Source organism: Sporosarcina thermotolerans (genome assembly GCF_030067815.1).
Lineage (GTDB): Bacteria > Bacillota > Bacilli > Bacillales_A > Planococcaceae > Sporosarcina > Sporosarcina thermotolerans.
Genome location: NZ_CP125968.1, coordinates 1,746,717 through 1,804,387, shown reverse-complemented (window position 1 = coordinate 1,804,387; position 57,671 = coordinate 1,746,717). Strand labels below are relative to the sequence as shown.

Here is a 57,671-nt window from a genome sequence, read left to right as displayed (position 1 = left end):
ACAATACTGTAAGGTTCGATTTGATCATAATATCTTCGAGCAAATTTCCCTTCACCTACTGGGTAGATTTCAATATGAAGATTGCCAAAGAATCTTGTGAAATATAATTTGCCATTAATGAATTCGATCTTAATCTTATCCTTTAAGTATGTTCCACAATACTTTTCAAGTTGACTTTCATTAAGTGGAATTTCTCTATGCTTAGTCGGGGCAGCTATATCTACATGATGCAGCATATCTGAAATTGCATTACCTAACCTGTACTGATTTATAGTTTCATTATTGGACAGGATGATGATACAAATATCTTCCTCGAAAAAATTCTGCATGTACGTACAAATCCCAAGGTGATCCCCTCCGTGGGAAAACTTGTCTGTCCCGTAAACATGATGTTGTTCCAGTCCATAGCAGTAATTGTTTTGGTTCACGCTAAAAAACCTATCATACACTTTGCCGGACAGTAGTTTCCGATCCGCAGACAAGTATACCATTTGTACAAATCATCACAGTTTGAAACGATGGCCCCCGCACCGATGCTAAATTTCTCGTTAAAATACGGACTTTTGACGACTGAATCATAGTCATAAACATAATTACATGATCTGTTTTTTATCGTTTTACAACCGTCATCAACATAGCTGTTCAGCATATGTAAAGGCAAGAATATGTGGTTTCCTAAAAATTCATCGTATGTTTCTCCTGATACATTTTCAATAATCCATGCAAGCAAATTATAGTTCGAGTTATTATAATCAAATACTGTACCCGCTAACTTGGTTAGTTGTTTATTAATATACTTCTGAAAAAAATAGTCTCGTGAATAATCCATTCTATTGTAACCAGCAAAAAAATCATCTTCAAAGTTTGTAAAATTATATAAACCTGAGGTATGAGATAATAAATGATGGACAGTGATCGATTCGTCAATCTGCATTTCAGCAGGTAGATATAATTGAGCAGGTTTATCAATATCCAGCATTTTCTTGTCATAAAGGAGCATAATCGCAAAAGCTGTAAATTGTTTTGACATAGAGGCAACGGAGAAGCGTGAATTCATATCATTTTTTATTCCAAACTCTATACTTGCATAGCCATACGCATCTTCAAAAAGGACTTCCCCCTTTTTTTTCACTTGGATAACACCGTAGAAGTCCCACAGCTTTGCGTATTCGTTGATATACTCTTTTAGTTTTAATCGCAGAGCTTGCATGAATTCACACTCCAAACTTTTTTTGTTCAATTAAAATAAGTCAATGCGGCATATAACCGCATTGACCCTCCAGAATGGCTTTTATCTGGTTATAAGATATTTTCAATCTTTTTCAGAAGTTCATATGCACCTTCTGATTCATTGGAACAGACAACGATTGTCGTTTTAGTTTCTGGATAGCATACAGCACGGAAATTAACCCCCGGATCATATCCCATCTGTATATACTTAACTACATGATTACAGTCGTCTAACTCCATAAAACCGCTATAGCCATAATATATATTTTCCTCTTCATCTACTACCTCACGCGGCATTAACAACATCTTGGTCATTTCCTTGGACAACAGTTGGAAACTCGTTAATGCTTGCCAGAATCTAATCATGTCTTCGGCCGTGACATATGCTCCCCCGTCTGGTCCTCCTTTTGCCGGCACGGAATAAATATTTGTTTTCCAGTTACCTTCCGAATCCTCGATGTAACCAAGTGCTGTATTTACTGGCAAACGATCCAACTCAAAGTATCCCGAATTCTCCATACAGGCTTTACGAAAAATATGTTCCTCAACGAATTCATCAAAACTACATTGGGCCACATGTTCTACAATTAGTCCTAACAATATATAACCAGTGTTGTTGTACTGAAACGAACAGTTCAGATTTTCCTGCATTTTTTCATACTGAAACATAGGCAAGAAATCCTTCGGAGCCCGGATGTGATACATAGGGAGCGATTTCCAGAGCAACGCGAAATCGTCCATTATTTCTTCATTGAAGTAGTCTGGTACACCTGATGTATGTGTTAGTAAGTGATGAATAGTAATATCTTTATCAAAATAAGGAAAATCTATATCTAAACAGTCTTTTAATTTTGTACCAAATGAAATTTTCCCAGCTTCAACTAACAAACAAATCGCTACTGAGGTGAATATTTTACAACCTGAAGCAATTGCAAACCTTGTATTTTCTTGATTATCAATTTTCTCCGATCGATTGGCGAAACCATTACTTCCCTCTATGATTTCGTTTCCTTTTTGAGCATAAAAAGCGCCTGAAAATAGAAGCTCCTTTGTACTTTATCCAAGTAGCTTAATTTGATTTCTGTATTCATTATGATTCCTCCTGAATTCCTTTTATGGTTTTTTTATTTTATTGAAAGGAATTCAGTTAGTTTGTTCATACCATATAACGGATCATCATTATGTCCTCCCTTTCAGAAAAGATAATAGTAGATAAATTGTATAGTAAAATCTTTTGGGATGCAATTCAAGTGTGAATATTCCTAATCATATAATTACCTTGTAGCTTTTCACCAAATACCCTAAAACCTAAAACTCTACCTAAAAAGGGAAAAAGAATATGTCTTATAATCTCCTGTATCAGAGGAGAATTGAAGTACATTTCCATCGGTGGGTATCCCTTTGAAATAGGCACCAATACAGCCTGTGGTACATCTGTGACCGGCTATAAGAATATTCATCTCTTTATCCCCATATTGCTTTTGAAGTTCTTTCATGAAATCAAACACTCTACTTGCAAATTCAGTTGGATTTTCAACCCCATTATAGGTAGATAAATCGGGTAACAACCCAACCCTTTTTACTTCACTAATAGGTAAACCGTCAGCTTCCCCTACATCAAAGACATCCAATCGATCATCCATTAGAGCTTGTGCCCCTGTAATAATTTCTGCTGTTTGAACCGCTCTTTTTTGTGGTGACGAAAAAACAAAATCAAACTTTACATTCTGTAATTTCACCTTTAATGTTTCTGCTTGTTCGATTCCGTAATCGTTTAACGGTACACCCATTCTCCCCTGCATTTTTCGATCTTTATTCCATTCTGTTTGACCATGTCTCACTACATATATCATGGGAAACCCCCTTTTTTTCTTTTCGCTCCAATCCACAGTGTTCTACGGGAAGTCGCGTCGGTTCTATGGGAAGTTACCGCTGTTCTACGGGAAGTCCACGGTAGTCTATGGGAAGTCACTCCGATTCTACGGGAAGTCTGCCGCGTTCTATGGGAAGTCACCCCGATTCTACGGGAAGTCCACCGAGGTCTATGGGAACTTATCCCGATTCTACGGGAAGTCCGCCACGTTCAACGGGAACTGACCGCAGTTCTATGGGCAGTCTAAGCGTTACAAATCCAAAAGCGACTGATTCCGTTCAATCCTCATCCTATAATGGTTCATGATTCGAATCTGTTCTTCCGTTATCTTTTCTTTATTCCAGTACATATGCATTAAACTGTACTCAAATACTTCCTTTAATTTAATGAACAATGGAAGTTGTTCTAACATTTCTGGGGGAAGGTCATTTTCCTCCAGGTAACCGTCAATGATTGCTTTTGTAATTTCCGTCCATAATCGACTATGTTGCCCCCTCCTACAAACGAATACTCGATTGCACTGTAGATTGGAACTGCCAAATCAAAAATGTAGAAGTTTTTCTCGCAGTCTTGAAAATCGACCATCGCCAAATTTGATTCATCATCAACCAAAATGTTTTCCAACCATAAATCTCCGTGCAATAACCCATAATTTGAGGTGTTTTTTGGCAATCCTTTTACAGTTAATAAAACATCTTGTGCAATTTTTCTAATTGCGGTTTCTTCTTCAGGAATATATTTAAGAAAAGCATATTCCTCATTATCGTGCCAATCGTTGATATACTTTACGGGTGGATCTCTTCAAATTTCCTCGAGAAACGATGCAATCTACCGATTTGACGGCCTAATTCTTTTAATACGTTGGCATTCCATTGACTTCTCTCCAAATGGACACCAGGCGCCGCTTTATATAGAACGGTTAACACTTCTTTATCGCCAAGTGTTATTTTTTCTACTACATTTCGATTCAATGAAGAAACTGTTGGCGACACTGCCAACCCTTCTCTATTCAAAAAGTTTGTATAAGTCACTTCTTCAAGCTGTTCATCGTATGACTTGTAATTGGTGATTCTGGCGAAATAAACGTCTTGTTTCGCGGTACATCGGAACATCTCATTTGTTACTGGTTGAGCTGCAAGGAACTCCACTGGATATAAATCATTGAGTATTTTAATTAATTGTGTCGAATCTCCGTTTTGAAACATTTACAAAGTCACCATCCCTAAAAAACAGATATTTCCATACATTTTATACATAATAGACTGAATTTACAATGCAAAAAGAGGATATATGTTCAATTTGAACATATATCCTCTTCGATTTTTATTATTTCGAAACTTCCACAGTATAGTCAGCCAATAGTCTTGCGCCGTAGCCTGTTGCTGATTTTGCGTAATAGCCTGATGCGCTTGACTTGCTCATCATACCAGCCATATCGACATGCAACCATTTGCTGTTTTCTGGCACGAAGCGACGTAGGAACAAACCTGCCGTAATGGAGCCCGCGAAGTTCATTGAGCTGATATTGTTCATGTCTGCGTAATCGCTTGCCAATGATTTATCGTATGCTTCTACCAACGGCATAGGCCATACGAAATCACCGTTTTGATCCCCAACTTTTTTCATAACGGATGATAGTTCTTCATCACCGAAAACGCCGCCGATTTCCGAACCTAATGCAGCAACAATCGCGCCCGTCAACGTTGCGATGTCAACGATATACTCTGCATTCAACTCACCCGCACGGATTAAAGCGTCAGCCAAGATTAGACGACCTTCTGCATCTGTATTCCCAACTTGAACAGTTTTGCCGTTTTTATAACGGATTACTTCACCAGGGAAAACAGAGTTTGCATCCGGTGTGTTTTCAACCATAGGGATCAGAGCAACAACATTTACATCCGCTTTCGAATCAACAAGAAGCTGCATTGCTCCAGCAACTGCCGCTGAACCACCCATGTCCATACGCATGCTGCTCAAGTCTTTACCGCTCTTTAGGCTAATTCCACCCGTATCGAATGTTACCCCTTTCCCTACAAGTGCCACAAGTGGTTTTGAAGAATCTCCTTCATAACGGATCTCAACGAATGATGGGTTGTATTTACTGCCTCGGCAAACTGTCAGGAGACCATTCATTTCCATTTCTTCAAGCTGTTCTTTACCGTGAACAGTTATCTCGACACCTTTTCCTTCAAACTGCTGTTTCAAAACTTCTGGATATGTTTCCGGATTCAATACATCTGATAGTTCGTTCATCAAATCACGGGAGAACGCAGTTGCTGCAGCACGGATTTTTCCAAGCTCAACAGAAGCGTTCAAATCGCCTGCCACTTCAAGTGCTGTTTTTGTCGTTTCAGCATCCGATTTATATGTCGAGAATTGATAAGAGCCAAGCTCCCAACCTTCAACAAATGCAACAGCGACCTCTTCTTTATTAAGATCAGAAAAAGCTGCTTCAAGTGCAGTTCCTTGAACACTAGCTTTTTCAACTTTTTGAGAAGAAAGGTCACGGGAGATATTCCCGCTGTGGATCTCACTTTTTCCAATGACTTCTTTTTATCATCGGTTTTAACGATTACATACTGCTCGTCCTTAATGATTAAAGAACAATGACCTGCTTTTTGATTCTCTACAAAATTCTTCACTGCACTGTTTTCAGTTACTAATACATCATCCGAAAAGATGATCTTTACTTCATTCGTCAATTTAACTTCCCCCTAAAACACAATTTATTTCGACTATAGAAATAGTCTACCACAAATTACGGATTTTGAAAGATTATCTTTTCTCTGAAATCACTAAAAAGAAAGTCGCAATTGGACCTAAAACCAAAGATAACAAAAACCAATTCAACCCACTTCTATTCTTCCCCTGTGCAATTCCTGCGTTAATGAGTGAAAATGTCCCCACCCAACAAAATAACTACCGTCCATGAAATTACCTCCTTATGTACTTATAAATAGTTGCTTTCCGTTACAGGCGGACGCTTTCCGCGGGCATGGCTTCAGCCTCCTCACTCCGCTACGCTTCGTTGCGGGGTCTTCAGCTCATGCTATTCCCGCAGGAGTCGCCGCCTTTCACTCCAAGCAACGGAAATCACTATATACAAAACAATTAACAATCCATATATACCTTACGTCAAAATACAAATATAGTTTCAAAATAATTCTTACAGTACCTTGCAATGAATAATACTGTATGATATATTACACTTAACACAGTAGTATTCATTACACTGTACTAAAAAAGGAGGGATAGATGGTGAATATTCAATTCAAAAAAGGTGTTTTAAACTTATGTGTCCTTGTTTTATTGGATAAACAAGACCGTTATGGCTATGAATTGGTACAGAAAATCTCTGATCAGATTTCCATATCTGAAGGATCTGTTTATCCGCTGCTGCGCCGATTGACGAAAGAAGGTTATTTTACGACCTATTTACAGGAATCATCTGAAGGACCTCCCCGTAAATATTATAAGTTGACGGATGCAGGGCGTGAGTACTTACATGAGCAATTAAATGAATGGCGCAGTTTCACGGAAGGTGTAAATAAATTAATCGAGGAAGGTGTTCGTAATGACTGAAAACCAATTTATCATGGAACTTGAGCAAGCCTTAAAAAGATTGCCAACTGAGGAGAGAAACGATATTCTGCAAGATATACGTGAGTACTTTTCGAATGGCAAGGCTGATGGAAAAACGGAAACAGAAATAGCTTCTTCACTCGGCACACCAGATAAAATTGCAGCAGAGTTATTAGACGCCTACCCGTTTAGTGAAACAAACACCAACGTTGCAAAAGATCCATCGAGTGAAGTGATCACGATTCAGGACGACAGTTTTTCAAAAGTCGATATTGAGGTATTTCATGGCACTCTTACAGTCATTCCTTCTAATAACAACGAAACAAAGATTGAATTGTTGAATCCCAATGATAAGTTAGAACTGACGGCTGATGTAGTTGGAGATACATTAAAGGTCAGGTTGAAAAAGAAAGGTCTTTGGTTATTTGTGTTCAACTTCAATACAAAGGCGGTGGCATTGAACGTGTTCATTCCGAAAAAGCTTTACCAATCCATTTCTATGAAATCGGATAACGGCCGGATAAATGCCGAAAAATTAATAGGAAAAACGATTGATGCACGCACAGATAACGGTAGAATTGAATTAGCTGAATTGGCAGCTACAGTACTTATTGCGGAGACCGATAACGGAAGAATTGAAATTTCGAAAGTGCAAAGTGATAGATTAAAAGCAAAAACAGATAACGGCCAATAACGCTTGCGCATGTAGAAGCCGATTTAATTCATGCCAAATCGGATAATGGCAGAATCGAGTTCGAACATGTAGATGGGAACTTGGTAGGTGTTACCGACAACGGTCGAATTACACTTGTAACGGAACATCTTGACCGTAATATCAATTTTGAAACAGATAATGGAAGTATTGAAGTGAAGTCGGTTCGTAAGCCAACAAATGCACTAATTTCGGCAAAAACTGGCCATGGACGAATAGATGTGTATGGTGATAGAAACTCTCGTACTCGCTTCGGCGCGGAAGAATATCAGATTCAATTGAAATCGGATAACGGAAGAATCACAGTGAAGTGATCTGTAAAAAAATAAAGAGGGCATTTTCTGCCCTCTTCAACTGTTTATGGAGTTCATAACCTTCGCATCATCGAGGTTTCTAAAATTCTCTGCACCAACACGTTTTTTAATTTCCTCTTCATTTAATGGAGGTGGCAGCTGATTTGCAGGTATGATTTCCTGCTCTTCACTCATTATATTTCTTTCCACTGCCGCATTTCTTGCATTAACGCTACGGCCATAGTTCTCCGCTTCCTCAATAGTCATCCCATAATTATTTTCTTCCTTTATTACATATCCCTCCTAAACCCATTTTTTCTTGTCATTCCCTCTTTGAATTAAATTAAAACTTTTGAATATGATATAGTAGACATCAATCCATTTACAGCATGGTCCTTCCACAAGCTTCCATACTGTAAAATTGAAAAGAGGTCGAGACAATGGCGACGATTTTTGTAGATGCAGATGGCTGTCCTGTTGTAAACGAAACGATTTCCATTGCGAAACAGTTCAAGCTTCCGTGCATTCTCATTTGTGACACTGCACATGAAATGCATCGGGACGGAGCTGAGACCGTAATTGTCTCCAAAGGCGCGGATGCAGTCGATTTTGTTTTGGTCAACCGTGTTAAAAAAGGAGATATCGTTATTACACAGGATTATGGCTTAGCCGCAATGGTATTAGCAAAACAAGGTCATCCGATTGATCAGAACGGTAGACGCTATACTGAAGAAAATATCGATCAGCTTCTTTTCGCCCGTCATACTGCACAAAGAATTCGGGCTGCTGGGGGAAGGCTTAGAGGTCCCAAAAAACGTTCAAAGGAAAACAATGAAAGATTCGTGAATAAGCTGCGTGATTTATGCAATACTGTAATTCCTCCAAATTGAAGCCCGCTAATTTGCCGGGCTTTCATAATCCCTTCAACTCATTCATAAACTACATTAATACCTATATTTAATCCAGCGCCCAAAAGTTTACCCAATTTCTCCATAAGGACATGCATACGTTTAACATTTTTCTGTAAAGGTTTGAGAATGATAACTAAACGGAGGTCTATCCATGCCAAAAATTGTTTCCGTCAGTACTGTTCTGCCTCCTCACGAGGTTAAACAGGAGCAAGCTGTCGAACTTACCCGCTCTCTATTCAGTCAAAGATTCAAAGATATCGAAAGGCTTTTGAAAGTCTTCCAAAATGGTGATATCGAAAAACGTGATGTATGCATGCCCATTGAGTGGTATGGTCAAGCCCATGATTTTGAAGAGCGGAATGAATTATATATTCACCATGCCGTGAATTTGGGGGTTGATGCTGTAAAGGCTTGCCTACAAAATCCAAGAACCTTGGAAAAACCCGTTGATCCTTCTGAAATTGATGCAATTTTCTTCATTTCAAGTACAGGTATTTCAACGCCCAGCATAGATGCACGCATCATGAATCTGATTCCTTTTCGTGATGATACAAGGCGTATACCGATATGGGGACTTGGATGCGCGGGCGGAGCAGCAGGAGTCAGCCGGGCATTTGAATATTGCAAAGCATTTCCGAAATCTAATGTATTAGTGCTGTCAGTCGAATTTTGCAGTTTGACGTTCCAAAAAGACGATTATTCGAAAAGCAATCTTGTCGGTGTTTCCCTCTTTTCGGATGGTGTTGCTTGCGCTTTAATTACAGGCGATCAATCCGAAATTACAGTGAACAGAACGGTCCCTGCCATCATTGGTACTACGTCAAAATTAATGCCTGCATCAGAAGATGTTATGGGCTGGGATATTAAAAACAATGGGCTATATGTTGTCTTCTCAAAAAGTATTCCAGCGATCATCACGAATTGGCTCGGACCTTCGTCCATGAGTTCTTAGCCTCAAATAATTTAACTAAAGACGATATTACACATTTCATCGCGCATCCGGGAGGAAAAAAAGTGTTGATGGCATATGAAGCAGCTTTACGGTTCGATTCGTCTAAAACGGCTATTTCAAGAGAAGTGCTACGGAATCATGGCAATATGTCTTCACCGACTATCCTCTACGTCCTTAAGCAATTCATGGAATCTTCCCCTGAGCCTGGTGAATACGGTTTAATGGCGGCCTTAGGTCCAGGATTTTGTGGGGAATTGCTGTTGTTGAAATGGGATTGAGGTGAGCTAAATGTTATTTGGTATTGTCATCTCAATTGTGATCCTGCAACGTCTAATTGAATTGTTCATCGCAAGACGAAATGAAAAATGGATGAAGAGCCAAGGAGCTTTTGAAGCAGGTGCAACTCACTATCCATTTATGGTTGGGTTGCATATTCTTTTTTTCATTTCCTTGCTAACCGAAGTTCTTTTTTTCAATCGTGAACTATCACTGATTTGGCCATTCTTGTTAGCTATTTTCCTTGTAACCCAACTTTTACGGATATGGTGCCTTTCATCATTGGGCAAGTTTTGGAATACAAAAATCATAGTCCTCCCTAATGCTCAGGTAGTTCGGAAAGGTCCATATAAATGGATCCGTCATCCAAATTATATAATCGTTGCAACGGAATTACTCGTCTTGCCCTTGCTTTTCAATGCATTTTTCACAGCCGTTTTATTCACCCTCCTCAATTGTTGGATGATGACAGTACGAATTCCAACTGAGGAGAAGGCGTTGAAGGAAGCCACAAATTATACGAAAGAATTTCTGTTGAATAAATGACAAAACACCAAGGAAGCCTCTCCTTGGTGTTCTTCTTTGATTACGGCCACCCGATCTTACTCGTGACATCTTTTTTACCACACAACGCCAAGAAATTTACCACAGAGTGCCAAGGTGTTTACCAATGAATCAAAAACCCCCTACAGAATAGCACTGTACTAAACTGTAGGGGCTTTGATTTTTAATCAGTATTTATTCTGTTCTCGAAGTAATCCATAATTATTTTTCTGCTGCCTTCTTATATATCCTGCCCAGAATAGCTGTAAGGGAAAGGTTCTTCTCCATAGACCTCCAAGAGTTTCTTCTTAAGTTCTTTGGGAAGGGGTACCAACTTTTGTAACCAGACCAGTAATAGTTTTCCTCCATTTTTCGAAGATCCTTTTTTGTTAATACAACCATATCAACCTTCTACGCCCAACCCATGGCGCTCTCGCATGGAAACATCTCCATCTATGAGAATCTGATAGGAGTCATGGATAATACGGTCTAATATTGCCTCCGCAATCGTTTCATTCCCCAATTTCAAATGCCATCCGCTAGGGTCTATCTGTGAACAGAAGATAGTTGAAGCTGCCTTATGGCGTGCTTCAGTGATTTCAAGTAGGATTGCGGCCTCATCTGTCGTTAAATCGGTCAGTAGCCATTCATCTAAGATAAGAAGATCGACATTCGTATATTTCTTAATCAATTCGCGATAGCTCCATCCGCGGCTAATTTCGCAAGTGTCAATTCATCAAGTAACTCCGGTAGACGGATGTATTTAACAGTGTGAAATTGACGGCAGGCAGATATGCCGAATGCACTGGCCAAATATGACTTGCCGGACCCAGTGGGTCCCTTCAATATGATATTGTGACTGTCGAGAATATAGGCACCGCTTGCGAGCTTCAAGATCAAGTCTTTATATAGTTTTCGATCTTCGTGATATTCTATGTCTTCAATACTATCACTTGGGTTTAAAAAAGTTGCTGTTTTGATCAAGCGTTGAAGCTTATTGCTTTTACGTCGAGAATGTTCCAGATCGACTAGAAGTGAAAAGCGGTCTTCAAAACTCATCTTCTGGAAATCTTTGTTTCTTGCCTGTTCCTGGTAAGCTTCTGCCATTCCACTTAATTAAATTCTACTTTAAGTAATGGGTGCGTTACTTGAAGAAGCATTAAGTGATTTTAGGACTAATGCTAAATGTTAGTTATTCAATTAAAGGGCGCTTTTCTGAAATAAGGAAAGCGTCTTTCTTCATGGAATAACACCATTAAAGAAAACTAGATATTTAAATTTTAATATAGATGAGATTACGAAGGTTTGTATTGTTAGGTAAATTTACCCTTTCTCCGCTTGTTTATATTGTTTTTGGTGGTATGGCGATTTGGGCAATTAAATTAGCTGGTGGCGTTGGCCCTATCTTAGCTTATTCAGGTGCGGGTGTTAGCGGAAACAACTAACAAAAAATTGAAAGGGGTTTTTGATATGTCAACAGATTTATATGCAAAAGAAACCTTACAAAATTTGGCTCAATTAAAGGATCTTGCTCTGGAACAATTAAAAGCTTTTACGTTGGCACTGACGAATAGACTGAACAACAGCACACCGACAAGCATTCCTCCAATTACAAGCTTGAGCAGTGAATGAAGCAAGCGCTGCTTCGACTTTGAAACCGTATGCGTAAGGATGAGATTCTCCTCCTTCGATTAGATCATTCTTTCCAAAGATGCCCATTATATCTCGGATTTTGCTATGTGCTACGTACCTATCATCTTAATAAAAAGAGTGTAAGGAGGTCTGAGGTGAACGTTGGTTCATATAATTTCCATTTAGTTAGCGATACCTTCTAAAGCTTCCCCTTCCCAAAATTGTAGCAGCAAGAATAAGGCAATGCATCCTATAAAAAATAGCATGCTGCCGAGCGATTGCATGGTTCCTGATTCTATACCGATATACAACAGAAAGTTTTCGAACGGAACGTTAAGAAAGCCTATTGACGCAAGAAAAATTAAATATGCCAATAACGTCATTACAGGAAACGCGCCTTTGCATCTTTTTTGTATAATGAGCGCATTCCAGAGGAGGGATGTTATTTCCAAGATAAAAACGCTAATCGCAACACCTGCATAACCGAATCCCGGTATTGCAGTTAAATAATAAGCGGCGATTGCAGAACAAATAAGGCCCACTGGTAAACCGACTAGGGGAGCCTTTTTTGATCAGCCGCCCAAAGGATCGTTGTCGTTAGCTCCCGCATGCCGGCAATAAGAGGAGCAAAAGACATGTAGCGTATTGCTTCGGTTGCCTCTTGACTACCCACAATTAGCATAGATAAATCATCCGCATGAAAAAAAAGGATTAACATGGAACTGATTCCCCAAAACCACCCGATTTCTAAGGACAGACTGGAACGCTCAACAAACCTACTTTTTTTCCCGTTTTGCCAATTGGTCGTTAACTTAGCAGCCATCGTATATGATATTGCCGCGGTAACAATAGTAGGTAGATACACGATAGTTGTCGCGATTCCGAATACTTCTCCGAAAATGGCAATAGCCTCTGATTGACTTAGGCCAGAAACTTGCAGACGGCTAGGAATGATTAACGCATCAAGAAAATCGGACGCAGGCATAACGATACGCGTTAATGTAATAGCAAAGGATGATTTGAAAAACAAAAAAATTCCAGGTCCAAGGATCAGCCACCGGGCGGATTTATTATATGTTCCGTTATTGGTGGCAGGTATCAGCTTCAATCTTTTATTATATTTCAGCAACCAAAGAAACAATAATGCGATACAGGCACCTGTAAATGCACCGAAAACGGCACCCCCTGCGGCAGCATAAGTGCCTTGTTTCAGCCATAGAACGACAAGCAAAAGCATTGTTCCAACACGAACCGTTTGTTCTATTAGTTCAGAAACGGCCACATATCCGTAGAACTCCACACCTTGTAAGAATCCTCGGTATAGCTGAAGCAGTGGAACAATAAAAAGCGCCGGAGCTAGGCAGCGGATGGGAAACGTCAAGCTGTAATCTCCGAGAAAATGTGCAATATTAGGCGCTATGGCGAAACAAAGCAAACTGGAAACAGTTCCAAGGAACATAATGGGTACAGCCAGGCTTTTATAAACAAGCCAACCCTGTTTTTTATCCTTAGCGGTCAATAATGCCAACGATGTAGGAAAACCACCTGAGAGCAACGTAAGTACGAATCCATAAACAGAATAAACAATTTGATAAATTCCCATTCCTTCTGAGCCGAGAAGCCTAAACAAAGGAATGCGAACGGCGAGACCGATGACTTTAACGAGAAATATAGCACCAGTACGCAGCGCTGTTTGTTTAATAAAGGTAGGCAGTCTCATCTTTTCACCCCAAGTGACCTTGTCCTAATAACTATATGAACAAGATCACAGGGGTAGACTACGGAGACTTTTTACCAAGACCTTTTTCGATTAATCATTGATATGAATGAGGATATATTTCGTTGTTTTATCCCAGCCGAGGTCAAACGGTACACGATACCGATCCGCAGTATGGGAATTCACTAACGGATAGCCGTTAGCATCTTGCCCTACCACAACCGAAAAATGGTCCGTATCTCCATCTAGCGTGTAGCCGATCACGTCACCTGGCTTTAAGCTTGAGATTGCTCCATGTGGATGTTTGTCGCTTGATTCAGTAACTTCTGTAAATGTCCCCTTTGCAATCAAACGTCCATATCCGGAATAGAGCAAGAAATGTTCAAAAGCATCCGTTTGTACCCATGCTTTACTTCCACTTCTCCAATTGCGCGTTTTCTGCAAGCCGCCGCCTTCCTCCTCGTCGCCAAGAACTTGGGATACAAAGTTGGTACAGTCTCCGCCAAGTGGTGTGTAATCCTTATATTTCGAATTGTAACGGTTATTATTCCCGGCTCCCCAAGCTAGGCCCGCGTACTTATTGGCATAGGCCACTGCACGTTCACGATTATATCGCCCTTTATTCTGCGAAGTTTCGTTGTCGGAGAAAGATGGGGGAAGCCCACTGGTGAATCCGCTATTAACTCTGAGTTTTCTTCAAGCGGATCCAAATACCATTCCTTTAATACCATCCAATTACCGTCTATTTTCTTCAATGTAAGAGCATGCCGCGTACCGACACCAAAGGATTGGGGTGGTAGATAAACTGTATTGTAGTCATACGATATTTTGGCCATCTGTATCAGGGAAACATGCGCTACATCCCCATTTTTTTCGAAACGAGTAATACGAATGGTGGGTTCTGCTCCTATAAGCCGTATGCCACGTTTATCTGCCCAAGTATTGATGTACTTTTCACGTCTTAATTCCATTTGATAAGCGTAGCGGCTTACCTTCTCCGTATGGATATAATACTTGTTAATGGATTCCGGAAGCCGATTGACAAGAAAGGCATTACGATCAACAAACAACTGTGTCAGGAAAGAATCAACCTCCCTTTTGTCGTAATCCTCTTGAGCAAAAGCTTCATAAGCATTCAATGGCATCAACCCGACTAATAAAGTCATTCCGAACAATAGAACCAAGCGGAACAAGCCAAACTCCCCCTTAATGGTGCCTGCTTTTCAATCCACCTTATGATGGTTCACTTCAATATAAATTATCCGTTTCCTAATCAAACATGGAAACAAGCCGTTTTTCCGATATTTGATCCGAAAATATCGTAATGTACTCGGAGCAAAGGTGAAGTTTTTACCAAGCATACCAAATCGATTTGAAGGGGGAGCTGCAAAACAAAAATCCGGTAACCTTTATCAAATATTTACATATATAAATAATTGGAAAAAAGAGCCGGATGAAACGGTTGCAGGTATGTTACTTTATGCGAAAACAACCTCACCCTCCCTAACCATATTTATCGCATTAAAGGTAATCAAATTTATGTTACATCTCTCGATTTACAACAAGGTTTTATCGGCATAAAGGAAGACTTATTAGCATATGCTTATCAATTTTTTGCATAGTTTTATAATTCGCTTTATATATATTCGGAAAATCCCTTGATTCAATCATTCGGGGATTTTTCTATTGTTACTCGTTCAATTTGATACAAATGAATCTTATGGCTATTAAAACAATTGTAACAAACCCTGTACACATGTAGTGGTAAACGCGTGACGTTTGCTGGTACATTTGTAGTCATTCGGTGGTAAAAAAGATGGCAGAGGTGGTACATTCCGTTGGCCGTAATCACTTCTTTCATGAAATTCGCGTCAACGTCTTCCCCATATATCCGAAAATAATCGTTAAGATTGGAGATAGCAAACAAAAGAATACAAATGGTAGATACTCCAATGTAGAAACACCCAACACTTGAGAAATGAAAATTCCACAAACACTCCACGGTACAAGCGGATTCACAACCGTCCCCGCATCTTCCATGACACGGCTAAGATTTTTATTGGCAAGACCAACTTTCTCATAAGAAGATTGGAATGCTTGTCCTGTCAATAAAATTGATAAATACTGCTCACCAATTAAGACATTAATTCCAATGGCAGTGACCGCCGAAGATATTATGACAGAGGAGACTTTCTTCAAAAGCGCTTCGATTCTTCCTAAGAAACTTTGGATAATCCCTAATGTAAACAATAATCCTCCCATGCTTAATGCTAGTATTACTAATGAAACAGTGAACAACATGCTTTCCATACCCCCGCCCGTCAGCAGTTTATCAACATCCTGTACGCCAGTAGAGGATACAATCCTTTAAATAAAATCCCCAATACGTCAGCAAAACCATAATTATGATGTAGGAATGATAGAAGTACTGCTACAGTCGAACTTATTGCCAATGTCAGAAGAGCTGGCATCTTTTTGATCGTTAAGACGAATAGGGTTAAAAGCGGAATGACCGTATACCAATGAATCATCCCAGTTCCCAAAAGTGTTTCCTGGAAATCAGCAATTTCATCAAAATCGCCTGTATTTACATTAGGAGATAAAATGCCGAAGAAAATTGTCGTAAGGATAAATGCCGGTACAGTTGTCCACCCCATATTGCGAATATGTTCGAAAAGGTCGACACCAACTATTGAAGATGCAAGGTTAGTCGTATCGGACAATGGCGACATTTTATCACCGAAAAACGCACCTGACACGATAGCACCCGCAGCCAATGGCAATGAAAGCCCAAGCACATCCGCCATGCCGATAAACGCAACTCCGACTGTTGCTACAGTCGTCAAAGAACTTCCGATTGATATGCCCACAATGGATGAAACGATGAAAACAATCGCAAAGAAGAAAGTGGGAGTTATTAAATGAAACCCTGCGTATATTAACGAAGGAATTGTACCGCTCATCATCCAACTACTTATAAGCATTCCGATGAAGAAAAATAAGAAGACGGCACTCATCCCTGCACCAGCACCTTCGACCAAACCTTTTTCAAGTCTCCGGTATGGTATTCGTTTAAGCAGGCCATATCCGATTAATAGTAATATCGAAAAAAGAATCGGTAAATGAGGAACAGCATCGAAGTAGATAATACAAACACCAATCATGAGAACAATCCCAACAATGAGCACGACCGATTCCCAAAATGATGGTGTATGAATTGCTTTGATTTTAATCATACTGCTTTCCTCCTTGAGTCTATAATGAACACAAAAAAACCCTTTCATCCCGTAAAAAGGGACGAAGGAGTTCTCCGCGATACCACCCTATTTTGACGACAGTCATCTGCCATCCACTTCATTTAAAAAGGAAAAAAATGTTGGTGTATTTCATCCCCGCTGCTGCCTGAATTTGCACTATCCAATCAGTCTCTATTTGCTGCCCACAACGGAATTACTGCGCCAACTTTCCAACGTCTATTTGTTTTTAAATTGATCTTTGCTTTTATTTATGTTCTGAATCTTACCATGCCTGGGGGAAAAGTCAATAGGATTTATCTGCCATCATAATGCTTTACCAATAATAAATCCTACGAACGCAACTAAAATCCCAACACCATAAGTAAGTAAGATATAACCGATGAATTGCCTTTTCCTATTTCCGAACCATAACTGCAATAACTCTTTAAACAACGTTGAAAACGTAGTTAAGGCGCCAGCGAATCCGGAGACAAGAAATAGAGTCCACAGTTTCGGAACACCTAAACCGACTACAATACCAATCAGCAAGGACCCGGCTATATTCACAATTAATGTTCCAAAAGGTAGGCTGCTTCCCTCTTTATTAAACTTACCGGAAAGAAGATATCGAATGACCGCGCCAATAAAACCACCCGCCCCAATGATTAGTATATCAATGACCGTCATTCTCTCCCCGCCTTCCGGGCCAATTTCATGCCTATACTGCCAAATAGAAAACCACCAACAATACTACTTGCAATGTACATAAGTGCTATCAAAATAGCATCATTCTGAAAAAGGTTCACGGTCTCCATACTAAAAGCAGAAAAGGTTGTGAAGGAACCTAAAAATCCGGTCGTTAAGGCAGTTTGCAAATCGTGGTTAAGCCTTAGACGTTGAATGAAGCCTGCACTAAGAAAACACAAGAAAAACGTTCCGACCATATTTACTGTGAATGTTGCAAAGGGGAAATTCCCGAAACCGAATGAGATTTCACCTATACTTACACGTGAAACAGCACCAATCGCTCCCAATGCCCACTAAAAGGGCCGCTCTCATGACTCCACCTTTTTTAATAACCGTCTCGACAACACCGTCTCAAGCGAGAGGCGCTTCTCATTCTCTCCAAATTGAATGCGAATTTCCGCATCACCAATTTCAAGAACAACTCCCCTGCCAAATACACGGTGAATTACATGCATTTCGCTATACAATTCATTTGGATCATGAATGCCGTCCGGATCCATCGGAATGGATGGTTCCACCTTTTTAGTTTTACCATTTTCCGCTCCTCCGGTTTCATGACAATTCCACGCACTTCATTCACAAATCTTGAATCCTCTTTTGTCTTGCCATTCTGTTTTTGATAGGATAGCAATTCCAATCGATCCTTCGCGCGTGTCATTCCAACATAGAATAATCGTCTCGCTTCCTCCATTAACAACGGATCTGTTTCATCTTCTTCAGATGGAATAATCCCTTTCACCAGGTCAATCATGAAAACGCGTCTAAATTCCAATCCCTTTGCACTGTGGAATGTCGACAATGTCAACGCATTGTCTGAAGGGTTAAATTTTGCCTGCTGAACTGCGATCTCCAATTCCTTTAATCGGTTTGCAAATTCAACCATTGTCCGCAATTGGGAGGCGATTCCTTCAAGTGTATCAAGAATGCCAAGTAAGTTATCGATCCGATAGCCGAATTTCTGTGCACGACTTCTAAGTGCTTCCTCATATTCAAGCTCATAACGGATCATCCGAATCACTTGTCCAGGTCGCATTTTAGGAATTTTATCGTAAACTTCCTTATAGGATTTCAATTTTTCAACTTGACTGCCCTTTAGTTGGACAGAATGCTGAAACGCGTCAAAAACATTCCCTGAAGTCGATTTCCTTTCGAACTCTGCAAGCATCTTCCGAGATATGAACAAATTCATCTTCATTGCAATTTTTGCGAAGACGTCCTTCCTTTCAACATTGAAGCTAAGTCTCATGAAATTCAATATATCTTCCACAACCCAATGTGTAAAGAACTTGTCATCCGCATCCTTCATATAAAAAGGAATTCCCCTTCTATGAAGCTCGTTGACATACATTGTCGATGATGAATTATTTCTGAATAAAATAGCGACCTCGTTCAAGTTTTTCTCATTTAATAATTCATACGTGACATATTCCAAAAGGTGTTTTGGATCTTCGAATTGTTTAATGAAAATAGGTCCGTTCTCTTTATTCTCAGTACGCATCTCCTTTACATACCGATGCCGATTCCGTTTAATGAATTTAGCAGCTGTCTCGACGATTTCTTTCGATGAGCGGTAATTCTGTTCCATCTTAAGCAATTCGGCATCTGGATATACTTTCTTGAAATCCAACAAATAGGTTGGATCTGCACCCCGCCATGTATAGATTGATTGATCATCATCCGCCACGACGCAAAGATTTCCGTGATGGGCGACGAGATGCTCAACAATTCGATGCTGAACAAGAGATGTGTCCTGGCTTTCATCTGTTAGGATATAATCGAATTGACTACGAAACTGCTCCGCAAGTTGTTCATCTACACGCAATGCCTGTTCGGCTATCGTCAGCATATCGTCAAAATCGAGCAGTAAATGGCCGATCATTTTCGTTTTATATTGCTCGTACTTCAGCGCGATGCTTCCCGCCTTTTCAAAAGGTCCAGGCACTTTTTCCAACTCGTTAAAAGGAATCATCCTATTCTTAAGGAAACTGATGAATGTGGACAGTGAACTTAACTCTTCTTCAGTGCCTTCTTCGCGAATCACTTCTTTATATAATGCTTTCAGCAACATCGATTTGTTCGGCGATTGTTTCCCTTTACCGCCTTCGATCAATTCATATCCGGTGCCTGTTTTATTCAAATAGGTTCTTGTAATACTAAATGCCAGACTATGTATTGTTGAAAAATCGACTGGGGCATGATGCGGAAAGAAACGTTTAAATCGTTCCGTCATGTCATTTGCAGCCGCACGGCTAAAAGTGATTGCTTTTATCCGTTTCGGATTCACGTTCTTCTCTTCTATCAAATAGCCGATTCGCATGATCATCGTCGTTGTTTTCCCGGATCCAGGGCATGCTAATAAAAGTAATGGTCCATCTGTTTGTAGGACGGCAGATTTTTGGACATCATTCAATTTAATATGTAGTTCTTTCATTTTTCGATTAAAAAAATCAGACATTACATGGTGCTCCTTCTCTTTTTTGCATTGTACTTAATTTACCATAGGTGCGCGTATTTGTTCCCGTAAAAAGAAAGAACCTCTGCATTTTCGCAGAGGTTGTTGACTAAAATCCGCCCGATTCCAGACGATCGTTTTGAATATCCACTTTTTCATTTTTACTACCCTTATAGGCAGTGGAGGCAACTTCGTTTGTGCGTCGTTGTTCGTCGGTGTACTCAGTCCCGCCTAACTCGGCCCTGACATCGTCTTTGTTTTGCCCTTTGTTTTTATTCTTTTTAAACAATGGTGATCACTCCTCCTTGAGTAGTCTTCATAAGATACCCCAAAGAGTTAGAGTTAATCATGCAATTGGCTATTCCTTACTTCGGAAAACCAATTGAATTCAATGGATAGAATCTAAAACCTACTTTGCCAACAACGGATTCTTGATCGATACATCCGATCACCCGACTGTCTGTGCTATTGCGTCGATTATCACCCAAGACGAAAAGCTGCCCTTTAGGTACAGTCACTTCAAAGTCCTCCGTCAATTTCTCGTCTTTGAAAATCTGTTTCTTGTTCTCTTTCAGATAATCCTCTTTATGCTCTTTTCCGTTAATGAAGAGCCTGTCATCCTTCATAACTACGGTATCACCTGGTAAACCGATTACTCGTTTAATATAATCCTCTTCTACACCTGGTGCATGGAAAACAATCAAGTCAAAATGATCAAGTGTATGGATTTTCGAAATGACTACGCGATTATCCGATTCAAATGTAGGTTCCATCGATTGTCCGGATACAATTACTGGTGAAAATAAAAAATGGCGAACTACGAATACGATGACACAAGCAACTGCTATGGATTTAATCCAAGACATTATTTCATTTGTTGTTTCTTTATTCAATGTACAGCCCCCATTCAAGCAATTGGTTGTTGTATAAGTATATTATAGACTATTTTTCTTATGAAAGGTTTCAAGCGATAAATGGGCCGTGCAATTGAAAAGCTGGCAAACGTTTTTGTCGTCCGTCAGCTCGACAATTGTTAATGAAGTATTATCCAAGCTCGTCTCATAAACAGGATCTGTTATCAATTCGTTCAACATCCGTTTAATGAAACTACCATGGCTAACGACCAACACCCTTTTGCCTAAATGTTTTCTCCTAATTTCATCAATGGATTCCAAACCGCGGGATATGATCGCCTCCTGGGTTTCAAACCCCATGTCCAGCTGCCTCCAGTCCACTCCCCACTTCTCGATCCGTTCTGCCTCTGTCGTCCCCTCAACCATTCCTCCACTAACTTCACGTAAACGAGGATCTTCAACAAGTTCAACACTTGGCATCTTTTCAGCAATGATTTCAGCGGTTTTACTTGCACGTTTCAAATGGCTTGTGTAAATGATATCCCACTTTTCATTAGCCAACCGATCTGCCACACGTTTTGCCATTTCAATTCCTTCTTCATCCAATGGGACATCCGTGCTGCCTTGCGCTCTTCCTTCTTTATTCCACGCTGTTACACCATGTCTCACAAAACCGATAATCGTCATACTTAACCACTCCCCTATTTGATCAAACGATATATCCTAAAGAGCGAAGCACATTGTTCATGAAGGATTCGATAAACAAATAAACTTCCTCTCTCTCAGGCTCTTGATAAAGATCATGATAAAGCCTTTTCCACTCTTTATATTGAAAATCGGAAAGTTGCTGATTCACTATCCATTTTTTCGCAGCTGCAATCTCTGTTATTTTGTCTTGCCCCCCAGTATGAACAAGAACCGGTATATCCTGAATACTTTCCTCATGCGTAACGATAGACTTCATCATCGCTTGCAATTCCTTATACCAAGAGGCAACAACTTTGGAGCTATAATTTCGATCGTTTTGAAATTCTATGTACATCTCATAGTTACGCGTTAATAATTCTATTGTAATATCGTGGTTTATCTTCTTCGAGCTTGAAAGTTTTGTAAGCACACCCGAAAACTTTGACGGCTGATGCTTGATGGAAAGCCATGGCGAACTGAAGATAAATCCTGCACATTCCAACTTTTCACGCTGCAGAATATGCATGATAAGTGACGCTCCAAGCCCGTGCCCAAGTACAAATACAGGCAAGCTATCGAGCATTCCAATCTCAATCATCTTTTTCACATGACTAATATATGAATCAAACGGCTCGTCATGAAGTCTTCTGCCATTCTCAGATCCGTGACCCGGCAAATCACTCGTCACAACATGAAATCCGCCAGTTCTTAGCTTCTGAATAAGCCACGCGTAGCGGAGATGATGCTCATAAGCATTATGGACAATGACAACGACCGCTTTCGGTTGTCCTTCTGCCTCCCATTTCCACATAGAATCCACCTCCTCTTTATGTAAATGAAAGTTTCATGATATGATAAATTATACACGATTTATAGAAAAGAGGAGACATTCATGATTTATCCATACAATGGAAAGACTCCAAAAATCGATCCATCCGTCTATGTAGCGGATTATGCGACAATTACTGGCGATGTGACGATTGGCGCTAACAGTTCAATCTGGTTTAATACTGTCATACGCGGAGACGTTGCACCAACAATAATAGGCGAACGTGTCAGCATTCAAGATTTAAGTTGCCTACACCAAAGTCCGGGAAGGACGTTGTTGATCGAAGATGATGTCACTGTCGGCCATAAAGCCCTTCTTCATAGCTGTGTCATACGTGAAGGTGCGCTGATTGGAATGGGCGCAATCATTTTGGATGGTGCTGAAATTGGCGAAGGTGCGTTCATCGGAGCCGGAAGTCTTGTACCTCCCGGCAAGAAAATACCGCCAGGCTGTCTTGCGCTTGGTTCCCCGGCGAAAGTCGTCCGTGAATTGAATGATGATGATCGAGCTGATATGAAGCGGATTGTTGAAAGTTACGTTGAAAAAGGTGCTATTTATAAGGGTATGCAAAAATAATAACGGTGTAGGTGTTGCCACTTTTTGCGCAACACCTTTATTTTTTGATAGCCATGAAAACAATGATTCCTGCCACGATGATAATAGTGAATAAACCGATAAGTCCTAACAACCAAAAGCTTATTATACCCATATAAAATCCCCCATCCTACCAATCTATTTACTAATTAAACGTTTAAATTTCAGTTTAGTTCCCTAATCTTACACCTTTTTATAACGCTGCCTGAAGAATGGACCTTGGTAGAGGAAGAATGGACCTTGGTAGCTGAACAATGGACCCTGGCTGTGGAAGAATGGACCTTGACCGTGGAAGAATGTACCTTGATAGCGGAACAATGGACCCTGACCCTAAATAAATGGACCTTGCCCACTTAACACACAGCCAAGTTCTCCTTTCCACTTAAAGAGTTCTCATTCTTCGTCGTAGAGTTCTCCTTTCCACATAAAGAGTTCTCGTTCTTCGCCATTTAGTTCTCCTTTCCTCTAAAAGAGTTCTCGTTCTTCGTCGCAGAGTTCTCCTTTCCACTTAAAAAGTTCTCGTTCTTCGCTCAGGAGTTCTCCTTTCACCAAAATAAAAAACAGGAAGGCTGGATTTCTCCATTCTTCCTGTCTCTTTATTCAATCATCCAATTATTAATTAGACAATCCAGCTCTATCCTTCAATTCTTCCGCCTTATCCGTGATCTCCCAAGGAAGTTCAACGTCTGTACGACCGAAATGGCCATAGGCTGCTGTTTGTTTGTAAATTGGACGGCGAAGGTCAAGCATTTTAATGATGCCTGCAGGGCGTAAATCGAATAACTCACGCACGATTTCCACAAGCTTGCTTTCCTCTACTTTACCTGTTCCGAATGTATCAATCGAAATAGAAACTGGCTTCGCCACACCGATTGCATATGCCAATTGCACTTCACAACGATCCGCAAGCCCAGCTGCAACGATATTCTTCGCAACATAGCGCGCAGCATATGAAGCGGAACGGTCCACTTTTGTAGCATCCTTCCCGGAGAATGCACCACCGCCATGACGTGCATAGCCGCCGTATGTGTCAACGATGATTTTACGTCCCGTCAATCCTGCATCCCCTTGTGGGCCACCGATAACGAAACGGCCTGAAGGGTTGATGAAGTATTTAGTTTCTTCATCTAATAACTCCGCAGGGACGACCGGCTGAATAACTTGTTCTTTCAAATCTCTTTGAATTTCTTCAAGTGTCACATCAGGAGAGTGTTGAGTCGAAATAACAATCGTGTCAATACGGACAGGATTATTATTTTCATCATATTCTACTGTTACTTGTGTTTTTCCGTCCGGACGCAGATAAGTAAGAATATCTTCTTTACGTACTTCAGCAAGGCGGCGGGCAAGTTTATGGGATAAACTAATAGGCATCGGCATGAGTTCAGGTGTTTCATTACATGCAAAACCGAACATCAATCCTTGGTCACCAGCTCCGATTGCGTCAAGCTCCGCATCTGTCATTGTTCCTTCTCTTGCTTCAAGCGCCTGATCCACGCTTGCCGCGATGTCTGGGGACTGCTCGTCAATCGAAGTTAAAACAGATGAAGTTTCCCAGTCGAATCCGAATTTAGCACGTGTGTACCCGATTTCTTTCACTGTATCCCGTACAACTTTCGGAATGTCGACATAGGTAGTTGTTGTAATTTCACCTATAACAAGAACTAATCCTGTTGTAATTGTCGTTTCACACGCCACGCGTGCATTTGGGTCTTCCTCTAAAATCGCGTCCAAAATAGCGTCAGAAATCTGATCGCACATTTTGTCCGGATGTCCTTCAGTTACCGATTCCGATGTAAACAGTCGGCGATTTGTCATTGTTGTTTCCTCCTTAACAGCTTGCAAATATTGATACGGTACTCTAATTGTCCCAGTAAGTTCAGCGCCTAGAGAGTCGACGTCAACATACACAAGGATTAAGGGCCTGTAAAATGAATATAAAAAGCCCTTCGCTCACGTAAATATACATGAGGAAAGGCAGAATTTCAAAAGCAGCACCTTTCACTCTTATCGTCCAAGGAATTCAACCTTGCTCCAGGTTTGGCACCTTCTCGCAGGTATATATGCGCAGGTTGCCGGGCTTCATAGGGCCTGTCCCTCCGCCAGCTCGGGATAAGAGTATCCGTTCATCTAACAATAGTAAGTAAAGAAAGTGGTTTTGTCAAATATTTTTGATCTAACCGCTTGTGTTTTCAATTAGTATAGACTATTATTCTAAATGTGTTATACTATTTACGAAATGTGATGACACCCGTGACTCGGGATTACACGCAAAGGACGGTACGAACAAAATGATCTCAGCGAAAATTGAAAACGGACTACATGAGTTACTTTCAGGCAATAACGTAAACATCCAGCCTTCAGTGGCAGAGTTAGTTGAAAAAGCGACAGCTCGTGGAGAAGCTAAACTTTCTGCAGATGGAGCACTTACTGCGCAAACTGGAAAGTATACTGGCCGTTCACCTGGAGATAAGTACACAGTCGAAGAAGATTCTTCCAAAGATAAGATCGATTGGGGCAAAGTTAACCAACCGATTTCCAGTGAATTATTTGATTCATTATATACAAAAGTGATTAACCATCTAAAAAAGAAAGACGAACTATTCGTTTTTAAAGGCTTTGCAGGAGCTGATAAAGATTCACAGCTTTCCATTCAAATTATTAATGAATTCGCTTGGCAAAACCTATTTGTTCAGAATCTATTCATCCGACCTACTGAAGAAGAATTGAAAGCACATGAAGCACAATTTACAATACTTGCTGCTCCATCTTTCAAAGCAGATCCAGCAGTCGACGGCACGAAATCCGAGACTTTCATCATTGTATCACTTGAGAAGCGCATTGTCCTTATCGGAGGAACAGAATACGCAGGAGAAATGAAAAAATCGATTTTCTCTGTCATGAACTACTTGCTTCCTGAGCGCGGAATTCTTCCTATGCACTGTTCAGCAAACGTTGGTGAAGAAGGCGATGTTGCCCTATTCTTCGGCCTTTCAGGTACAGGAAAAACGACTCTTTCCGCTGATGCTAACCGTAAGTTGATCGGTGATGATGAGCACGGCTGGTCTGATAACGGTGTATTCAACATCGAAGGTGGATGTTACGCAAAATGCGTCAACTTGTCTCAAGAAAAGGAACCAGAAATCTTTGGAGCGATCCAATTCGGTTCAGTTCTTGAAAACGTTGTGCTTGACCCAGAAACACGTATCCCAGATTATGACGATAGTTCATTAACTGAAAATACACGTGCAGCTTATCCAATCCAAAATATCGAAAACATCGTAACACCGTCCGTTGCAGGACATCCGAAAGCAATCGTGTTCCTAACTGCGGATGCGTTTGGCGTGTTACCTCCAATTTCGAAATTGACGAAAGAACAAGCGATGTATCACTTCCTAAGCGGTTTCACATCGAAGCTTGCAGGAACTGAGCGTGGCATTACTGCACCTGAGGCTACTTTCTCAACATGCTTCGGTTCTCCATTCCTACCGCTTCCAGCGACTGTGTACGCTGAAATGCTTGGTAAGAAAATCGATGAGCATGATGCACAAGTATTCCTTGTAAACACTGGTTGGACGGGTGGCGTTTACGGAGTTGGTAAACGTATGGAATTGAAACATACACGTACAATGGTCCGTGCTGCAATTGCTGGCGAATTAACTGATGTTGAATTTGAAGAAAATGCAATTTTTGGCCTTGCTATGCCAAAAGCTATTGAAGGTGTGCCAAGCGAAGTGTTGAACCCTCGCAATGCGTGGAGCGATCCTGCAGCATACGATGAAAAAGCAAAAGAATTAGCGGACCTTTTCCGTGAAAACTTCAAGAAATTCGGTCATGTCTCTGAAGAGATTACACTAAAAGGCGGACCGATTGCTTAATAAAAGCTTTCTATTAGTATCATATATGCCAAGAAAAACAATACGTTTTTCTTGGCATTTTTTATTTTTTACAAAAGAAGTTAACGATTGTCCAATTGATTGAAAGTGAATAGGAATGCATTTCATTCACATACTAAATAATGATCCATGATTTAATGGAAAACATGAAGAAATGAGGGAAGAAAAAATGGGCATTTTAAGCGGAAATCCTAAAGACGAGCCAATGCATTATGGTGAGGTAATTGGTTGTTGGGCATATTCGGAGCAAATAAAGGATTGATCAGTGGTTATGAAGCATTCATCAACCATGCCGGCGATGAGGATCTGATTGAACTATTAAGGGAAGCCATTGAAATGATGAAAGCCGAGAATAAAGCTGTGGACAAGGTGTTAAAGGATAATGGAGTGACTCCTCCTCCATCATTGCCTGAACGTGCTAAGGCGAATGCAGAAGAGATTCCTATAGGTGCACGATTTATGGATCCAGAAATAAGTGGTGCGGTATCCATTAACGTAGGGCAAGGACTTGTTTCCTGTAGTCAGGTCCTTGGTCAATGCTTACGTGAAGATATCGCGATGATGTTCGCCAAATTCCATGCCGATCGTCTTATGTTCGGTGCAAAATTATTAGAGCTTAATAAGAAAAAAGGATGGATCATCCCTCCACCCCTCAACGTACATTCCAAATAACTAGGAAAAAGCAGCTGAAATAAAATTCAGCTGCTTATATTTAAAATCCCCTATAGAGATATTCTCTGGAGGGGATTTCTAATTTATTGTTCCTTCATCCAATTGCATAAGTCTCTTACAATTTGAGCATTGTGCAGGGCAGGAAAGTAATGTGTATACTCTGGAAAATACCAAGTCTTATATGATTTATTATGTTCCCTTAATGCATTTTCCAATAATACGGCCTGTTCGAATGAAACATTATCATCCTTTATTCCATGTATAATTAACACTGGAGCATCTATTTCATCAACCCTAAACAATGCAGTACGCTCGCGATAAGCATCAGGCATACTATTAGGAGTGCCACCGATGACTCGCTTCATCATTCGGCGCATATCTTTTCGTTCATTGTATGTAAAAACGACATCTGAAACTCCAGCCCATGTAACAACGGATGTAATATCCTCCCTTATGATGGCTGTCCATAACGCCATAATTCCACCACGAGAAAAGGCATAGAGATGAATTCTTTCCTTATTTACACTTGTGCTTTGCTTTAACACTTCAACGGCATTTACTGCGTCTTGTCGGTCATCTCCAGCAAACTCATCTCGCCCTTCCCCGCCTCTGTTTCCACGGTAGTAAGGTGCGAACACAACGAAGCCTTGTGAAGCAAACTGTGCAATTCGGGAGGGTCTAACCATTCCGACATGTTGAATGCCGCCGCGTAAATAAATGATTCCTTCATATTGCCCTTCAACAATCGGTTCAGCTAACAATCCTTTTACTTTGAAGCCGTCCGACCAATACGTAATTTCTTCAAGGCGGACGTGGGGATTCGGCGAAGGATACTCTCTTCTATGTAAAATAGCCCCGTTATTGTACATACGTTTCCACCCACTTACGAATTTCAACCATACCAGCATCTTTCATATGAAAACTTAACTCCTTACAGTCATTTAATTCCTCAGCAGTCATCCATAAAGCGCCTTCCGTTTCAAACAACGTCGGATTTTCATCAATCATCGAGACTTTTCCGGTAAACACCGCTTTACAAAATGTCACATTACTCATAACGACGTATTCCGCGAACTTCACTAAATCGGTTATCGTGGCACCAGTCTCTTCAATCGTTTCCCTGATTGCCGCTTCTTCGATTGACTCTCCCTCTTCCGCTTTGCCGCCCGGGAATTCTATTCCACGGATTGAATGGCGGGTTAATAGCCATTTACCATTATGTTTTAAAACAATAAGCACATGTCGGGCTTCCATTCCAAAGCGGTTTTCTCCGAAAGTTAGCTCAACATGTGCACCTCGTAGGTCCTTAAATGTTGTAGTTATATGACTTCACGTCCTTTCAGTCAACTAAATGGTTGAACGGGAGCCGATGTTATCTTCGGATTGCCCCTTGTGAAGTAAGGCAATTTCTCGATGAACTTCTTCGTCTCATCATCCGTAAATTCATGAATTAACGCATACAATTTCATCGTTCTAAGATCAATGTCATGGTTATCCCGATCATAATGATACTGGAAAAATGGCCGCGAATGGCCTCTGAGTAGATTACTGAACTCCAAACGCCCTATTTGTGAAAATAATTGATTAAAAACAGGAAGAAACTCTCTGCTCATTTCTACTTCATATTCCCAAGGCGAATCATCTTTATGCGAATAGACTTGTTGATTAGCAATTGAAACATACATCCTTACTTTATCATTATCCATGTGAATGTCCCATCCTTTTTTTATTAGTATGGTTCACTCCTGTCAAACAATGCATGTAAATGAAAACAAAGCACGAACTCCTATAAATTTAATAGGAATCCGTGCTCATTAATTATGCCTTCACATCGATGGACATCCCTTTATGAGGATGCAGGGCAGCAGAAGGTTGATCCTCCATACTTTGAAGCATATCAGTCACCGCCGCCGTGTTAATGGATAACGCTTTATTCATGACGCTCATTTGAACAGTCGATTGTAGACTTCTCAATTGGCTTGCCATGATAGAATTTATGTTCATTGCCCATTCCTCCTTACATATTACTTTATCGGAGAAATAGTCGATAATTCAAGACATTCCTATCATTTATTCGACTCACCAAGGAATGCATTCAACATCCATTGATGCTTTTCGATGCTTTGGTAGGTTGCATTCAATATATCTTCCGTCATATCATCACCCTCTTGCGAAGCGACATCCATGCCTTTCTTCAACGACTTCATAATTTTACCGAAGTCGTCAGCAATCGTCTTCACCATTTCCTCGGCTTGTTCGTTGCCTTTCGCCTCTTTAACGACAGACTGCTCCAAATGCTCCGTTAAGGTCGCTGTCGGATTGCCTCCAAGTGTCAAAATCCTTTCGGCAATCTCATCCATATGAGCCGTTGCCTCATTGTAAAGCTCTTCAAATTTTTCATGGAGCGTAAAAAATTGTTTCCCTTTTACATACCAATGATAATTATGCAATTTTGCATACATGACCGACCATGTAGACACTTGTACATTCAGTTCTTCTATTAATTCTTTAGTCATGAAAAAACCTCTTTTCATTTATAATGCTTCTCCCTGTTAATTTACCACCGGAACAAATAAACTAAACATATATGCAAATGAAGGAGCCTTTAAAATGAAAACAATATTGATCGGCCTTATTAAAATATATCAAAAAATAATCTCTCCACTAACTCCGCCAACCTGCCGTTTTTATCCTACTTGTTCCCACTATGGTGTTGAAGCAATACAAAAACATGGTGCAATGAAAGGTTCTTGGCTTGCGATACGTCGAATTTCAAAATGCCATCCATTTCATGAAGGCGGGTTTGACCCAGTGCCTGAAAGGATTAACAAAGAGAATTGACAACATCACTAACAACACGAACTGGGCTGTTTCTTTGTTCTTGCTAAAATCCCATTCTTCTTGTATTATAAGAAAGCATTATAAATCGGAACGATTACAGTTAGTGACGGAGGAAATTTTATTATGAATAAAAAATTACTCATTCCCCTCATGCTCATTCTTACATTATTAGTTAGTGCATGCGGGAACAAGGATGATAATGGCGCGATAGAAACGAAAAACAGAAACACGCTATCTGTGTATACTACCGTTTATCCCCTACAATACTTCACGGAGCGGATTGGCGGAGAATTTGTCGATGTCCATTCCATTTACCCTGTTGGAGCAGATGAACATTCATTCGACCCTACACAAAAAGATATGATAGCCCTATCTGATGCAGATTTGTTCTTTTACATAGGTCTCGGTTTGGAAGGATTTGTTGAGAATGCTCAAAAGACGTTAAAGGGTGAGCATGTTGAATTGGTGGCAACCGGGAATTCTATTTCGGACGATCAATTAAAAGAGGGATCACATGAAGAACATGAAGATGAAGATCACGATCATGGACATTTCGATCCCCATGTTTGGATTTCTCCTAAACTAAGTATCGAATTGGCAGCTTCAATAAAAGAGTCGCTTATCGCTAAAATGCCCGATCAAGAAGAAAGCTTCAGCAAGAATTTCAGCTTATTGGAAGACGATTTAATAGAACTCGATGAACGTTTCAAGGAATTGTCAGCCAATGCGAAAACAAAAACCTTTTTTGTCTCCCATGCTGCATTTGGCTATATCGCCAATGAATATGGTTTAACTCAAGTAGCGATAGCAGGTTTGAACTCACAAAGCGAGCCTTCGCAAAAACAACTTACACAAATTGTTGAGCAAGCAAAAGAAGAACAGATTCACTATATCTTATTCGAGCAAAATGTATCATCCAAACTGACTGAAGTCGTCAGAAAGGAAATCGGCGCCGAATCATTGACGCTCCATAATTTAGGTGTTCTTACACAAGAAGATGTAAAGAACAATGAGACGTATTTTACGCTAATGGAACGTAACTTACGTGTTCTTGAACAAGCTCTTTCCGGAAAATAATTTAAATGCCACCTTCGTCTAAAAACGTTGGTGGCATTTATAATTTATTTCAAAGAAGCCCATTCTTTTAATTCACGTCTTAATAATTTATTCGATGCATTGCGTGGCAACTGATCTACAAAATAATAAGCTTTAGGAATCTTATATCGTGCAAGTAATTCCCACAGTGCATGTCCAATTCTTCTTCAGCAACATCTCCACTTAAAACAATAAAGGCGACTGGCACACTGCCCCATACTGGATGGCTTTGACCACACACACCCGCTTCCTTTACCAGTGGATGGCTAAGCAAAGCGTTTTCCACTTCTGCCGGATAAATATTCTCTCCACCAGAAATGATTAAGTCCGATCGCCTATCAACGATGAATAAATATCCTTCGTCGTCAAAATACCCGATGTCACCAGTTGGCAACCAACCATCCTCTAATGGATCCCTATCTACAGCGTGTCCGATATAACCAGGAGTTACATGGGGACCCGCAATAAGAACTTCACCTAACTCTCCCGGTTGTTCAGTATCTCTGATTTTAATTTGGTTAAAAAAGAGTGGTTTGCCTGCAGATCCGGATTTACGCAAAGCATCTTCCGAAGATAACGTAGCCGTCTGTGAGCTTGTTTCGGTCATTCCGTACGTTTGTAATACTGGTAACTTACGGCTTTCGGCTCTTCTGAGGAAATCGTCCGGCACGGGTCCTCCTCCAGCTAACATCGTCCGGAAAGTAGGATGAGCCACAGTTTCAGTTTCTTCGAACTCCTCAAGGATGCGCCGTAAACTTGTCGCAACAACTGACATTCTTGTTGCTGTACCATTCCTAATCTCATCGACGATCGTCTTTGTATCAAATTTCTCGTAAAGCTTCACTTCCATCCCGTAAATGACCGATCTCACAAGAATGGAAAAACCGCTGATATGGAATAAGGGCATTGTGCAAAGCCAGCTATCTTCTTCTGTCAAACCTAAATTCAATACGGATGATAGTGCGCTTGATGTATGGTTACCTGCTGTCTGACGGACGCCTTTCGGAAATCCCGTTGTTCCTGACGTATACATGATTGTAATTGTTCTCGAGCCATTCCACATTTTAGAAATGGTGAAATCTCGTTGCTCGCTTGACTGAAGGGACGAAAACGTAATCATTGGGACATCTTGAATCTTTGTTTGTCTTAATAGTTCATCCTCAACGATTAATAGGGATGCATTTGCATCGCCTAATTGCCATAAAATCTCTTTTGTGGACAATCTGCTATTCAGCATGACAATTTCAAGTCCACTAGTAAGCAGCCGTGTATAACAAACACCATATCTGGATTGGATGGTCCTAATAAGGCGATCCGATCACCTTCTTCTAAACCATTCATCCTTAATTTCCTCGCGATTAAATCGGCTTCTTGTTTCAGTTCTTGGAACGTCCATTGTTTCCCACAGAATGAAAGGGCTGTCCGACTTGGTGTCAGGCTGGATCTTTTCAACAACCAATTAGGTATCAATTTTTTTCACCTCAATAAAAAAGCTGCCATTCAAAGGCAGCTTTAAAATTTTTATCCCATTATTGATCAAATGATTAAGGGAATCTCGGGAATTGGCCAAAGTCAGGTTTACGCTTCTCTTTGAATGCGTCTCTTCCTTCCTTCGCTTCATCCGTTGTATAGTAAAGTAATGTTGCATCCCCTGCCATTTGTTGAAGACCAGCAAGACCGTCAGTATCTGCATTCATGGCGGCTTTGATGAAGCGAAGCGCTGTTGGGCTCATTGCAAGCATCTCTTCACACCATTGTACTGTTTCATCTTCCAATTGCTCATATGGAACAACCGTGTTAACTAGGCCCATATCCAATGCTTGCTGAGCATCGTACTGGCGGCATAGGAACCAAATTTCTCTCGCTTTTTTATGGCCGACGATGCGAGCCAAGTAACCCGAGCCATAGCCAGCGTCAAATGAACCGACTTTCGGACCTGTTTGTCCAAATCGAGCATTGTCTGCGGCAATCGTTAGATCACATACGACGTGCAGTACATGTCCTCCGCCGATTGCATAGCCCGCAACCATTGCAACGACGGGCTTCGGAATTACACGGATCAATCTTTGTAGATCAAGGACGTTCAAACGCGGAATTTCATCATCTCCGACATACCCTCCATGTCCACGGACAGATTGGTCTCCTCCTGAGCAAAATGCCTTTTCGCCTTCTCCTGTCAGTATGATGACTCCGATGCTGCTATCATCCCGTGCTCGTGAAAAAGCATCGATTAACTCCATTACTGTTTTAGGACGGAATGCATTGCGAACTTCTGGACGGTTGATCGTCACTTTCGCAATGCCGTTATACTTTTCGTATTTAATATCTTCATATGTACGGATTGTTTCCCATTGACGTGTCATTTTCTTCCTCCTTCAATTGGTGTAAATACTCCTTAATCATTGTAGCAAAGATACTTGGATTTTCCACGTGAATTGCATGTCCTACTTCTGGAACGATAGAGTGTCGACATTTTTCTACAAGATTCTTCATTTCCCGGGCAATCGCAACAAATTTCGCGTCAAACTCTCCGGTTATGAGATAAACCGCGGTGTTAAGCGTTTCAAGTTCATCCCAATAAGATTTCTGACTTCCTGTTCCTATCCCTAAAAGACTATTTGCAAGTCCTATCTCGCTTTGCTGAAGCCGTTCAGTCCTGACGTCTTGCCGCTTCTTCTCTGAAAGGCTTTTTTGGGATTCGAATAAAGGAATGTTCTCCCATTTGTCGACAAAAGAGGTAATGCCATTTTCGGTGATTTTCTTTGCAAGCAATGCATCCGCATTTCTACGTTGTTCTCTTTCAAGCTCTTCCTTCAATCCTGGCGATGCACTTTCAAGAATTAAAGCACGCACATGCTCAGGATACTTTATCGTATACCCCAAGGCGATTCGCCCGCCCATCGAATAGCCTACCAAATAAAAAGATTGGATTGAAAGCTGTTCAATAAGTTCGTTCAGGTCTTCAATCTGCTCCTCCATCGAGTATCGTTCTGGATTTTCGGGAATTGTTGTTTTTCCATGCCCAGTCAAGTCGATCGAGACAGTCCTGTAACTTCCTCTAAATTGTTCTCTGACCTCACGCCACGTAGCTGTAGATCCTGTAAAACCATGTAGAAAAATGATTGTCGGAAGATGCGGCTCCCCCTCCATTTCGACATGGATGGAGAGTCCACGGATTTGAATGCTGCAGTCATCATTCATTTCCATCGAGCCTTTCAACTACATCAGCCCAGTATGCGCGATGAGCCTTGACATTAATAGGTCTGCTTGTAAATACTTCGATGATCCGGACCGGCTTTGTTTTATCCTTTTGGATTTCCTCTTTGAACTCTTCAACTGTATTTACTGCGGCATACTGCGCATCGTACATAGCCCCGATATGCTCAAACGTCAATCCCGTAGGTGTACCGAATAATTCCTCAAAATGGTTCGGCACAGTTGACTGCGACAAATACGAGAAAATGCCGCCACCATCATTATTCACCAAGACGATCGTCAAACTGGTTTCATGGAATCTGGAAACAATCAATCCATTCACATCATGTAAAAAGGACAGGTCCCCGATTAACAAATAAGTAGGCCTTTTCCGTGCCGCTTCTAAACCGAACGCTGTAGAAACGACCCCATCAATACCGTTTGTCCCTCTATTTGAAAATAGCGCTATATCTTTATTCGTCTTACTAAAGAAAGTGTCTACATCACGGATTGGCATACTGCTTCCGCAGAATAAATCGCTGCCGTCAGGAATCATTTGAAATAATGTCTTTACAATTATCCCTTCATCTCCCAGTTGGCCCTCATATTGATGCGTCGCTGTTTCAGTAAGGTCATTTGCAGCCGACCACATTGCTGTATATGCATTCGGTTCACTTTGGCTCGGAATATCAAATACTGATTCAGGGGAAGCCTGTAAATGATGTGTAACTACTCCGAGTGAATCACGGAATTCGGGTGCTTCATCAACAGCTATGAAGACATTTGGACGAACTTTCTTCAGGAATAGTGACAAAGGTTTGGATACGGGTTGCGGACCAAATCGGATAACAGTATCCGGAACAGCACCCTCCGCAAACTTCTCACTTTTTAGTATTGCGTCATAATGGGCTATGCATAAATCGCTATATTCTTCCGGTACTTCAGACCGTAAATTAGATAATGGGTCACATAGTACAGGCCATTGCATTTTATTCGCAAATTCCCAGAATCGCTCCTTATCAAATCCGACGGGTAATTCACCAGCAATGATTAGTCCATTCTTTGTGTTTTCGAATAGCGATTGAAATGTCCGCCTTTGTTGAGTCGAAAGCTCAATTTCTCCATGCACTCTTTCAATAAATGTGGACTGTGCAACTTTCATTTCAAAATCGATCAGTAAAGGTTCACGCAGCGGGACATTCAAATGGATTGGCCCCATTGGTTTCGTCATTGCGATTGAAACCGCACGATTGACATGCCGCTCCAAGAACCAATCAAGTTCTTCATTCTCTTCCGCCAGTGGAAGATCCACACTGAACTTTACATGCTTACCATACATATTCAATTGGTCAATCGCCTGCGGAGCCCCAACGCCTCGTAATTCATGCGGACGGTCAGCAGTAAGTACAATTAAAGGCACACGTGCATAAAACGCTTCCGTGATTGCCGGATGATAATTGGATGCTGCAGTTCCGGAAGTGCATAAAAGCGCAACTGGGTTCCCGGTAGCCTTCGCAAGGCCTAAAGCAAAATAGCCGGCCGATCTTTCATCTACCTGCATATATGTCTGAAGTTCTTTTGAAGCTGCAAATGCATATGCGAGTGGCGTGGAACGTGAGCCTGGGCTAATTACAGCAGCCTTTACTCCAGCTTTCAATAAAGTATCTGTCATTCGTAAAACATGATTTGTTAACACTGTCCGGTCATCCATTAAGCTTTCCTCCAAGCGCCCTTAAAACTGGTCTAAACTTCACCCATGTCTCTTCGTATTCTTCCTCAGGGTTAGAATCTGCTACAATTCCCCCTCCCGCGTACAAATAGGCATGGTCTTCTTTTATCAACGAAGAACGGATGGCTACTGCAAATTCCCCATTGCAAGCGGCATCAGTCCAGCCTATCGGACCAGCATAAAACCCGCGATCCATTCCTTCTTCTTCCCCAATAATTTTTAATGCGACATCCGTTGGAACGCCACCAAGTGCAGGTGTTGGATGTAAAGCTTCTACGAAAGAAAAGATATCAACTTCCTGCCCAAGTTTTCCTTCAACAGGTGTAAAAAGATGCTGGATATCCCTGATCTTCATCAATTTAGGTGCTTTAGGGATCCGTACCTCATTGCAATAGGATTCAAAAATACTCGAAATCATACCGACAACGTATTGATGTTCCTCACGATTTTTCCGATCACCCAAAAGCTCTTCTCCAAGCTTCCGATCTTCAGCTGCCGTTTTTCCACGCCTAATTGAACCGGCTACACATGCCGAATAGGCTTTACCATCGCGGATTTCTATTAAACGTTCAGGTGTTGCACCAAAAAAGAGTGAATTTCCCTTTTGAAGTCCAAAGTGATAGCTCTCTTGCTGTTCATTCGATATGGAATGCAGCACACTAACATCATTTACGTCATGTTCAAATTGGAGCTCTATTACACGTGCAATTACAGCTTTATCGGCTTTGCCATTTCTGATGGATTTTGTTACATTTTCCACTGCATTTAGATAATGCTCTTTGTTTCGCTCATTCGTCGATAAAATTGCATTCGAGTCGGTAAAATCAAATTCCTCAACCTGGGCAAGATGGATGAGATGGTCCCTTTCCTCACGCAACCTTTCAAAGTCTTCAGCTGCTTCCTTTTTGTCCGTAATCATATTGATGGAAATCAGTGTTCTACCTTCCTCGATTTTCATTTGAAAAGAAGGAACGACAAAAAAGGCAGATGGAAACTCGTCCCATTCAGAATTCCTTCGGTTTTCTTCATCAAAGGAAAATCCACCAAAAAGAATAGGATCAACATCCTTTTCCTCTTTATCAAGACAGAACATAATTGCTTCCACTTTTCCGATATATCCATATAGCGATTCGTTTTCTTTTGATTTGATAATGTATAAGCATGTCCAATCCCAACAAGAGTCAATGTTTTATCTGAGTTCTGCCAATAAAAGCGTTCGTTCTTATAAAGGGACACGCCGGCTTCAAAAAATGACAATGCGGATAAACGCCCCACTTCAACAGTCTCCGTAAAAAAACGTGTAGCGGGAGATATCGTCACCTCCCGGTTTTTCTGCACATCTGTGATTTTATGACTCATCATATTCTCTCCTTCATGTTCAATCAACCTGCAGCTCAACTTCCGAACCTGTATTTTAAATGAAGAATAAATTTCTTACTTTTATTATACCGAATTTACCCGTTTCTCGCATAGATAATGCAAAGGGGATACCTCTTTAATGCATTTTGGAGTACAATGGATAACGGAAACATTAGGATAGGAGAGAATAAATTGCAACATACTATTAAAGCAGATACTGGATGGCGTATTTGGTGGCAACTTACACGCCCGCATACATTAACAGCAGCGTTCGCTCCGGTTTTCCTCGGAACAATGATCGCGCTGACTTACGGAAAACTTCATTTCCCATTATTTTTCGCCATGCTTTTGGCAAGCATTTTAATACAAATGGCAACGAATATGTTCAATGAGTATTATGATTTCAAACTTGGGTTGGACACTGAACATTCCATCGGTATTGGAGGAACGATTGTCCGTAATGGTGTAAAGCCTAAAACCGTTTTAAACATAGCCCTTGCACTTTATGCAATATCCGTTCTTATCGGAATTTACATCTGTATGCAAACATCTTGGGGTCTTGCACTCGTTGGAGCCATTTCAATGCTGATTGGCTATCTTTATACCGGCGGTCCGCTTCCAATCGCTTACACACCTTTTGGAGAGCTTGTTTCAGGTGTAGTCATGGGTATGCTTCTGATCCTGATTGCCTTTTATATTCAGACAGGTACTGTTACGACAGATGCTGTACTTATTTCTATACCAAGCATGCTTCTTGTCGCTGCAATTATGATGTCCAATAATATCCGTGACCTTGAAGGCGATAAAGAAGGCGGAAGAAAAACGTTGGCTATCTTAGTCGGAAGAAACAATGCCATCACCATACTTACATTATTTTTCGTCATTTCTTACATTTGGGTCATTGCACTTATTTTACTCGGTCACCTAACACCATGGGCGTTGCTTGTATTACTTAGTGTTAAGAAACCCATTAATGCTATATCTACGTTCAGATCATTTACTGTTCCACTACAGGTCATGCCTGCAATGAAGAACACAGCGATAACAAATACTCTTTTTGGATTACTTTTAGGAATTGGAATTTTAGTCGGCATTCTTTTTGATTAATCTCTAACAGGCGGGGGAATTTTACCCTCGCCTGTTTTTTTATTGGCGGGGGTGTTTTAGTTGAGTATTGGTGAGGGAAAGAATGAGAGCTTGTGGGAATAAACGAGCGCTTTTTGAAAAGAACGAGCGATTAAATAATAAAACTCAAGGTTTAGCTTATCCTATCTCAAGGGAATTGATAAAGGAAACACTTTAATTGCTATGAGAAACGTCCACAAAGTCCATACTATCGATAATACAAAAAAGGATGTGCTGAATATGTTATCCGATCAACAAAAAAACATAATTAAACAAGAATTGATGGAAATGAAAACACAATATGCTAAAACGGAAAAAGAGACCGATATCAGAAATTCAGAAAGAGATGCTGTAGGCGAATTGTCATCATACGACAATCATCCTGGCGACCTGGGAACAGAACTCTTTGAACGCCAAAAAGACATGGCATTGAATGTACATGCAGGCGATGAATTCAACAAAGCAGAAAATGCATTACAAGCCCTTTCAGACGGAACATATGGTTATTGTGAATTATGCAACCGTGAAATACCTTTCGAACGGCTCGAAGCATTGCCTTATACAACCTACTGCATCGAACATAGCCCTGACCAAGATATACCAAATGATAGACCATCGGAAAAGGATATATTAATCATGGCAAATCCTAATTCATTTGCTGATCGTGATCGTAGAGAAGGACTCCATAGAGACGGTGAAGACAGCTTTCAAGAAATAGCGAAATCCGGTACTTCTGAAACACCATCCGATTTCACTGGAGACCGTGATAATTATAATACATTATACTATGATGAAATCTCTGATGGTTCTGCTGAAGAATTGGAGGATTTTGTTAGCACGGATATTACTGGGGAGGCACGCGGGTACGTCAGGTCTGAGTTATCCGAAGAATACGAAGAGAGACTAGATGACGAAGGGATTGAATCCCCTATTGGCGATATTCCATATCATCTAAAAGACAGTTATACAGAAGATAAATAAAAGACAGCCACATCCTTTAAAATGGATGTGGCTGTCTTTATGAAATGACCCCTACGGGATTCGAACCCGTGTTACCGCCGTGAAAGGGCGGTGTCTTAACCGCTTGACCAAGGGGCCATATAAATATGGCGGAGAAGGAGGGATTCGAACCCTCGCACCGCTTTCGCGACCTACGCCCTTAGCAGGGGCGCCTCTTGAGCCTCTTGAGTACTTCCCCGTATAAAATTGGCTCCGCAGGTAGGACTCGAACCTACGACCGATCGGTTAACAGCCGATTGCTCTACCACTGAGCTACTGCGGAAAATGGTGGGCCTAAGTGGACTCGAACCACCGACCTCACGCTTATCAGGCGTGCGCTCTAACCAGCTGAGCTATAGGCCCCATGGAGCGGGTGAAGGGAATCGAACCCTCATCATCAGCTTGGAAGGCTGAGGTTTTACCACTAAACTACACCCGCAAGAATGGTGGCTCAGGACGGAATCGAACCGCCGACACAAGGATTTTCAGTCCTTTGCTCTACCGACTGAGCTACTGAGCCAATCATACATCATAACTATTTTTCTCGGTTACTATGTATCTTAAAAGAAATGGCGGTCCCGACCGGGATCGAACCGGCGATCTCCTGCGTGACAGGCAGGCATGTTAACCGCTACACCACGGGACCATTTGGTTGCGGGACAGGATTTGAACCTGTGACCTTCGGGTTATGAGCCCGACGAGCTACCACTGCTCCACCCCGCGATAATGTTAGTTGTAAGATTTTTTTATCCTACGCTTACTGTCTTGCTTTAGGACTTAACTATAATTTCCTTTTAGGAAATTATACAAATCGCATTCTGCGTGATGCGACTTGCTCCACCCCGCGATAATGTTATTCGTAAGATTTTTATATCCTACGCTTACTATTTTGTTTCCAGCCACTATGTCTGTTTAAAAATAATGGCGGAGGAAGAGGGATTCGAACCCCCGCGGGCTTTAACACCCCTGTCGGTTTTCAAGACCGATCCCTTCAGCCAGGCTTGGGTATTCCTCCGTGTGTATACAAATAGTGGTGGACCTTGCAGGACTCGAACCTGCGACCGGACGGTTATGAGCCGTCTGCTCTAACCAACTGAGCTAAAGGTCCTTTAGGATGGCGGCAGAGGGGATCGAACCCCCGACCTTACGGGTATGAACCGTACGCTCTAGCCAGCTGAGCTACGCCGCCAGGAAAACTATTTTAATTATATGGTGGAGCCTAGCGGGATCGAACCGCTGACCTCCTGCGTGCAAGGCAGGCGCTCTCCCAGCTGAGCTAAGGCCCCAAAGAAGTGGTCGGGAAGACAGGATTCGAACCTGCGACCCCTTGGTCCCAAACCAAGTGCTCTACCAAGCTGAGCTACTTCCCGTGATTTAAAATGGCGCGCCCGGCAGAAGTCGAATCCACAACCTTCTGATCCGTAGTCAGACGCTCTATCCAATTGAGCTACGGGCGCATCTTTATAAGAAAATTGGTGCCGAGAACCGGAATCGAACCGGTACGGTAGTCACCTACCGCAGGATTTTAAGTCCTGTGCGTCTGCCAGTTCCGCCACCCCGGCTTAAGAAAGTGGAGCGGAAGACGGGATTCGAACCCGCGACCCCGACCTTGGCAAGGTCGTATTCTACCACTGAACTACTTCCGCATTGAAAGTGCGGGTGAAGGGAGTCGAACCCCCACGCCTTACGGCACTAGATCCTAAGTCTAGCGTGTCTGCCAGTTCCACCACACCCGCGTATTCATTTCGAGACCTTAGTCAAGAAAATGGTGAGCCATGCAGGATTCGAACCTGCGACCCTCTGATTAAAAGTCAGATGCTCTACCAACTGAGCTAATGGCTCTAAAAGTGGTGCCGGCGAAAGGACTTGAACCCTCAACCTACTGATTACAAGTCAGTTGCTCTACCAATTGAGCTACACCGGCAAATCATTTGTTGGAAATATTATGGTGGAGGATGACGGGTTCGAACCGCCGACCCCCTGCTTGTAAGGCAGGTGCTCTCCCAGCTGAGCTAATCCTCCATGTTAAAATCGTGATTCCTTGTCCTGCTCGCTTTTCCCAATTTTAACGGGAGCTGCGATGTGATGATTCAACTTCACTCATATATGCTTGTACAATTATGTATGAATTTGGTTTGCCCGGCGACGTCCTACTCTCACAGGGGGAAGCCCCCTACTACCATCGGCGCTGAAGAGCTTAACTTCCGTGTTCGGTATGGGAACGGGTGTGACCTCTTCGCTATCGTCACCAGACTATATTGTCTCTTGTAAGGACAATACTTATTATACCAAATCTGTAGATATTTGCAAGCACTTTTTTTAAAAAACTTTTAAAGTTTTTGTTGAACGTTGCTTGTTCGTTCAAAACCGGATAAAAGAGACATTGTTGCTACTTCAAGTTCAACCATACTTTATAACTTAAGGTTAAGTCCTCGATCGATTAGTATCCGTCAGCTGCACGTGTCGCCACGCTTCCACCCGGACCTATCCACCTCATCATCTTTGAGGGATCTTACTTACAAATGTAATGGGAAATCTCATCTTGAGGGGGGCTTCATGCTTAGATGCTTTCAGCATTTATCCCGTCCACACATAGCTACCCAGCGATGCCTTTGGCAAGACAACTGGTACACCAGCGGTGTGTCCATCCCGGTCCTCTCGTACTAAGGACAGCTCCTCTCAAATTTCCTGCGCCCGCGACGGATAGGGACCGAACTGTCTCACGACGTTCTGAACCCAGCTCGCGTACCGCTTTAATGGGCGAACAGCCCAACCCTTGGGACCGACTACAGCCCCAGGATGCGATGAGCCGACATCGAGGTGCCAAACCTCCCCGTCGATGTGGACTCTTGGGGGAGATAAGCCTGTTATCCCCGGGGTAGCTTTTATCCGTTGAGCGATGGCCCTTCCATGCGGAACCACCGGATCACTAAGCCCGTCTTCGACCCTGCTCGACTTGTAGGTCTCGCAGTCAAGCTCCCTTATGCCTTTGCACTCTACGAATGATGTCCAACCATTCTGAGGGAACCTTTGGGCGCCTCCGTTACACTTTAGGAGGCGACCGCCCCAGTCAAACTGCCCACCTGACACTGTCTCCTGCCGGATCACGGGCAAGGGTTAGAAGTCCAATACAGCCAGGGTAGTATCCCACCATTGCCTCCTCCGAAGCTGGCGCTCCGGATTCCAAGGCTCCTACCTATCCTGTACAGGCTGCACCGGAATTCAATATCAGGCTACAGTAAAGCTCCACGGGGTCTTTCCGTCCTGTCGCGGGTAATGCGCATCTTCACGCATATTATAATTTCACCGAGTCTCTCGTTGAGACAGTGCCCAGATCGTTACGCCTTTCGTGCGGGTCGGAACTTACCCGACAAGGAATTTCGCTACCTTAGGACCGTTATAGTTACGGCCGCCGTTTACTGGGGCTTCAATTCAAAGCTTCGCTTGCGCTGACCTCTCCTCTTAACCTTCCAGCACCGGGCAGGCGTCAGCCCCTATACGTCACCTTACGGTTTTGCAGAGACCTGTGTTTTTGCTAAACAGTCGCCTGGGCCTATTCACTGCGGCTCTCTCGGGCTTTAACACCCTACCAGAGCACCCCTTCTCCCGAAGTTACGGGGTCATTTTGCCGAGTTCCTTAACGAGAGTTCTCTCGATCACCTTAGGATTCTCTCCTCGCCTACCTGTGTCGGTTTGCGGTACGGGCACCTCCCGCCTCGCTAGAGGCTTTTCTTGGCAGTGTGAAATCAGGGACTCCGGGGATAATTCCCCTCGCTATCACAGCTCAATGTTATAGGAACGGGATTTGCCTCGTTCCACACCTCACTGCTTAGACGCGCATGACCAACAGCGCGCTCACCCTATCCTTCTGCGTCCCCCATTGCTGATAACGGCGGGGAGGTGGTACAGGAATATCAACCTGTTATCCATCGTCTACGCCTTTCGGCCTCGACTTAGGTCCCGACTAACCCTGAGCGGACGAGCCTTCCTCAGGAAACCTTAGGCATTCGGTGGAAGGGATTCTCACCCTTCTTTCGCTACTCATACCGGCATTCTCACTTCCAAGCGCTCCACCAGTCCTTACGGTCTAGCTTCAACGCCCTTGGAACGCTCTCCTACCACTGACATCAAAGATGTCAATCCGCAGTTTCGGTGATCCGTTTAGCCCCGGTACATTTTCGGCGCAGCGCCACTCGACCAGTGAGCTATTACGCACTCTTTAAATGGTGGCTGCTTCTAAGCCAACATCCTGGTTGTCTGGGCAGCGCCACATCCTTTTCCACTTAACGGATACTTGGGGACCTTAACTGGCGGTCTGGGCTGTTTCCCTCTCGACTACGGATCTTATCACCCGCAGTCTGACTCCCAAACATAAATCATCGGCATTCGGAGTTTGTCTGAATTCGGTAACCCGGGATGGGCCCCTAGTCCAAACAGTGCTCTACCTCCGAGATTCTTTGTTTGAGGCTAGCCCTAAAGCTATTTCGGAGAGAACCAGCTATCTCCAGGTTCGATTGGAATTTCACCGCTACCCACACCTCATCCCCGCACTTTTCAACGTACGTGGGTTCGGGCCTCCAGTAAGTGTTACCTTACCTTCACCCTGGACATGGGTAGATCACCTGGTTTCGGGTCTACGACCCCATACTCATTCGCCCTATTCAGACTCGCTTTCGCTGCGGCTCCGCATTCTCTGCTTAACCTTGCATGGAATCGTAACTCGCCGGTTCATTCTACAAAAGGCACGCCATCACCCATTAACGGGCTCTGACAACTTGTAGGCACACGGTTTCAGGATCTATTTCACTCCCCTTCCGGGGTGCTTTTCACCTTTCCCTCACGGTACTGGTTCACTATCGGTCACTAGAGAGTATTTAGCCTTGGGAGATGGTCCTCCCGGATTCCGACGGAATTTCACGTGTTCCGCCGTACTCAGGATCCACTCTGGAGAGGATGGACTTTCGACTACGGGGCTTTTACCCGCTATGGCGGACCTTTCCAGGTCGCTTCGTCTAATCCATCCCTTTGTAACTCCGTATAGAGTGTCCTACAACCCCAGGAAGCAAGCTTCCTGGTTTGGGCTCTTCCCGTTTCGCTCGCCGCTACTAAGGGAATCGATTTTTCTTTCTCTTCCTCCGGGTACTTAGATGTTTCAGTTCTCCGGGTGTGCCTCGTTTACGCTATGTATTCACGTAAACGTACTGCCCCATTAAAGGCAGTGGGTTTCCCCATTCGGAAATCTTCGGATCACAGCTTACTTACAGCTCCCCGAAGCATATCGGTGTTAGTGCCGTCCTTCTTAGGCTTCTAGTGCCAAGGCATCCGCCGTGCGCCCTTTCTAACTTAACCTTTATACGGCTTTCGATAAGCTGCGCATTACTTTGTCAGCTCCTTCACTCCGGTCCTCACGTGCCTAAGCACGCTCCGGTCCTCGTTCGGTCGCTTCCTCGTCCTGCTTGCTTCTCGAAATCCTCGGGTGACTACCAATGCATAGCGATATGCACTAATAATCGTTAAAAAAGTATAAATCAATCACAAAAGTGATCGACTCGGTTGATTACTTGATGTTTTGTTGCTTCAATGTCGTTTTATCCAGTTTTCAAAGAACAAGTTTTGAAAGTCATCATAGAAGATGAACCTTCAAAACCGAACGCAAAACGTCAACGTATGAACCCAAGATTCATATTCCGTAATTATCCTTAGAAAGGAGGTGATCCAGCCGCACCTTCCGATACGGCTACCTTGTTACGACTTCACCCCAATCATCTGTCCCACCTTCGGCGGCTGGCTCCCGTAAGGGTTACCCCACCGACTTCGGGTGTTACAAACTCTCGTGGTGTGACGGGCGGTGTGTACAAGACCCGGGAACGTATTCACCGTGGCATGCTGATCCACGATTACTAGCGATTCCGGCTTCATGCAGGCGAGTTGCAGCCTGCAATCCGAACTGGGAACGATTTTATGGGATTGGCTCCCCCTCGCGGGTTCGCAGCCCTTTGTATCGTCCATTGTAGCACGTGTGTAGCCCAGGTCATAAGGGGCATGATGATTTGACGTCATCCCCACCTTCCTCCGGTTTGTCACCGGCAGTCACCTTAGAGTGCCCAACTGAATGCTGGCAACTAAGATCAAGGGTTGCGCTCGTTGCGGGACTTAACCCAACATCTCACGACACGAGCTGACGACAACCATGCACCACCTGTCACCGCTGTCCCCGAAGGGAAAGACATGTCTCCATGCCGGTCAGCGGGATGTCAAGACCTGGTAAGGTTCTTCGCGTTGCTTCGAATTAAACCACATGCTCCACCGCTTGTGCGGGTCCCCGTCAATTCCTTTGAGTTTCAGCCTTGCGGCCGTACTCCCCAGGCGGAGTGCTTAATGCGTTAGCTGCAGCACTAAGGGGCGGAAACCCCCTAACACTTAGCACTCATCGTTTACGGCGTGGACTACCAGGGTATCTAATCCTGTTGCTCCCCACGCTTTCGCGCCTCAACGTCAGTTACAGACCAGAAAGTCGCCTTCGCCACTGGTGTTCCTCCACATCTCTACGCATTTCACCGCTACACGTGGAATTCCACTTTCCTCTTCTGTACTCAAGTCCTCCAGTTTCCAATGACCCTCCACGGTTGAGCCGTGGGCTTTCACATCAGACTTAAAGGACCGTCTGCGCGCGCTTTACGCCCAATAATTCCGGACAACGCTTGCCACCTACGTATTACCGCGGCTGCTGGCACGTAGTTAGCCGTGGCTTTCTAACCAGGTACCGTCAAGGTACGGGCAGTTACTCCCGTACTTGTTCTTCCCTCGCAACAGAGCTTTACGATCCGAAAACCTTCTTCGCTCACGCGGCGTTGCTCCATCAGACTTTCGTCCATTGTGGAAGATTCCCTACTGCTGCCTCCCGTAGGAGTCTGGGCCGCGTCTCAGTCCCAGTGTGGCCGATCACCCTCTCAGGTCGGCTACGCATCGTCGCCTTGGTAGGCCATTACCCCACCAACAAGCTAATGCGCCGCGGGCCCATCCTGCAGTGACAGCCGAAACCGTCTTTCAGAGTTCTTCCATGCGGAAGAACCGATTATTCGGTATTAGCCCCGGTTTCCCGGAGTTATCCCCATCTGCAGGGCAGGTTGCCCACGTGTTACTCACCCGTCCGCCGCTAATATCAGGGAGCAAGCTCCCATCAATTCGCTCGACTTGCATGTATTAGGCACGCCGCCAGCGTTCGTCCTGAGCCAGGATCAAACTCTCCATAATAGAAGAAATTGATTTGCTCAATTCTTGCTGGCATCATTTAAGATGTCAATTTCGAATCCGAAGATTCGTTTTGTTCTTTTCACCGACAGGGTCGGCTCCAGAACTTTATTTGTTGACGTTTTGCTGTTCAGTTTTCAAGGTTCATTGTACGCCGTCTTTTTGCGGCGACTTTATTATCTTAACATATCGTCTCTATCAAGTCAACAACTTTTTTCATTTCTTTTTCTCGAAATTACTTACTTCGTTTCCGAAGTTGTTTTTGTCTCTCAAGGACAAGTACTAATATACAACATTTCGAATCAAGAAATCAAGTCTTTTTTAAAAATAATTTTGCACGAAGCTTTTTTATATCAACAATAAACAAGAGAATGCCCGCTATGACAACGATTCCGCCTGTTATTTGCGCTACAGAAAGTTTCTCGTGAAGAATGTAGAACGCAAGAACCGATGCACCTACTGGTTCAAAAAGAATGGCAATGGAAATCACATTCGTACTGACCCACTTAACTGCCCAATTGAAAAGTGAATGACCTAATAGATTTGGAATAAGCGCAAGGAGGAAGAACCAGAACCAATTCGACGCAGGGTAAGGACCGAATGACTCTCCCTTGATAAGCACATAAAAAAAGAGTGTAACTGTACTGATTGAATATAGAAGAAACGTATATGTAATTAAAGATAGTCGCTTACGAACTTCTTGGCCAAATAGTAAGTATGCAGTAATTAATGCACAAGCAGCCAATGCAAGCATATCTCCGAAGAAAGCTGTTCCGCTTAATTGGAAATCACTCCAACTGATAATGACGCTTCCCGCTATTGCAATTACAGCCGACAATATTGTTTTAAACGAAAGTTTCTCTTTAAAGAAGAAATATGTACCGACAAAAGCAAAGATCGGTTGCAATGTTACAAGTACAGTTGAACTTGCTACCGAGGTGTAATTCAGTGATTCAAACCATAAGATGAAGTGAAAGGCCAGAAAAATCCCGGCAACCGCCAAAAAGATCCAGTCCTTCTTCGTTAATAGAAGAACTTCCTTCCTATATTTAACTAAGAATAACGGGAGCATTAAAAGAACTGTGAAAAACATACGATAAAAAGCGATGACTCCAGCATCAGCGGTCGTTAGTTTTACAAATATCGCCGAGAGCGCCACTGATATTACACCCACGATGATTGGGATATACGGATGAATTTTAGGTTTTTCCATGATGCACACTTCTCTTTCAATCGAGATACATGTTAATTTGGTACCCTTTAAGGCTAAAGACAATATAAAGAGTATAGCACATCTTATTAAGGATGATGATAGTGGGGGGAAAGCCAATGGAGTGGATTATCAATAATTCGATGTACCCCGAGGTATTAATTAAAATCGGAATTGCATTGGGATTAAGTTTAATCATCGGTGTAGAGAGGGAAATTAAGAAAAAGCCAATTGGTTTGAAGACAAGTGCAGTCATCTCCACCTTCAGTTGCCTACTGACTATTGTTTCAATAGAAGCAGCTTACCTCGTTCCGGCAAGGAATGATATTAATGTTACGATGGACCCCCTTCGACTTGCCGCACAAATCGTAAGTGGGATCGGTTTCCTTGGTGCAGGCGCCATTTTAAGGAGAGATAACGACAACATAACCGGCTTGACGACAGCCGCGATGATTTGGGGCGCCGCCAGTATCGGAATTGCAGTCGGTGCGGGGTTCTATATTGAAGCGACGTTTGCAGTATTAAGCATTCTCTTCGTCATCGAAGTCATCGCACCGGTTCTTGACAGGTTTGGTCCAAAAAGAATTCGTTCGAAGGAGGCTGCATGTATAGTCGTCATCTCAGATAAAGACAAAATTAATGAGTTAATTGGAATTTTAAATTCAGAAAATATGAAAGTGGAAAATTTGAGAATCCGCCAAGTACACTTTGACGATAAACCTTCAGTACATGAAGTGGATTTTCGTCTGGATGCACTGCCGAAAAAGGAAACTACACAATTATACATCGAATTGACTGAACTACCTTATATTGAATCAGTCGAAATAGAAATCTTTCCTTAATGGAGGCTAATAGTTATGAAAGATATTTTACGTTTACTAAAGGATGGCAATAAACCCTCACTTTTAGCAGCTATCGTTAATACAGGTATAGCAATACTTAAAGCAGTAGCCTACGTACTAACTGGAAATGTTGCCATGTTTGCAGAAACATTGCACTCCCTTGGCGACGCCGCGAACCAGTTTTTTGTATACATCGGTTCCGCCCTTTCGAAGAAGGCACCAACCCCAAATTTCCCGAACGGGTTCGGAAGGGTTGTCAATCTCGTCTGTTTAGGTGCCGTAATTGTAGTTGGTATCATGTCATACGAGGCTGTAAAGGAAGGATGGCACCATGTATTAAACCCCGTAGAAACAACTGGTCTCTTCATTAATTTAGGCGTCTTGGGGTTAGCTACATTACTTGAGTTTTTTGTATTAATAAAGGCTTCAAAGGAGATTGCACATGAGACCGGCAGCCTTATTCAGGTTTGAAAGCATTTGTTCACAGCTTTACTCATCTTAACAAAGCAAAACCTGCCACTAAATTGGTCTTTATGGAAGATATGGTTGCAACAATTGGAGGTTTATTGGCATTCACGGCAGTTTTAATCGCACATTTCACGGGATTTCTTCAAGCCGAAGGAATTGCTTCAATATTGATCGGTCTCATGATGTTTTATGTTGTTGGGAAAATATTTCTTGATAATGCAAGAGGCGCCATTGGGGAAACAGATGAAGAAATGTTAAACCATATCGCTCTTATTATCGCGGAGGACCCAGATATTAAGGACATTCAAAAAGTTGAAGTAATAAAGGAAGGAGAATACCTTCATGTAGAAGTGATTGCAGAAGTCGATCCGAAACAAACCGTGGCTTATATAGATGATGTCAGAGATCGACTTATGAAGTTAGTTTTGAAGCAAAAAGGCGTGCGCGAAGCGTTGATTTCATTTGATGAAGACGATGGTATTAAGACATGGCAAGGAGTTAACGAGCCTACGATGTCGGATGAAACGAGAAAGAAACTGCCAGAATACAAAAAATAGAGGATGGAATCATGTGATTCCTCCTCTATTTTTTATTTTGTTTCTATTATAAGGAAGCTTCAAGCAAAGTTTTTACTTCCTCTTCACTCAATTGAGCGTATCTTCCGAGAGGGCCATTGACCGCTGCCTTTTTCGCCATAATATCAATTTTTGTTCCATCTATTCCGTAATCAGCCAATCTTTCGGGTGCACCGATGGATGTCCAATAAGCTCTTAATTTATCGATCCCTTCAATTGCAATTTCCTCATCCGATTTGCCTTCAGGGTTAACACCGAATACTTTTACTGATAGTCTTGCGTATCGAGCGGGATTGAGATGTAGTGTTTGCTTCATCCAATGTGGGAATAATATTGCCAGCCCACCAGCGTGCGGGATATCGTACACAGCTGAAATTGCATGCTCGATATCGTGCGTACCCCAATCTCCTCCAGCATTCCCCATTCCAAGGAAGCCGTTCAATCCCCATGTACCGCCTAAAAGGATTGTCTCGCGTAGCTCATAGTTCTGCAAATCATTAACAAGCTTTTCTCCGGCTTCCATGATTGCCCGTAAGGCCCCTTCGCAAAGCTCATCTTGAAGAGGCGTATTCGAAGCATTGTGGAAGTATTGTTCAAATATATGTGACATCATATCTACGATTCCGTAAACAGTCTGATCCTTCGGCAAGGATAATGTATACGTAGGGTCGAGGATTGAGAACTTTGGAAAGTTAAGAGGTCCTCCCCATCCATACTTTTCTTCGGTTTCTTCATTCGTAATAACAGAACCAGCATTCATTTCAGATCCGGTTGCTGCAATCGTTAAAATGGTACCGAAAGGAATTGCCTCTTTTGGAGAAGCTTTTTTAGTTACGAAATCCCATGGATCTCCATCGTACTTTGCAGCCGACGCGATTAACTTCGTACAATCAATAACTGACCCACCGCCAACAGCAAGGATGAAATCGATATCGTTTTCTTTACAAATTTCCGCCCCTCTTTTCGCCGTTGAAAGACGTGGATTCGGCTCGACACCTGCAAATTCGAAAACCTCTTTGTTTTCATCTTTAAGGATTTGCATTAGTTCATCATAAAGACCGTTTCGTTTGATGCTTCCTCCACCGTAAACGACGAGGATTTTATTCCCGTATGCTGATAGTTCCTCTGCAAGCTTTGAAATTGAGTTTTTACCGAAAACAAGCTTAGTCGGATTTTGGAATGAAAATTCTTTCATCTAAATTGCCTCCTTGTTTTAAAAGTTCTCGTTTAACTAAAATTAGTTCTCATTTATAGCCAATAAGTGCTCGCTCTTTACCCCATTCATTATCCAAGAATAAAAACAGGGATGCAAGTATTGGAACAACACGTATTGGGAATCCTACAAGTAGGAGGTGCTTTGCTTGGATAAAGTTCGTAAAATAGCATTGGCGATCACAATAATAGGGGCGCTTAACTGGGGAGTAGTCGGTCTCTTCAGTTTTGATGTAGTAGCGCAACTTGCGAATGGGTATGCGAAACCACTCGCTCGCTTCTTTTATATGGCAGTTGGGGTCTCTGGACTTATTTCATTAACTGTTCTCTTTGACTATCTAAAGGAACGTACTGATGACAAAGTGATTATTGCAGCGCCGGAGAAAGTATAAAAAAACATCTCCCAGTAATCGGGAGATGTTTTTTTACAATCTATCTATCATCCAGCTCCGGGCGCTATCTGCTCGGGTCATAAGTCATAGATACTGCGTGGCAAAAACCGCCACTTCGTATCTTCGCCTTATGCCTGTCGCAGATGTGCAAGCGCCCTCCGCTTTTGTTATGCCCATCCTCTAAAACGGGACGCTTCCGCTGTCTTACGAATTCCGATCATATAAGCTGCAAGTCGCATGTCAATGTTTCTTGTTGAAGATACGTTATAAACGTTATGGAATGCCTCAACCATTTTTTTAGTCATTTTTTCGCGAACTTCTTCTTCCGACCAATAGTAACCCATATTGTTTTGTACCCATTCAAAGTAAGAAACTGTTACGCCGCCTGCGCTTGCAAGAACGTCTGGTACAAGAAGGATTCCACGGTCAGTAAGAATTTTCGTAGCTTCAGATGTTGTCGGACCGTTTGCCGCTTCAACAACGATTGTAGCTTTAATATTATGAGCATTCTTTTCAGTAATTTGGTTTTCGATAGCTGCTGGAACAAGGATATCGCAATCCAATTCCAACAATTCGGTATTCGAGATTGTATTTTCAAAAAGAGTCGTTACTGTTCCGAAACTGTCGCGTCGGTCCAACAGATAATCGATATCCAATCCTTCTGGATCATGAAGTGCGCCATAAGCATCGGAAATTCCGATTACTTTTGCACCAGCATCATGTAGGAACTTCGATAAGAAGCTTCCCGCATTCCCGAATCCTTGGATAACAATACGTGCACCTTTCATATCAATTCCGCGCTTTTTAGCAGCTTCGTTGATAATAATTGTTACACCTTCTGCAGTTGCACGATCGCGTCCTTGTGAACCACCGAGAACAATCGGTTTACCAGTGATGAAACCTGGTGAGTTGAACTCGTCAATTCTGCTATATTCATCCATCATCCAAGCCATAATTTGAGCGTTTGTGAAAACGTCTGGCGCTGGAATATCCTTATTGGGTCCCATTACTTGGCTAAGTGCACGTACATATCCACGGCTTAAGCGTTCCAATTCACCCATGGACATTTCACGTGGGTCACAGATGATTCCACCTTTACCGCCGCCGTATGGAAGATCGACAATACCAGCTTTCAATGTCATCCACATAGATAGTGCACGCACTTCGTCCGCACTTACTGCAGGATGAAAACGAACTCCGCCTTTTGTTGGTCCTACAGCGTCATTGTGTTGACCACGGAATCCCGTGAACACTTTCACTTTTCCATCGTCCATACGGACTGGAATTCTAACCTCTACCATGCGAATAGGTTCTTTAAGAAGATCGTACATTCCTTCATCATAGCCTAATTTGTCTAATGCATCCTTGATGACAACTTGCGTAGACGTAAATAGATTCAGGTTTTCAGTCATTGTAAAAGTTCGCCTCTTTGATTCATAATGTATTCACCGCACATATTGTACCATAGACATAGTTACTTGTGTGTACAATTTGTTAACTTGCAAAAACTTTATTAATTTGTTCCAATGCCCAGTCAAGCTCTTCTTTTTTAATAATTAAAGGAGGAGCGAAACGGATTACAGTTTCATGTGTTTCTTTGCAAAGCAATCCCAATTCTTTTAATTTTTCACAGTAAGGACGAGCTTCTTCCGTTAATTCCACACCGATGAACAGACCGCGTCCACGCACATCTTTAATCGAAGGATTATTGATCTTTTTCAATTGGTCAATAAAGTATTCTCCAAGTTCAAGAGATTTGTCGGCAAGTTTTTCATCCTGAAGCACTTCCAAAGAAGCAATGGAAACGGCACATGCAATCGGGTTTCCACCGAAAGTCGAGCCATGGGATCCCGGATTGAAAACTCCTAAAATATCTTTATTCGCTACTACACAAGAGATTGGGAAAACCCCTCCACCAAGTGCTTTTCCAAGGATGTACATATCCGGCTCAATACCTTCCCACTCGCATGCAAACATTTTACCCGTTCTACAAAGGCCGGCTTGAATTTCGTCAGCAATGAAAAGAACGTTATGTTTTTTACATAGGTCGAACGCTGCCTTCATATACCCTGCAGGAGGAATAAGGATTCCGGCTTCCCCTTGGATTGGTTCAATGATGAAAGCTGCTGTGTTCGGAGTGATTGCTTCTTCCAATGATTTCAAATCACCGAAAGGAACCAATTGAATGCCTGGTAACATTGGGCCAAATCCTCGTTTATATTCAGCTTCAGATGAGAGGGAAATCGCAGTCATCGTCCGGCCATGGAAGTTGCCTTCACATCCTATGATTTCAGCTTTGTTTTCTTCAACGCCTTTTACATCATAAGCCCAGCGGCGAGCGGCTTTAATGGCAGTTTCAACTGCTTCCGCACCCGTGTTCATCGGCAACGTCATATCCTTGCCGGATAGTTTACAGATCATTTCATACCATGGGCCAAGTTGGTCATTGTGGAATGCGCGAGAAGTCAATGTAACTTTGTCGGCTTGATCCTTCAATGCCTTAATGATTTTAGGATGACGGTGTCCTTGGTTTACAGCGGAATACGCTGATAGCATATCCATGTATTTATTTCCCTCAGGATCCTTCACCCAAACCCCTTCAGCCTCAGAAATAACAATCGGCAGTGGATGATAGTTATTGGCCCCGAATTTATTTGTCTGTGAAATGATTTTCTCTGAAATCGACATATGGTTCCCCCCCATTTTTTATGTAGAACGGAAGCAGCCAAAGCCGTTACGAAGAACGGCTTTTGCGAGTAAAAGCGAAGCGTTAGGAGCATATATTTGCCCCTTCCGGGACGCTTCGGTCTTAACCGCTGCCTCCTATTTTAAATAAGATGATTAAAATGTCTCTGACGTTGTTTTACCTTGCATATGAAGTTGTAGGTAATCAGGACCGCCCGCTTTTGAATCCGTTCCTGACATATTGAATCCGCCGAATGGTTGGTAGCCTACGATAGCGCCTGTGCAACCACGGTTGAAATAGAAGTTTCCGACATGGAAGTCTTGACGCGCTTGTTCAATATGAGCGCGGTTATTCGTGATTACAGCACCAGTCAAACCATAATCCGTGTTGTTCGCAATTTCGATTGCTTCATCGAAATCTTTCGCTTTTGCAATCGCAACGAAAGGTCCGAAGATTTCTTCTTGCATGATTCGTGCTTTCGGATCTACGTCTACAAATACAGTTGGAGCGACAAAATACCCTTTCGAGCTGTCCCCTTCTCCACCAGCGATTAGACGACCTTCTTGTTTACCGATTTCAACATAGCTCATGATCTTATCGAATGAGTTTTGATCGATAACCGGCCCTGTAAAGTTGGATTGGTCAGCTGGATCGCCGTATGTCAATCCTTTAGTTAACTCTTCAACACGTGCAACGACTTGGTCATACACATCTTCATGGATGACAGCGCGTGAGCATGCCGAACACTTTTGTCCGCTAAAACCAAATGCGGATTTAACGATGGATTGTGCCGCCAATTCAAGATCTGCTTCATTATCAACTACAATCGTATCTTTACCGCCCATTTCAGCGATTACGCGTTTCAACCAGATTTGACCTTCATTTACTTTGGAAGCACGTTCGTAAATACGTGTTCCAACTTCTTTTGAACCAGTAAATGAAACAAAACGAGTTCTTGGATGATCAACTAAGAAGTCACCCACTTCAGCTCCTGAACCTGGGATGTAGTTAACAACTCCTGCAGGCATACCCGCTTCTTCAAGAACTTCCATGAATTTATACGCAATAACAGTAGTTGTAGATGCAGGTTTCAATAAAACTGTATTACCAGTTACCAATGCCGCAACTGTTGTACCCGCCATGATTGCAAGTGCAAAGTTCCAAGGAGAGATAACAACACCAACTCCCAATGGAATATAGTCGAAACGGTTGAATTCACCAGGACGGCTTTCTACTGGAATACCGTTTTTCAATTTCAACATTTGACGTCCGTAAAACTCAAGGAAATCGATTGCTTCAGCTGTATCAGCATCTGCTTCGTTCCATGGTTTACCTGCTTCCTTCGTCAAAAGTGCTGAGAACTCATGCTTGCGACGACGGATAATAGCAGCCGCTTTGAAAAGAACGTCAGCACGGAAATCAGGTGACACTTTTCTCCATGTTTCAAATGTTTTATCAGCTACGTTCATTGCCTTTTCGGCAAGCTCTCTGCTTGCTTTAGAAACCCTACCGATAACTTCCTCTTTGCAAGCAGGGTTTGTCGAAACGAGTTTATCCTCAGTCATAATACGCTCGCCGCCAATGATCAATGGATAATCTTGGCCAAGGTATCCTTCTACATGCTTCAATGCTGCAAGATATGCTTTTTTGTTTTCTTCGTTTGTGAAATCTGTAAATGGTTCGTGTTTGTATGGAATCATTTTACTCCTCCTCAATAATTAAGTAGCAAAATAAATTTGCATTAATTCTATGATTACACCTATAATAATGCAAGAGATCGTTGCATTTTTCAAGCTTTTTTACTCATTTCACGAAAAAATAGTAATGGACGGTGATAGGTATGAATAAAAACGAAAAAACTTTTTTTCCTTTATTCGAATTTGCGGTCAATCGGGCTGGCGTTGGAATCCATGCTATAGACAGAAATGGCCGAACCGTCATTTATAACGATAAAATGAAAGCAATAGAAGGCTTGGAACTTGAAGAAGTCGGTGATCGTTCAATTTTGGAATTATTCAATTTTGATCAAGAAGAGAGTACATTATTGAAAGTGCTTCAAAGTGGCCAAGAACAACTGAATGTCAAACAGACGTATTGGAATCGGAAAGGGACTGAAATTACAACTATCAATGATACCTATCCAGTATTTCATGAAGGTGAACTTATAGGTGCTGTGGAAATTGCGAGGGATATCACCGCCTTAGAGAAGTTTGTGCTTCATCCATTACGCAAAAATAGTGAACCAGCGACTTTCAGTCAGATCATTGCTACTTCAGATGAGATGAAAACCGTTATTTCAACGGCGAGGAAGGCCGCCGTTACAAATTTACCTGTTCTTCTTGTAGGAGAATCGGGAACCGGTAAAGATTTGATCGCCGAAAGCATCCATAATGAATCAACCAACTCTAACGGCCCATACTATACTTTTTTCGGTCACCAATCAGACGCCACAATAATCGACAGATTGGATGAGGACCTGAATATGTCAAAACCATTCACGTTATTCTGTGAGCGGATCGATTTATTATCCATTTCACTTCAACAGAAACTATTTTCATTCTTAAAGGATTCGGAGCGTCATGGGCGTCAATTTATAGCAAGTATTGGGGATGATCCTGTAGAGTTGATTGCGAAGGGGACTTTATTGAAGGAACTGTATTATTTCTTTGCTTCGTTTACGATCCGAATTACTCCTCTTCGGAAAAGGAAAATGGACATCCTTCCGTTCGTAAATTCGTATTTAGCGAGGCGGAAAGAACGGTACGGCACTTCCCTCGAAGGGATTACAACTGAAGTTGAACAGGTCTTTCTTCAATACGATTGGCCGGGGAATATGCGTGAATTGGAATTTTTACTTGATGAGGTCTCCTCACTTGCCACTATGGAATCGGTCATCACTTATGATATGCTACCTCTTCACTTCCGGTTGAAAAGCGATAGTTTAACTGAAACCTCGACACAAGCAACCGATTTTATCGTTCAGCCGGAGAAGGAATTAATG

General features: G+C 42.3%; 51 protein-coding genes, 20 tRNA genes, 3 rRNA genes, 8 pseudogenes and 1 riboswitch (2 of these 83 cut by a window edge). Of the genes and pseudogenes, 20 read left to right on the top strand and 62 right to left on the bottom strand.

Annotated elements, in window-relative coordinates; all coding sequences use genetic code 11:
* From QNH10_RS10345 to QNH10_RS10315, 7 genes and pseudogenes are all read right to left on the bottom strand, one after another.
* On the bottom strand, positions 1-329 hold the 5' portion of the coding sequence (locus QNH10_RS10345; protein ID WP_283734515.1) for a hypothetical protein. It extends 55 nt beyond the left edge of the window; 329 of the gene's 384 nt are visible here — the first part of the coding sequence; the start codon lies at positions 327-329; the stop codon falls past the left edge of the window.
* 95 nt (positions 330-424) lie between these two features.
* On the bottom strand, positions 425-1,210 hold the full coding sequence (locus QNH10_RS10340) for a serine hydrolase domain-containing protein (RefSeq protein WP_283734514.1): 786 nt from the start codon (positions 1,208-1,210) through the stop codon (positions 425-427).
* 89 nt (positions 1,211-1,299) lie between these two features.
* Positions 1,300-2,190 (bottom strand): serine hydrolase domain-containing protein, encoded by an 891-nt coding sequence (locus QNH10_RS10335; RefSeq protein WP_283734613.1) that lies wholly within the window; start codon positions 2,188-2,190, stop codon positions 1,300-1,302.
* Positions 2,191-2,546: 356 nt separating this feature from the next.
* Positions 2,547-3,083, bottom strand: coding sequence for a histidine phosphatase family protein (locus tag QNH10_RS10330; RefSeq protein WP_283734513.1), 537 nt, complete (start codon positions 3,081-3,083; stop codon positions 2,547-2,549).
* A 270-nt stretch (positions 3,084-3,353) separates the two neighbouring features.
* Positions 3,354-4,308, bottom strand: a pseudogene (locus QNH10_RS10325) (phosphotransferase enzyme family protein).
* 121 nt (positions 4,309-4,429) lie between these two features.
* Positions 4,430-5,422, bottom strand: a complete 993-nt coding sequence (locus tag QNH10_RS10320; protein ID WP_283734512.1) for a M17 family metallopeptidase — start codon at positions 5,420-5,422, stop codon at positions 4,430-4,432.
* A complete protein-coding gene (locus tag QNH10_RS10315; protein WP_283734511.1) occupies positions 5,419-5,808 on the bottom strand; it encodes a hypothetical protein in 390 nt (129 codons plus the stop codon). The genes QNH10_RS10320 and QNH10_RS10315 overlap by 4 nt, the downstream gene beginning before the upstream one ends.
* 556 nt (positions 5,809-6,364) lie before the next feature.
* Between QNH10_RS10315 and QNH10_RS10310 the strand changes: the two genes are divergently transcribed.
* The 3 genes from QNH10_RS10310 (at position 6,365) to QNH10_RS10300 (ending at position 7,714) form a co-directional block, all read left to right on the top strand.
* Complete coding sequence (locus QNH10_RS10310) at positions 6,365-6,688, top strand: PadR family transcriptional regulator (RefSeq protein WP_283734612.1); 324 nt, start codon at positions 6,365-6,367, stop codon at positions 6,686-6,688.
* Positions 6,681-7,382, top strand: coding sequence for an HAAS signaling domain-containing protein (locus QNH10_RS10305; RefSeq protein ID WP_283734510.1), 702 nt, complete (start codon positions 6,681-6,683; stop codon positions 7,380-7,382). Before QNH10_RS10310 ends, QNH10_RS10305 begins: the two co-directional genes overlap by 8 nt.
* Before the next feature lie 80 nt (positions 7,383-7,462).
* Positions 7,463-7,714 carry a DUF4097 family beta strand repeat-containing protein gene (locus QNH10_RS10300; RefSeq protein ID WP_430541105.1) on the top strand — a complete coding sequence of 84 codons (252 nt, stop codon included), beginning with the start codon at positions 7,463-7,465 and terminating at the stop codon, positions 7,712-7,714.
* A 36-nt stretch (positions 7,715-7,750) separates the two neighbouring features.
* Here QNH10_RS10300 and QNH10_RS10295 read toward each other — a convergent pair whose 3' ends face one another.
* Positions 7,751-7,960: a hypothetical protein gene (locus QNH10_RS10295; protein WP_283734509.1), complete on the bottom strand. Its 210-nt coding sequence runs from the start codon at positions 7,958-7,960 to the stop codon at positions 7,751-7,753.
* 173 nt (positions 7,961-8,133) lie between these two features.
* Between QNH10_RS10295 and QNH10_RS10290 the strand changes: the two genes are divergently transcribed.
* The 3 genes and pseudogenes from QNH10_RS10290 to QNH10_RS10280 all read left to right on the top strand — a co-directional run bounded on the left by QNH10_RS10290 (position 8,134) and on the right by QNH10_RS10280 (position 10,378).
* Positions 8,134-8,583 carry a YaiI/YqxD family protein gene (locus QNH10_RS10290; protein ID WP_283734508.1) on the top strand — a complete coding sequence of 150 codons (450 nt, stop codon included), beginning with the start codon at positions 8,134-8,136 and terminating at the stop codon, positions 8,581-8,583.
* 172 nt (positions 8,584-8,755) lie between these two features.
* Positions 8,756-9,834 (top strand): annotated as a pseudogene (locus QNH10_RS10285) (type III polyketide synthase).
* 10 nt (positions 9,835-9,844) lie between these two features.
* The gene (locus QNH10_RS10280; protein ID WP_283734507.1) at positions 9,845-10,378 is read left to right on the top strand and encodes an isoprenylcysteine carboxyl methyltransferase family protein; all 534 of its coding nucleotides are present in this window, start codon (positions 9,845-9,847) and stop codon (positions 10,376-10,378) included.
* 219 nt (positions 10,379-10,597) lie between these two features.
* On the opposite strand, the gene QNH10_RS10275 is transcribed toward QNH10_RS10280, so the two are convergent.
* Positions 10,598-10,777, bottom strand: a complete 180-nt coding sequence (locus tag QNH10_RS10275) for a hypothetical protein (protein WP_283734506.1) — start codon at positions 10,775-10,777, stop codon at positions 10,598-10,600.
* Between the two features lies 1 nt (position 10,778).
* A pseudogene (locus tag QNH10_RS10270) lies at positions 10,779-11,482 on the bottom strand (ATP-binding protein).
* A gap of 203 nt (positions 11,483-11,685) precedes the next feature.
* Here QNH10_RS10270 and QNH10_RS10265 point away from each other — a divergent pair.
* Together QNH10_RS10265 and QNH10_RS10260 are read left to right on the top strand one after the other, a co-directional pair.
* Positions 11,686-11,820 carry a hypothetical protein gene (locus QNH10_RS10265; RefSeq protein ID WP_283734505.1) on the top strand — a complete coding sequence of 45 codons (135 nt, stop codon included), beginning with the start codon at positions 11,686-11,688 and terminating at the stop codon, positions 11,818-11,820.
* A 25-nt stretch (positions 11,821-11,845) separates the two neighbouring features.
* Complete coding sequence (locus QNH10_RS10260; protein ID WP_283734504.1) at positions 11,846-12,007, top strand: hypothetical protein; 162 nt, start codon at positions 11,846-11,848, stop codon at positions 12,005-12,007.
* 182 nt (positions 12,008-12,189) lie between these two features.
* On the opposite strand, the gene QNH10_RS10255 is transcribed toward QNH10_RS10260, so the two are convergent.
* The 4 genes from QNH10_RS10255 to QNH10_RS10240 form a co-directional block, all read right to left on the bottom strand.
* Positions 12,190-12,549 (bottom strand): hypothetical protein, encoded by a 360-nt coding sequence (locus tag QNH10_RS10255; protein ID WP_283734503.1) that lies wholly within the window; start codon positions 12,547-12,549, stop codon positions 12,190-12,192.
* A gap of 11 nt (positions 12,550-12,560) precedes the next feature.
* Positions 12,561-13,727, bottom strand: a complete 1,167-nt coding sequence (locus QNH10_RS10250) for an oligosaccharide flippase family protein (protein WP_283734502.1) — start codon at positions 13,725-13,727, stop codon at positions 12,561-12,563.
* A gap of 90 nt (positions 13,728-13,817) precedes the next feature.
* Positions 13,818-14,318: an amidase domain-containing protein gene (locus tag QNH10_RS10245; RefSeq protein WP_283734501.1), complete on the bottom strand. Its 501-nt coding sequence runs from the start codon at positions 14,316-14,318 to the stop codon at positions 13,818-13,820.
* Positions 14,288-14,917, bottom strand: a complete 630-nt coding sequence (locus QNH10_RS10240) for a hypothetical protein (RefSeq protein WP_283734500.1) — start codon at positions 14,915-14,917, stop codon at positions 14,288-14,290. The genes QNH10_RS10245 and QNH10_RS10240 overlap by 31 nt, the downstream gene beginning before the upstream one ends.
* A 148-nt stretch (positions 14,918-15,065) precedes the next feature.
* Between QNH10_RS10240 and QNH10_RS10235 the strand changes: the two genes are divergently transcribed.
* On the top strand, positions 15,066-15,305 hold the full coding sequence (locus tag QNH10_RS10235) for a hypothetical protein (protein ID WP_283734499.1): 240 nt from the start codon (positions 15,066-15,068) through the stop codon (positions 15,303-15,305).
* A 276-nt stretch (positions 15,306-15,581) separates the two neighbouring features.
* On the opposite strand, the pseudogene nhaC reads toward QNH10_RS10235, so the two are convergent.
* The 8 genes and pseudogenes from nhaC to QNH10_RS10195 form a co-directional block, all read right to left on the bottom strand.
* A pseudogene (gene nhaC / locus QNH10_RS10230) lies at positions 15,582-16,960 on the bottom strand (Na+/H+ antiporter NhaC).
* A gap of 324 nt (positions 16,961-17,284) precedes the next feature.
* Positions 17,285-17,647: a fluoride efflux transporter FluC gene (locus QNH10_RS10225; protein WP_283734498.1), complete on the bottom strand. Its 363-nt coding sequence runs from the start codon at positions 17,645-17,647 to the stop codon at positions 17,285-17,287.
* Positions 17,644-17,994, bottom strand: coding sequence for a fluoride efflux transporter FluC (locus tag QNH10_RS10220; protein ID WP_283734497.1), 351 nt, complete (start codon positions 17,992-17,994; stop codon positions 17,644-17,646). Before QNH10_RS10220 ends, QNH10_RS10225 begins: the two co-directional genes overlap by 4 nt.
* Positions 17,995-18,152: 158 nt before the next feature.
* Positions 18,153-20,162, bottom strand: coding sequence for an ATP-dependent helicase (locus QNH10_RS10215; RefSeq protein WP_347178032.1), 2,010 nt, complete (start codon positions 20,160-20,162; stop codon positions 18,153-18,155).
* A 106-nt stretch (positions 20,163-20,268) separates the two neighbouring features.
* Positions 20,269-20,448, bottom strand: coding sequence for a hypothetical protein (locus QNH10_RS10210; protein ID WP_283734496.1), 180 nt, complete (start codon positions 20,446-20,448; stop codon positions 20,269-20,271).
* Between the two features lie 76 nt (positions 20,449-20,524).
* A complete protein-coding gene (gene lepB / locus QNH10_RS10205; protein ID WP_381427168.1) occupies positions 20,525-21,052 on the bottom strand; it encodes a signal peptidase I in 528 nt (175 codons plus the stop codon).
* 42 nt (positions 21,053-21,094) lie between these two features.
* Positions 21,095-21,700: a histidine phosphatase family protein gene (locus QNH10_RS10200; protein WP_283734495.1), complete on the bottom strand. Its 606-nt coding sequence runs from the start codon at positions 21,698-21,700 to the stop codon at positions 21,095-21,097.
* Positions 21,701-21,722: 22 nt separating this feature from the next.
* Positions 21,723-22,511, bottom strand: coding sequence for an alpha/beta fold hydrolase (locus tag QNH10_RS10195; RefSeq protein ID WP_283734494.1), 789 nt, complete (start codon positions 22,509-22,511; stop codon positions 21,723-21,725).
* An 81-nt stretch (positions 22,512-22,592) separates the two neighbouring features.
* Here QNH10_RS10195 and QNH10_RS10190 point away from each other — a divergent pair, with 81 nt between their 5' ends.
* On the top strand, positions 22,593-23,105 hold the full coding sequence (locus QNH10_RS10190) for a gamma carbonic anhydrase (protein ID WP_283734493.1): 513 nt from the start codon (positions 22,593-22,595) through the stop codon (positions 23,103-23,105).
* A gap of 201 nt (positions 23,106-23,306) precedes the next feature.
* On the opposite strand, the gene QNH10_RS10185 is transcribed toward QNH10_RS10190, so the two are convergent.
* Together QNH10_RS10185 and metK are read right to left on the bottom strand one after the other, a co-directional pair.
* The gene (locus tag QNH10_RS10185; RefSeq protein WP_283734492.1) at positions 23,307-23,441 is read right to left on the bottom strand and encodes a hypothetical protein; all 135 of its coding nucleotides are present in this window, start codon (positions 23,439-23,441) and stop codon (positions 23,307-23,309) included.
* 297 nt (positions 23,442-23,738) lie between these two features.
* The gene (gene metK, locus QNH10_RS10180) at positions 23,739-24,941 is read right to left on the bottom strand and encodes a methionine adenosyltransferase (protein ID WP_283734491.1); all 1,203 of its coding nucleotides are present in this window, start codon (positions 24,939-24,941) and stop codon (positions 23,739-23,741) included.
* Between the two features lie 186 nt (positions 24,942-25,127).
* A riboswitch (SAM riboswitch) is annotated at positions 25,128-25,242 on the bottom strand.
* Positions 25,243-25,414: 172 nt separating this feature from the next.
* On the opposite strand from metK, the gene pckA reads away from it, so the two are divergent.
* On the top strand, positions 25,415-27,001 hold the full coding sequence (gene pckA / locus QNH10_RS10175; protein WP_283734490.1) for a phosphoenolpyruvate carboxykinase (ATP): 1,587 nt from the start codon (positions 25,415-25,417) through the stop codon (positions 26,999-27,001).
* A gap of 187 nt (positions 27,002-27,188) precedes the next feature.
* A pseudogene (locus tag QNH10_RS10170) lies at positions 27,189-27,691 on the top strand (DUF3231 family protein).
* Between the two features lie 83 nt (positions 27,692-27,774).
* Here QNH10_RS10170 and QNH10_RS10165 read toward each other — a convergent pair.
* From QNH10_RS10165 to QNH10_RS10145, 5 genes are all read right to left on the bottom strand, one after another.
* Positions 27,775-28,560, bottom strand: coding sequence for an alpha/beta hydrolase family protein (locus tag QNH10_RS10165; RefSeq protein WP_283734489.1), 786 nt, complete (start codon positions 28,558-28,560; stop codon positions 27,775-27,777).
* The gene (locus QNH10_RS10160) at positions 28,550-28,930 is read right to left on the bottom strand and encodes an NUDIX hydrolase (RefSeq protein ID WP_283734488.1); all 381 of its coding nucleotides are present in this window, start codon (positions 28,928-28,930) and stop codon (positions 28,550-28,552) included. Before QNH10_RS10160 ends, QNH10_RS10165 begins: the two co-directional genes overlap by 11 nt.
* Positions 28,931-29,034: 104 nt before the next feature.
* Positions 29,035-29,397, bottom strand: a complete 363-nt coding sequence (locus QNH10_RS10155; protein ID WP_283734487.1) for a transposase — start codon at positions 29,395-29,397, stop codon at positions 29,035-29,037.
* 112 nt (positions 29,398-29,509) lie between these two features.
* Positions 29,510-29,695, bottom strand: a complete 186-nt coding sequence (locus tag QNH10_RS10150) for a putative motility protein (protein ID WP_283734486.1) — start codon at positions 29,693-29,695, stop codon at positions 29,510-29,512.
* A gap of 62 nt (positions 29,696-29,757) precedes the next feature.
* Positions 29,758-30,207: a Dps family protein gene (locus tag QNH10_RS10145; RefSeq protein WP_283734485.1), complete on the bottom strand. Its 450-nt coding sequence runs from the start codon at positions 30,205-30,207 to the stop codon at positions 29,758-29,760.
* 94 nt (positions 30,208-30,301) lie between these two features.
* Between QNH10_RS10145 and yidD the strand changes: the two genes are divergently transcribed.
* The gene (yidD, locus tag QNH10_RS10140) at positions 30,302-30,532 is read left to right on the top strand and encodes a membrane protein insertion efficiency factor YidD (protein ID WP_283734484.1); all 231 of its coding nucleotides are present in this window, start codon (positions 30,302-30,304) and stop codon (positions 30,530-30,532) included.
* Positions 30,533-30,655: 123 nt separating this feature from the next.
* Positions 30,656-31,609 (top strand): metal ABC transporter solute-binding protein, Zn/Mn family, encoded by a 954-nt coding sequence (locus QNH10_RS10135; protein ID WP_283734483.1) that lies wholly within the window; start codon positions 30,656-30,658, stop codon positions 31,607-31,609.
* 115 nt (positions 31,610-31,724) lie between these two features.
* Here the strand turns inward: QNH10_RS10135 and menE are convergent.
* The 5 genes and pseudogenes from menE to QNH10_RS10110 form a co-directional block, all read right to left on the bottom strand.
* Positions 31,725-33,079: pseudogene (menE, locus tag QNH10_RS10130) on the bottom strand (o-succinylbenzoate--CoA ligase).
* Between the two features lie 92 nt (positions 33,080-33,171).
* Positions 33,172-33,990 (bottom strand): 1,4-dihydroxy-2-naphthoyl-CoA synthase, encoded by an 819-nt coding sequence (gene menB, locus QNH10_RS10125; RefSeq protein WP_283734482.1) that lies wholly within the window; start codon positions 33,988-33,990, stop codon positions 33,172-33,174.
* Positions 33,956-34,846 carry a 2-succinyl-6-hydroxy-2,4-cyclohexadiene-1-carboxylate synthase gene (gene menH, locus QNH10_RS10120; protein WP_283734481.1) on the bottom strand — a complete coding sequence of 297 codons (891 nt, stop codon included), beginning with the start codon at positions 34,844-34,846 and terminating at the stop codon, positions 33,956-33,958. The genes menB and menH overlap by 35 nt, the downstream gene beginning before the upstream one ends.
* Positions 34,821-36,533 carry a 2-succinyl-5-enolpyruvyl-6-hydroxy-3-cyclohexene-1-carboxylic-acid synthase gene (gene menD / locus QNH10_RS10115; protein ID WP_283734480.1) on the bottom strand — a complete coding sequence of 571 codons (1,713 nt, stop codon included), beginning with the start codon at positions 36,531-36,533 and terminating at the stop codon, positions 34,821-34,823. Before menD ends, menH begins: the two co-directional genes overlap by 26 nt.
* A pseudogene (locus QNH10_RS10110) lies at positions 36,526-37,910 on the bottom strand (isochorismate synthase). Before QNH10_RS10110 ends, menD begins: the two are co-directional and overlap by 8 nt.
* Before the next feature lie 192 nt (positions 37,911-38,102).
* Between QNH10_RS10110 and QNH10_RS10105 the strand changes: the two are divergent.
* Positions 38,103-39,017 carry a 1,4-dihydroxy-2-naphthoate polyprenyltransferase gene (locus tag QNH10_RS10105; RefSeq protein ID WP_283734478.1) on the top strand — a complete coding sequence of 305 codons (915 nt, stop codon included), beginning with the start codon at positions 38,103-38,105 and terminating at the stop codon, positions 39,015-39,017.
* A 258-nt stretch (positions 39,018-39,275) separates the two neighbouring features.
* Positions 39,276-40,016 carry a TraR/DksA C4-type zinc finger protein gene (locus QNH10_RS10100; protein ID WP_283734477.1) on the top strand — a complete coding sequence of 247 codons (741 nt, stop codon included), beginning with the start codon at positions 39,276-39,278 and terminating at the stop codon, positions 40,014-40,016.
* A gap of 45 nt (positions 40,017-40,061) precedes the next feature.
* Here QNH10_RS10100 and QNH10_RS10095 read toward each other — a convergent pair.
* From QNH10_RS10095 to QNH10_RS09980, 24 genes are all read right to left on the bottom strand, one after another.
* Positions 40,062-40,133: transfer RNA gene (locus QNH10_RS10095), tRNA-Glu, on the bottom strand.
* A 9-nt stretch (positions 40,134-40,142) separates the two neighbouring features.
* Positions 40,143-40,233, bottom strand: a tRNA-Ser gene (locus tag QNH10_RS10090).
* Between the two features lie 9 nt (positions 40,234-40,242).
* Positions 40,243-40,317: transfer RNA gene (locus QNH10_RS10085), tRNA-Asn, on the bottom strand.
* A 3-nt stretch (positions 40,318-40,320) separates the two neighbouring features.
* Positions 40,321-40,397: transfer RNA gene (locus QNH10_RS10080), tRNA-Ile, on the bottom strand.
* Between the two features lie 2 nt (positions 40,398-40,399).
* A tRNA-Gly gene (locus QNH10_RS10075) sits at positions 40,400-40,473 on the bottom strand.
* 5 nt (positions 40,474-40,478) lie between these two features.
* Positions 40,479-40,554 (bottom strand) — tRNA-Phe (locus QNH10_RS10070).
* A gap of 50 nt (positions 40,555-40,604) precedes the next feature.
* Positions 40,605-40,680, bottom strand: a tRNA-Asp gene (locus tag QNH10_RS10065).
* Positions 40,681-40,683: 3 nt separating this feature from the next.
* A tRNA-Met gene (locus tag QNH10_RS10060) sits at positions 40,684-40,757 on the bottom strand.
* Positions 40,758-40,956: 199 nt separating this feature from the next.
* Positions 40,957-41,049, bottom strand: a tRNA-Ser gene (locus QNH10_RS10055).
* Positions 41,050-41,065: 16 nt separating this feature from the next.
* Positions 41,066-41,142, bottom strand: a tRNA-Ile gene (locus QNH10_RS10050).
* Between the two features lie 7 nt (positions 41,143-41,149).
* Positions 41,150-41,223: transfer RNA gene (locus QNH10_RS10045), tRNA-Met, on the bottom strand.
* 21 nt (positions 41,224-41,244) lie between these two features.
* Positions 41,245-41,320, bottom strand: a tRNA-Ala gene (locus QNH10_RS10040).
* A 7-nt stretch (positions 41,321-41,327) separates the two neighbouring features.
* Positions 41,328-41,404, bottom strand: a tRNA-Pro gene (locus QNH10_RS10035).
* 10 nt (positions 41,405-41,414) lie between these two features.
* A tRNA-Arg gene (locus QNH10_RS10030) sits at positions 41,415-41,491 on the bottom strand.
* 16 nt (positions 41,492-41,507) lie between these two features.
* A tRNA-Leu gene (locus QNH10_RS10025) sits at positions 41,508-41,596 on the bottom strand.
* A 9-nt stretch (positions 41,597-41,605) separates the two neighbouring features.
* Positions 41,606-41,680, bottom strand: a tRNA-Gly gene (locus QNH10_RS10020).
* An 8-nt stretch (positions 41,681-41,688) separates the two neighbouring features.
* A tRNA-Leu gene (locus tag QNH10_RS10015) sits at positions 41,689-41,770 on the bottom strand.
* A 30-nt stretch (positions 41,771-41,800) separates the two neighbouring features.
* Positions 41,801-41,876, bottom strand: a tRNA-Lys gene (locus tag QNH10_RS10010).
* A gap of 6 nt (positions 41,877-41,882) precedes the next feature.
* Positions 41,883-41,958: transfer RNA gene (locus QNH10_RS10005), tRNA-Thr, on the bottom strand.
* Positions 41,959-41,980: 22 nt separating this feature from the next.
* Positions 41,981-42,056, bottom strand: a tRNA-Val gene (locus QNH10_RS10000).
* A gap of 115 nt (positions 42,057-42,171) precedes the next feature.
* Positions 42,172-42,287 (bottom strand): 5S ribosomal RNA (gene rrf, locus QNH10_RS09995).
* 167 nt (positions 42,288-42,454) lie between these two features.
* Positions 42,455-45,383: ribosomal RNA gene (locus QNH10_RS09990) — 23S ribosomal RNA — on the bottom strand.
* Positions 45,384-45,737: 354 nt separating this feature from the next.
* Positions 45,738-47,288: ribosomal RNA gene (locus QNH10_RS09985) — 16S ribosomal RNA — on the bottom strand.
* Together the 16S, 23S and 5S rRNA genes with 20 tRNA genes alongside form the textbook arrangement of a ribosomal RNA operon.
* Positions 47,289-47,595: 307 nt before the next feature.
* The gene (locus QNH10_RS09980; RefSeq protein ID WP_283734476.1) at positions 47,596-48,498 is read right to left on the bottom strand and encodes a DMT family transporter; all 903 of its coding nucleotides are present in this window, start codon (positions 48,496-48,498) and stop codon (positions 47,596-47,598) included.
* Between the two features lie 116 nt (positions 48,499-48,614).
* Here QNH10_RS09980 and QNH10_RS09975 point away from each other — a divergent pair, with 116 nt between their 5' ends.
* Positions 48,615-49,337 carry an MgtC/SapB family protein gene (locus tag QNH10_RS09975; protein WP_283734475.1) on the top strand — a complete coding sequence of 241 codons (723 nt, stop codon included), beginning with the start codon at positions 48,615-48,617 and terminating at the stop codon, positions 49,335-49,337.
* Positions 49,338-49,352: 15 nt separating this feature from the next.
* A pseudogene (locus tag QNH10_RS09970) lies at positions 49,353-50,362 on the top strand (cation diffusion facilitator family transporter).
* A gap of 46 nt (positions 50,363-50,408) precedes the next feature.
* On the opposite strand, the gene QNH10_RS09965 reads toward QNH10_RS09970, so the two are convergent.
* Positions 50,409-51,575, bottom strand: a complete 1,167-nt coding sequence (locus QNH10_RS09965) for an iron-containing alcohol dehydrogenase (RefSeq protein ID WP_283734474.1) — start codon at positions 51,573-51,575, stop codon at positions 50,409-50,411.
* Positions 51,576-51,741: 166 nt separating this feature from the next.
* Between QNH10_RS09965 and QNH10_RS09960 the strand changes: the two genes are divergently transcribed.
* Positions 51,742-51,984 (top strand): DUF378 domain-containing protein, encoded by a 243-nt coding sequence (locus QNH10_RS09960; protein WP_283734473.1) that lies wholly within the window; start codon positions 51,742-51,744, stop codon positions 51,982-51,984.
* Between the two features lie 167 nt (positions 51,985-52,151).
* Here the strand turns inward: QNH10_RS09960 and QNH10_RS09955 are convergent, their stop codons facing one another.
* The 3 genes from QNH10_RS09955 to pruA all read right to left on the bottom strand — a co-directional run bounded on the left by QNH10_RS09955 (position 52,152) and on the right by pruA (position 56,370).
* A complete protein-coding gene (locus QNH10_RS09955) occupies positions 52,152-53,396 on the bottom strand; it encodes a Glu/Leu/Phe/Val family dehydrogenase (RefSeq protein ID WP_283734472.1) in 1,245 nt (414 codons plus the stop codon).
* Between the two features lie 82 nt (positions 53,397-53,478).
* On the bottom strand, positions 53,479-54,672 hold the full coding sequence (locus tag QNH10_RS09950; protein ID WP_283734471.1) for an ornithine--oxo-acid transaminase: 1,194 nt from the start codon (positions 54,670-54,672) through the stop codon (positions 53,479-53,481).
* Positions 54,673-54,825: 153 nt separating this feature from the next.
* On the bottom strand, positions 54,826-56,370 hold the full coding sequence (gene pruA / locus QNH10_RS09945) for an L-glutamate gamma-semialdehyde dehydrogenase (protein WP_283734470.1): 1,545 nt from the start codon (positions 56,368-56,370) through the stop codon (positions 54,826-54,828).
* A gap of 140 nt (positions 56,371-56,510) precedes the next feature.
* On the opposite strand from pruA, the gene QNH10_RS09940 reads away from it, so the two are divergent.
* Positions 56,511-57,671, top strand: the 5' portion of a protein-coding gene (locus tag QNH10_RS09940) for an AAA-type ATPase lid domain-containing protein (RefSeq protein WP_347178031.1). The gene runs 18 nt beyond the window's last position; the window shows 1,161 of its 1,179 coding nt (coding positions 1-1,161); its start codon is at positions 56,511-56,513; its stop codon lies off the right edge, out of view.

Coding starts and splice junctions, on each gene's coding strand:
- QNH10_RS10340 (WP_283734514.1), bottom strand. CDS start 1,210: ATGCAAGCTCTGCGATTAAAACTAAAAGAGTATATCAACGAATACGCA.
- QNH10_RS10330 (WP_283734513.1), bottom strand. CDS start 3,083: ATGATATATGTAGTGAGACATGGTCAAACAGAATGGAATAAAGATCGA.
- QNH10_RS10305 (WP_283734510.1), top strand. CDS start 6,681: ATGACTGAAAACCAATTTATCATGGAACTTGAGCAAGCCTTAAAAAGA.
- QNH10_RS10295 (WP_283734509.1), bottom strand. CDS start 7,960: ATGACTATTGAGGAAGCGGAGAACTATGGCCGTAGCGTTAATGCAAGA.
- QNH10_RS10290 (WP_283734508.1), top strand. CDS start 8,134: ATGGCGACGATTTTTGTAGATGCAGATGGCTGTCCTGTTGTAAACGAA.
- QNH10_RS10280 (WP_283734507.1), top strand. CDS start 9,845: ATGTTATTTGGTATTGTCATCTCAATTGTGATCCTGCAACGTCTAATT.
- QNH10_RS10275 (WP_283734506.1), bottom strand. CDS start 10,777: ATGGTTGTATTAACAAAAAAGGATCTTCGAAAAATGGAGGAAAACTAT.
- QNH10_RS10260 (WP_283734504.1), top strand. CDS start 11,846: ATGTCAACAGATTTATATGCAAAAGAAACCTTACAAAATTTGGCTCAA.
- QNH10_RS10250 (WP_283734502.1), bottom strand. CDS start 13,727: ATGAGACTGCCTACCTTTATTAAACAAACAGCGCTGCGTACTGGTGCT.
- QNH10_RS10225 (WP_283734498.1), bottom strand. CDS start 17,647: ATGACGGTCATTGATATACTAATCATTGGGGCGGGTGGTTTTATTGGC.
- QNH10_RS10215 (WP_347178032.1), bottom strand. CDS start 20,162: ATGTCTGATTTTTTTAATCGAAAAATGAAAGAACTACATATTAAATTG.
- QNH10_RS10200 (WP_283734495.1), bottom strand. CDS start 21,700: ATGACGATTATCGGTTTTGTGAGACATGGTGTAACAGCGTGGAATAAA.
- QNH10_RS10195 (WP_283734494.1), bottom strand. CDS start 22,511: ATGTGGAAATGGGAGGCAGAAGGACAACCGAAAGCGGTCGTTGTCATT.
- QNH10_RS10190 (WP_283734493.1), top strand. CDS start 22,593: ATGATTTATCCATACAATGGAAAGACTCCAAAAATCGATCCATCCGTC.
- metK (WP_283734491.1), bottom strand. CDS start 24,941: ATGACAAATCGCCGACTGTTTACATCGGAATCGGTAACTGAAGGACAT.
- pckA (WP_283734490.1), top strand. CDS start 25,415: ATGATCTCAGCGAAAATTGAAAACGGACTACATGAGTTACTTTCAGGC.
- QNH10_RS10165 (WP_283734489.1), bottom strand. CDS start 28,560: ATGTACAATAACGGGGCTATTTTACATAGAAGAGAGTATCCTTCGCCG.
- QNH10_RS10155 (WP_283734487.1), bottom strand. CDS start 29,397: ATGGATAATGATAAAGTAAGGATGTATGTTTCAATTGCTAATCAACAA.
- QNH10_RS10150 (WP_283734486.1), bottom strand. CDS start 29,695: ATGAACATAAATTCTATCATGGCAAGCCAATTGAGAAGTCTACAATCG.
- QNH10_RS10145 (WP_283734485.1), bottom strand. CDS start 30,207: ATGACTAAAGAATTAATAGAAGAACTGAATGTACAAGTGTCTACATGG.
- yidD (WP_283734484.1), top strand. CDS start 30,302: ATGAAAACAATATTGATCGGCCTTATTAAAATATATCAAAAAATAATC.
- QNH10_RS10135 (WP_283734483.1), top strand. CDS start 30,656: ATGAATAAAAAATTACTCATTCCCCTCATGCTCATTCTTACATTATTA.
- menB (WP_283734482.1), bottom strand. CDS start 33,990: ATGACACGTCAATGGGAAACAATCCGTACATATGAAGATATTAAATAC.
- menD (WP_283734480.1), bottom strand. CDS start 36,533: ATGGATGACCGGACAGTGTTAACAAATCATGTTTTACGAATGACAGAT.
- QNH10_RS10100 (WP_283734477.1), top strand. CDS start 39,276: ATGTTATCCGATCAACAAAAAAACATAATTAAACAAGAATTGATGGAA.
- QNH10_RS09980 (WP_283734476.1), bottom strand. CDS start 48,498: ATGGAAAAACCTAAAATTCATCCGTATATCCCAATCATCGTGGGTGTA.
- QNH10_RS09975 (WP_283734475.1), top strand. CDS start 48,615: ATGGAGTGGATTATCAATAATTCGATGTACCCCGAGGTATTAATTAAA.
- QNH10_RS09965 (WP_283734474.1), bottom strand. CDS start 51,575: ATGAAAGAATTTTCATTCCAAAATCCGACTAAGCTTGTTTTCGGTAAA.
- QNH10_RS09955 (WP_283734472.1), bottom strand. CDS start 53,396: ATGACTGAAAACCTGAATCTATTTACGTCTACGCAAGTTGTCATCAAG.
- QNH10_RS09950 (WP_283734471.1), bottom strand. CDS start 54,672: ATGTCGATTTCAGAGAAAATCATTTCACAGACAAATAAATTCGGGGCC.
- pruA (WP_283734470.1), bottom strand. CDS start 56,370: ATGATTCCATACAAACACGAACCATTTACAGATTTCACAAACGAAGAA.